Origin of the sequence: uncultured Enterovirga sp. (assembly GCF_964242715.1) — a bacterium.
GTDB lineage: Bacteria > Pseudomonadota > Alphaproteobacteria > Rhizobiales > Beijerinckiaceae > Enterovirga.
In genome coordinates, this window is sequence record NZ_CAXTAZ010000009.1 from 1 (window position 1) to 52,232 (window position 52,232).

General features: G+C 66.5%; 69 protein-coding genes (1 of these 69 running past the window's edge). 46 read left to right on the forward strand and 23 right to left on the reverse strand.

The window, feature by feature from the left end; all coding sequences use genetic code 11:
- The first annotated feature begins 690 nt into the window (after positions 1 to 690).
- The 5 genes from ACFE87_RS06580 to ACFE87_RS06600 all read left to right on the forward strand — a co-directional run bounded on the left by ACFE87_RS06580 (position 691) and on the right by ACFE87_RS06600 (position 5,412).
- Entirely contained in the window at positions 691 to 1,854 is a 1,164-nt protein-coding gene (locus tag ACFE87_RS06580) for a ceramide glucosyltransferase (protein WP_375458828.1), read from the forward strand.
- Between the two features lie 83 nt (positions 1,855 to 1,937).
- Positions 1,938 to 2,729, forward strand: coding sequence for a UDP-2,3-diacylglucosamine diphosphatase (locus tag ACFE87_RS06585; protein ID WP_375458829.1), 792 nt, complete (start codon positions 1,938 to 1,940; stop codon positions 2,727 to 2,729).
- A 207-nt stretch (positions 2,730 to 2,936) separates the two neighbouring features.
- Positions 2,937 to 3,980, forward strand: a complete 1,044-nt coding sequence (locus tag ACFE87_RS06590) for a glycosyltransferase family 4 protein (protein ID WP_375458830.1) — start codon at positions 2,937 to 2,939, stop codon at positions 3,978 to 3,980.
- A 25-nt stretch (positions 3,981 to 4,005) separates the two neighbouring features.
- Positions 4,006 to 4,728, forward strand: a complete 723-nt coding sequence (locus tag ACFE87_RS06595) for a class I SAM-dependent methyltransferase (RefSeq protein WP_375458831.1) — start codon at positions 4,006 to 4,008, stop codon at positions 4,726 to 4,728.
- Between the two features lie 51 nt (positions 4,729 to 4,779).
- The gene (locus ACFE87_RS06600) at positions 4,780 to 5,412 is read left to right on the forward strand and encodes a hypothetical protein (protein WP_375458832.1); all 633 of its coding nucleotides are present in this window, start codon (positions 4,780 to 4,782) and stop codon (positions 5,410 to 5,412) included.
- A 34-nt stretch (positions 5,413 to 5,446) separates the two neighbouring features.
- On the opposite strand, the gene ACFE87_RS06605 is transcribed toward ACFE87_RS06600, so the two are convergent.
- Positions 5,447 to 7,159: an aminotransferase class III-fold pyridoxal phosphate-dependent enzyme gene (locus tag ACFE87_RS06605; RefSeq protein ID WP_375458833.1), complete on the reverse strand. Its 1,713-nt coding sequence runs from the start codon at positions 7,157 to 7,159 to the stop codon at positions 5,447 to 5,449.
- 35 nt (positions 7,160 to 7,194) lie between these two features.
- On the opposite strand from ACFE87_RS06605, the gene asd reads away from it, so the two are divergent.
- The 3 genes from asd (at position 7,195) to tenA (ending at position 9,421) form a co-directional block, all read left to right on the forward strand.
- Complete coding sequence (asd, locus tag ACFE87_RS06610) at positions 7,195 to 8,178, forward strand: archaetidylserine decarboxylase (RefSeq protein WP_375458834.1); 984 nt, start codon at positions 7,195 to 7,197, stop codon at positions 8,176 to 8,178.
- Positions 8,145 to 8,576, forward strand: a complete 432-nt coding sequence (locus tag ACFE87_RS06615; RefSeq protein ID WP_375458835.1) for a hypothetical protein — start codon at positions 8,145 to 8,147, stop codon at positions 8,574 to 8,576. The genes asd and ACFE87_RS06615 overlap by 34 nt, the downstream gene beginning before the upstream one ends.
- Positions 8,577 to 8,758: 182 nt before the next feature.
- The gene (gene tenA, locus ACFE87_RS06620) at positions 8,759 to 9,421 is read left to right on the forward strand and encodes a thiaminase II (RefSeq protein WP_375458836.1); all 663 of its coding nucleotides are present in this window, start codon (positions 8,759 to 8,761) and stop codon (positions 9,419 to 9,421) included.
- Between the two features lie 114 nt (positions 9,422 to 9,535).
- Here tenA and ACFE87_RS06625 read toward each other — a convergent pair whose 3' ends face one another.
- Positions 9,536 to 9,919 (reverse strand): cupin domain-containing protein, encoded by a 384-nt coding sequence (locus ACFE87_RS06625; protein WP_375458837.1) that lies wholly within the window; start codon positions 9,917 to 9,919, stop codon positions 9,536 to 9,538.
- Positions 9,920 to 10,171: 252 nt separating this feature from the next.
- On the opposite strand from ACFE87_RS06625, the gene ACFE87_RS06630 reads away from it, so the two are divergent.
- The 3 genes from ACFE87_RS06630 to ACFE87_RS06640 all read left to right on the forward strand — a co-directional run bounded on the left by ACFE87_RS06630 (position 10,172) and on the right by ACFE87_RS06640 (position 13,631).
- Positions 10,172 to 10,435 (forward strand): hypothetical protein, encoded by a 264-nt coding sequence (locus ACFE87_RS06630; protein ID WP_375458838.1) that lies wholly within the window; start codon positions 10,172 to 10,174, stop codon positions 10,433 to 10,435.
- Positions 10,436 to 10,560: 125 nt separating this feature from the next.
- Positions 10,561 to 11,679, forward strand: a complete 1,119-nt coding sequence (locus ACFE87_RS06635; RefSeq protein ID WP_375458839.1) for a hypothetical protein — start codon at positions 10,561 to 10,563, stop codon at positions 11,677 to 11,679.
- A 641-nt stretch (positions 11,680 to 12,320) separates the two neighbouring features.
- The gene (locus ACFE87_RS06640; protein ID WP_375458840.1) at positions 12,321 to 13,631 is read left to right on the forward strand and encodes an integrase; all 1,311 of its coding nucleotides are present in this window, start codon (positions 12,321 to 12,323) and stop codon (positions 13,629 to 13,631) included.
- On the opposite strand, the gene ACFE87_RS06645 is transcribed toward ACFE87_RS06640, so the two are convergent.
- From ACFE87_RS06645 to ACFE87_RS06715, 15 genes are all read right to left on the reverse strand, one after another.
- The gene (locus ACFE87_RS06645; RefSeq protein ID WP_375458841.1) at positions 13,595 to 13,822 is read right to left on the reverse strand and encodes a hypothetical protein; all 228 of its coding nucleotides are present in this window, start codon (positions 13,820 to 13,822) and stop codon (positions 13,595 to 13,597) included. The two genes, ACFE87_RS06640 and ACFE87_RS06645, sit on opposite strands and share 37 nt — an antisense overlap.
- Positions 13,819 to 14,127: a hypothetical protein gene (locus tag ACFE87_RS06650; RefSeq protein WP_375458842.1), complete on the reverse strand. Its 309-nt coding sequence runs from the start codon at positions 14,125 to 14,127 to the stop codon at positions 13,819 to 13,821. Before ACFE87_RS06650 ends, ACFE87_RS06645 begins: the two co-directional genes overlap by 4 nt.
- The gene (locus tag ACFE87_RS06655) at positions 14,120 to 14,509 is read right to left on the reverse strand and encodes a hypothetical protein (RefSeq protein ID WP_375458843.1); all 390 of its coding nucleotides are present in this window, start codon (positions 14,507 to 14,509) and stop codon (positions 14,120 to 14,122) included. The genes ACFE87_RS06650 and ACFE87_RS06655 overlap by 8 nt, the downstream gene beginning before the upstream one ends.
- The gene (locus ACFE87_RS06660) at positions 14,499 to 14,717 is read right to left on the reverse strand and encodes a hypothetical protein (protein WP_375458844.1); all 219 of its coding nucleotides are present in this window, start codon (positions 14,715 to 14,717) and stop codon (positions 14,499 to 14,501) included. The genes ACFE87_RS06655 and ACFE87_RS06660 overlap by 11 nt, the downstream gene beginning before the upstream one ends.
- Before the next feature lie 86 nt (positions 14,718 to 14,803).
- On the reverse strand, positions 14,804 to 15,478 hold the full coding sequence (locus ACFE87_RS06665; protein ID WP_375458845.1) for a hypothetical protein: 675 nt from the start codon (positions 15,476 to 15,478) through the stop codon (positions 14,804 to 14,806).
- Positions 15,475 to 16,941: a hypothetical protein gene (locus ACFE87_RS06670; protein ID WP_375458846.1), complete on the reverse strand. Its 1,467-nt coding sequence runs from the start codon at positions 16,939 to 16,941 to the stop codon at positions 15,475 to 15,477. Before ACFE87_RS06670 ends, ACFE87_RS06665 begins: the two co-directional genes overlap by 4 nt.
- Entirely contained in the window at positions 16,938 to 17,420 is a 483-nt protein-coding gene (locus ACFE87_RS06675; protein ID WP_375458847.1) for a hypothetical protein, read from the reverse strand. The genes ACFE87_RS06670 and ACFE87_RS06675 overlap by 4 nt, the downstream gene beginning before the upstream one ends.
- Complete coding sequence (locus ACFE87_RS06680) at positions 17,417 to 17,932, reverse strand: hypothetical protein (protein ID WP_375458848.1); 516 nt, start codon at positions 17,930 to 17,932, stop codon at positions 17,417 to 17,419. The genes ACFE87_RS06675 and ACFE87_RS06680 overlap by 4 nt, the downstream gene beginning before the upstream one ends.
- Positions 17,929 to 18,942 carry a phage recombination protein Bet gene (gene bet, locus ACFE87_RS06685; RefSeq protein ID WP_375458849.1) on the reverse strand — a complete coding sequence of 338 codons (1,014 nt, stop codon included), beginning with the start codon at positions 18,940 to 18,942 and terminating at the stop codon, positions 17,929 to 17,931. The genes ACFE87_RS06680 and bet overlap by 4 nt, the downstream gene beginning before the upstream one ends.
- Positions 18,943 to 18,944: 2 nt before the next feature.
- Positions 18,945 to 19,532, reverse strand: coding sequence for a siphovirus Gp157 family protein (locus ACFE87_RS06690; RefSeq protein ID WP_375458850.1), 588 nt, complete (start codon positions 19,530 to 19,532; stop codon positions 18,945 to 18,947).
- Positions 19,529 to 19,834 (reverse strand): hypothetical protein, encoded by a 306-nt coding sequence (locus ACFE87_RS06695; RefSeq protein ID WP_375458851.1) that lies wholly within the window; start codon positions 19,832 to 19,834, stop codon positions 19,529 to 19,531. The genes ACFE87_RS06690 and ACFE87_RS06695 overlap by 4 nt, the downstream gene beginning before the upstream one ends.
- On the reverse strand, positions 19,831 to 20,079 hold the full coding sequence (locus ACFE87_RS06700; RefSeq protein WP_375458852.1) for a hypothetical protein: 249 nt from the start codon (positions 20,077 to 20,079) through the stop codon (positions 19,831 to 19,833). The genes ACFE87_RS06695 and ACFE87_RS06700 overlap by 4 nt, the downstream gene beginning before the upstream one ends.
- A complete protein-coding gene (locus ACFE87_RS06705; RefSeq protein WP_375458853.1) occupies positions 20,076 to 20,345 on the reverse strand; it encodes a hypothetical protein in 270 nt (89 codons plus the stop codon). The genes ACFE87_RS06700 and ACFE87_RS06705 overlap by 4 nt, the downstream gene beginning before the upstream one ends.
- Positions 20,345 to 20,713, reverse strand: a complete 369-nt coding sequence (locus ACFE87_RS06710) for a hypothetical protein (protein WP_375458854.1) — start codon at positions 20,711 to 20,713, stop codon at positions 20,345 to 20,347. Before ACFE87_RS06710 ends, ACFE87_RS06705 begins: the two co-directional genes overlap by 1 nt.
- 98 nt (positions 20,714 to 20,811) lie before the next feature.
- Positions 20,812 to 21,057, reverse strand: coding sequence for a hypothetical protein (locus ACFE87_RS06715; RefSeq protein ID WP_375458855.1), 246 nt, complete (start codon positions 21,055 to 21,057; stop codon positions 20,812 to 20,814).
- Between the two features lie 183 nt (positions 21,058 to 21,240).
- Between ACFE87_RS06715 and ACFE87_RS06720 the strand changes: the two genes are divergently transcribed.
- Genes ACFE87_RS06720 through ACFE87_RS06730 form a run of 3 tightly spaced genes read left to right on the forward strand, consistent with a single transcriptional unit; the run spans position 21,241 to position 22,285 of the window.
- Complete coding sequence (locus tag ACFE87_RS06720) at positions 21,241 to 21,516, forward strand: hypothetical protein (protein WP_375458856.1); 276 nt, start codon at positions 21,241 to 21,243, stop codon at positions 21,514 to 21,516.
- Positions 21,517 to 21,572: 56 nt separating this feature from the next.
- On the forward strand, positions 21,573 to 22,037 hold the full coding sequence (locus tag ACFE87_RS06725) for a DUF3572 domain-containing protein (protein WP_375458857.1): 465 nt from the start codon (positions 21,573 to 21,575) through the stop codon (positions 22,035 to 22,037).
- A complete protein-coding gene (locus ACFE87_RS06730) occupies positions 22,034 to 22,285 on the forward strand; it encodes a hypothetical protein (protein WP_375458858.1) in 252 nt (83 codons plus the stop codon). The genes ACFE87_RS06725 and ACFE87_RS06730 overlap by 4 nt, the downstream gene beginning before the upstream one ends.
- A gap of 589 nt (positions 22,286 to 22,874) precedes the next feature.
- Here the strand turns inward: ACFE87_RS06730 and ACFE87_RS06735 are convergent.
- From ACFE87_RS06735 to ACFE87_RS06745, 3 genes are all read right to left on the reverse strand, one after another.
- Positions 22,875 to 23,453, reverse strand: coding sequence for a hypothetical protein (locus ACFE87_RS06735; RefSeq protein WP_375458859.1), 579 nt, complete (start codon positions 23,451 to 23,453; stop codon positions 22,875 to 22,877).
- Between the two features lie 296 nt (positions 23,454 to 23,749).
- Entirely contained in the window at positions 23,750 to 23,905 is a 156-nt protein-coding gene (locus tag ACFE87_RS06740; RefSeq protein WP_375458860.1) for a hypothetical protein, read from the reverse strand.
- A complete protein-coding gene (locus ACFE87_RS06745) occupies positions 23,902 to 24,561 on the reverse strand; it encodes a LexA family protein (RefSeq protein WP_375458861.1) in 660 nt (219 codons plus the stop codon). The genes ACFE87_RS06740 and ACFE87_RS06745 overlap by 4 nt, the downstream gene beginning before the upstream one ends.
- Positions 24,562 to 24,736: 175 nt before the next feature.
- Between ACFE87_RS06745 and ACFE87_RS06750 the strand changes: the two genes are divergently transcribed.
- Positions 24,737 to 24,988, forward strand: coding sequence for a hypothetical protein (locus ACFE87_RS06750; protein WP_375458862.1), 252 nt, complete (start codon positions 24,737 to 24,739; stop codon positions 24,986 to 24,988).
- Positions 24,985 to 25,779, forward strand: a complete 795-nt coding sequence (locus ACFE87_RS06755) for a GapR family DNA-binding domain-containing protein (RefSeq protein ID WP_375458863.1) — start codon at positions 24,985 to 24,987, stop codon at positions 25,777 to 25,779. The genes ACFE87_RS06750 and ACFE87_RS06755 overlap by 4 nt, the downstream gene beginning before the upstream one ends.
- A 91-nt stretch (positions 25,780 to 25,870) precedes the next feature.
- Here ACFE87_RS06755 and ACFE87_RS06760 read toward each other — a convergent pair whose 3' ends face one another.
- Positions 25,871 to 26,215, reverse strand: a complete 345-nt coding sequence (locus ACFE87_RS06760) for a hypothetical protein (protein ID WP_375458864.1) — start codon at positions 26,213 to 26,215, stop codon at positions 25,871 to 25,873.
- Positions 26,216 to 26,295: 80 nt separating this feature from the next.
- Between ACFE87_RS06760 and ACFE87_RS06765 the strand changes: the two genes are divergently transcribed.
- The 12 genes from ACFE87_RS06765 to ACFE87_RS06820 all read left to right on the forward strand — a co-directional run bounded on the left by ACFE87_RS06765 (position 26,296) and on the right by ACFE87_RS06820 (position 34,757).
- Complete coding sequence (locus ACFE87_RS06765) at positions 26,296 to 26,643, forward strand: hypothetical protein (RefSeq protein ID WP_375458865.1); 348 nt, start codon at positions 26,296 to 26,298, stop codon at positions 26,641 to 26,643.
- 19 nt (positions 26,644 to 26,662) lie between these two features.
- On the forward strand, positions 26,663 to 27,817 hold the full coding sequence (gene dnaN / locus ACFE87_RS06770) for a DNA polymerase III subunit beta (RefSeq protein WP_375458866.1): 1,155 nt from the start codon (positions 26,663 to 26,665) through the stop codon (positions 27,815 to 27,817).
- Positions 27,818 to 27,827: 10 nt separating this feature from the next.
- On the forward strand, positions 27,828 to 28,403 hold the full coding sequence (locus ACFE87_RS06775; protein WP_375458867.1) for a GcrA family cell cycle regulator: 576 nt from the start codon (positions 27,828 to 27,830) through the stop codon (positions 28,401 to 28,403).
- The gene (locus tag ACFE87_RS06780; protein WP_375458868.1) at positions 28,351 to 28,791 is read left to right on the forward strand and encodes a RusA family crossover junction endodeoxyribonuclease; all 441 of its coding nucleotides are present in this window, start codon (positions 28,351 to 28,353) and stop codon (positions 28,789 to 28,791) included. Before ACFE87_RS06775 ends, ACFE87_RS06780 begins: the two co-directional genes overlap by 53 nt.
- Positions 28,788 to 29,045, forward strand: a complete 258-nt coding sequence (locus ACFE87_RS06785; RefSeq protein ID WP_375458869.1) for a hypothetical protein — start codon at positions 28,788 to 28,790, stop codon at positions 29,043 to 29,045. The genes ACFE87_RS06780 and ACFE87_RS06785 overlap by 4 nt, the downstream gene beginning before the upstream one ends.
- Positions 29,042 to 29,686 (forward strand): methyltransferase, encoded by a 645-nt coding sequence (locus tag ACFE87_RS06790; protein ID WP_375458870.1) that lies wholly within the window; start codon positions 29,042 to 29,044, stop codon positions 29,684 to 29,686. The genes ACFE87_RS06785 and ACFE87_RS06790 overlap by 4 nt, the downstream gene beginning before the upstream one ends.
- A complete protein-coding gene (locus ACFE87_RS06795) occupies positions 29,686 to 31,764 on the forward strand; it encodes a DNA cytosine methyltransferase (protein WP_375458959.1) in 2,079 nt (692 codons plus the stop codon). The genes ACFE87_RS06790 and ACFE87_RS06795 overlap by 1 nt, the downstream gene beginning before the upstream one ends.
- On the forward strand, positions 31,761 to 32,021 hold the full coding sequence (locus tag ACFE87_RS06800) for a hypothetical protein (protein WP_375458871.1): 261 nt from the start codon (positions 31,761 to 31,763) through the stop codon (positions 32,019 to 32,021). The genes ACFE87_RS06795 and ACFE87_RS06800 overlap by 4 nt, the downstream gene beginning before the upstream one ends.
- 205 nt (positions 32,022 to 32,226) lie before the next feature.
- Positions 32,227 to 32,568, forward strand: coding sequence for a GcrA family cell cycle regulator (locus ACFE87_RS06805; RefSeq protein ID WP_375458872.1), 342 nt, complete (start codon positions 32,227 to 32,229; stop codon positions 32,566 to 32,568).
- The gene (locus ACFE87_RS06810) at positions 32,565 to 33,491 is read left to right on the forward strand and encodes a DUF1376 domain-containing protein (RefSeq protein WP_375458873.1); all 927 of its coding nucleotides are present in this window, start codon (positions 32,565 to 32,567) and stop codon (positions 33,489 to 33,491) included. The genes ACFE87_RS06805 and ACFE87_RS06810 overlap by 4 nt, the downstream gene beginning before the upstream one ends.
- Entirely contained in the window at positions 33,457 to 33,942 is a 486-nt protein-coding gene (locus ACFE87_RS06815) for a hypothetical protein (RefSeq protein WP_375458874.1), read from the forward strand. The genes ACFE87_RS06810 and ACFE87_RS06815 overlap by 35 nt, the downstream gene beginning before the upstream one ends.
- Before the next feature lie 92 nt (positions 33,943 to 34,034).
- Positions 34,035 to 34,757: a transcription termination/antitermination protein NusG gene (locus ACFE87_RS06820; protein WP_375458875.1), complete on the forward strand. Its 723-nt coding sequence runs from the start codon at positions 34,035 to 34,037 to the stop codon at positions 34,755 to 34,757.
- 164 nt (positions 34,758 to 34,921) lie between these two features.
- Here ACFE87_RS06820 and ACFE87_RS06825 read toward each other — a convergent pair whose 3' ends face one another.
- On the reverse strand, positions 34,922 to 35,149 hold the full coding sequence (locus ACFE87_RS06825) for a hypothetical protein (RefSeq protein WP_375458876.1): 228 nt from the start codon (positions 35,147 to 35,149) through the stop codon (positions 34,922 to 34,924).
- A 745-nt stretch (positions 35,150 to 35,894) separates the two neighbouring features.
- Between ACFE87_RS06825 and ACFE87_RS06830 the strand changes: the two genes are divergently transcribed.
- The 16 genes from ACFE87_RS06830 (at position 35,895) to ACFE87_RS06905 (ending at position 48,471) form a co-directional block, all read left to right on the forward strand.
- Entirely contained in the window at positions 35,895 to 36,392 is a 498-nt protein-coding gene (locus ACFE87_RS06830) for a P27 family phage terminase small subunit (protein WP_375458877.1), read from the forward strand.
- A gap of 38 nt (positions 36,393 to 36,430) precedes the next feature.
- Positions 36,431 to 37,915: a terminase large subunit gene (locus tag ACFE87_RS06835; RefSeq protein WP_375458960.1), complete on the forward strand. Its 1,485-nt coding sequence runs from the start codon at positions 36,431 to 36,433 to the stop codon at positions 37,913 to 37,915.
- A 6-nt stretch (positions 37,916 to 37,921) separates the two neighbouring features.
- Complete coding sequence (locus ACFE87_RS06840; protein WP_375458878.1) at positions 37,922 to 39,175, forward strand: phage portal protein; 1,254 nt, start codon at positions 37,922 to 37,924, stop codon at positions 39,173 to 39,175.
- A 1-nt stretch (position 39,176) separates the two neighbouring features.
- Positions 39,177 to 40,184 carry a head maturation protease, ClpP-related gene (locus ACFE87_RS06845; RefSeq protein WP_375458879.1) on the forward strand — a complete coding sequence of 336 codons (1,008 nt, stop codon included), beginning with the start codon at positions 39,177 to 39,179 and terminating at the stop codon, positions 40,182 to 40,184.
- A gap of 12 nt (positions 40,185 to 40,196) precedes the next feature.
- On the forward strand, positions 40,197 to 41,579 hold the full coding sequence (locus ACFE87_RS06850) for a phage major capsid protein (protein WP_375458880.1): 1,383 nt from the start codon (positions 40,197 to 40,199) through the stop codon (positions 41,577 to 41,579).
- Positions 41,580 to 41,657: 78 nt separating this feature from the next.
- A complete protein-coding gene (locus ACFE87_RS06855) occupies positions 41,658 to 41,945 on the forward strand; it encodes a hypothetical protein (RefSeq protein ID WP_375458881.1) in 288 nt (95 codons plus the stop codon).
- Positions 41,946 to 41,951: 6 nt separating this feature from the next.
- On the forward strand, positions 41,952 to 42,533 hold the full coding sequence (locus tag ACFE87_RS06860; protein ID WP_375458882.1) for a head-tail connector protein: 582 nt from the start codon (positions 41,952 to 41,954) through the stop codon (positions 42,531 to 42,533).
- A gap of 10 nt (positions 42,534 to 42,543) precedes the next feature.
- Positions 42,544 to 42,744, forward strand: a complete 201-nt coding sequence (locus ACFE87_RS06865) for a hypothetical protein (protein ID WP_375458883.1) — start codon at positions 42,544 to 42,546, stop codon at positions 42,742 to 42,744.
- Positions 42,728 to 43,066: a head-tail adaptor protein gene (locus tag ACFE87_RS06870; RefSeq protein WP_375458884.1), complete on the forward strand. Its 339-nt coding sequence runs from the start codon at positions 42,728 to 42,730 to the stop codon at positions 43,064 to 43,066. Before ACFE87_RS06865 ends, ACFE87_RS06870 begins: the two co-directional genes overlap by 17 nt.
- The gene (locus ACFE87_RS06875; RefSeq protein ID WP_375458885.1) at positions 43,066 to 43,470 is read left to right on the forward strand and encodes an HK97 gp10 family phage protein; all 405 of its coding nucleotides are present in this window, start codon (positions 43,066 to 43,068) and stop codon (positions 43,468 to 43,470) included. Before ACFE87_RS06870 ends, ACFE87_RS06875 begins: the two co-directional genes overlap by 1 nt.
- A complete protein-coding gene (locus tag ACFE87_RS06880) occupies positions 43,467 to 43,874 on the forward strand; it encodes a DUF3168 domain-containing protein (RefSeq protein ID WP_375458886.1) in 408 nt (135 codons plus the stop codon). Before ACFE87_RS06875 ends, ACFE87_RS06880 begins: the two co-directional genes overlap by 4 nt.
- A gap of 23 nt (positions 43,875 to 43,897) precedes the next feature.
- Positions 43,898 to 44,353: a phage tail tube protein gene (locus ACFE87_RS06885; protein ID WP_375458887.1), complete on the forward strand. Its 456-nt coding sequence runs from the start codon at positions 43,898 to 43,900 to the stop codon at positions 44,351 to 44,353.
- Positions 44,350 to 44,775, forward strand: a complete 426-nt coding sequence (locus tag ACFE87_RS06890; protein ID WP_375458888.1) for a gene transfer agent family protein — start codon at positions 44,350 to 44,352, stop codon at positions 44,773 to 44,775. Before ACFE87_RS06885 ends, ACFE87_RS06890 begins: the two co-directional genes overlap by 4 nt.
- A 620-nt stretch (positions 44,776 to 45,395) precedes the next feature.
- Positions 45,396 to 47,165: a hypothetical protein gene (locus tag ACFE87_RS06895; protein ID WP_375458889.1), complete on the forward strand. Its 1,770-nt coding sequence runs from the start codon at positions 45,396 to 45,398 to the stop codon at positions 47,163 to 47,165.
- Positions 47,165 to 47,815, forward strand: coding sequence for a hypothetical protein (locus ACFE87_RS06900; protein WP_375458890.1), 651 nt, complete (start codon positions 47,165 to 47,167; stop codon positions 47,813 to 47,815). Before ACFE87_RS06895 ends, ACFE87_RS06900 begins: the two co-directional genes overlap by 1 nt.
- On the forward strand, positions 47,815 to 48,471 hold the full coding sequence (locus tag ACFE87_RS06905; RefSeq protein WP_375458891.1) for a DUF2163 domain-containing protein: 657 nt from the start codon (positions 47,815 to 47,817) through the stop codon (positions 48,469 to 48,471). Before ACFE87_RS06900 ends, ACFE87_RS06905 begins: the two co-directional genes overlap by 1 nt.
- Position 48,472: 1 nt before the next feature.
- Here ACFE87_RS06905 and ACFE87_RS06910 read toward each other — a convergent pair whose 3' ends face one another.
- Positions 48,473 to 48,619, reverse strand: coding sequence for a hypothetical protein (locus ACFE87_RS06910; protein WP_375458892.1), 147 nt, complete (start codon positions 48,617 to 48,619; stop codon positions 48,473 to 48,475).
- 234 nt (positions 48,620 to 48,853) lie between these two features.
- Here ACFE87_RS06910 and ACFE87_RS06915 point away from each other — a divergent pair, with 234 nt between their 5' ends.
- Positions 48,854 to 49,270 carry a DUF6950 family protein gene (locus ACFE87_RS06915; protein ID WP_375458893.1) on the forward strand — a complete coding sequence of 139 codons (417 nt, stop codon included), beginning with the start codon at positions 48,854 to 48,856 and terminating at the stop codon, positions 49,268 to 49,270.
- On the forward strand, positions 49,270 to 52,232 hold the 5' portion of the coding sequence (locus tag ACFE87_RS06920; protein ID WP_375458894.1) for a hypothetical protein. It continues 1,126 nt past the right edge of the window; 2,963 of the gene's 4,089 nt are visible here — the first part of the coding sequence; its start codon is at positions 49,270 to 49,272; its stop codon lies beyond the right edge, outside the window. The genes ACFE87_RS06915 and ACFE87_RS06920 overlap by 1 nt, the downstream gene beginning before the upstream one ends.

A 52,232-nucleotide genomic window follows, 5' to 3' on the forward strand; every position in this document is an offset into this window, starting at 1 on the left:
TCCGCAAGGACCCCGCCGTCCACGCTTCTCTTTCCATATTCACTTGTCAAAGAGCAAAAGTCGTTCCGAAGACGCAACGCCATCCCGGCAAGTGAGCCAGGCGACGATAAGCGCCGTTCGGAGGTCTGGCGCGCGAACCAAGGGCCGCAGCGCCACGAAGGGTATATAGCCGATACCCAGGTCGTTTCAAGTGGGCTCGAGCTGATGACCATTCGCATGGCCGGCCCTCTCCCCCGCCCCCATAATCGCACTGTCGCCCGCAGGCTCGAGACTGATGTTTAAGGTGACGTCTGCGCCCCGAAGGACACGAGCGCTGATATAAACGGATGCGGGCGGTGATCAACCCGATCGGCCGGATATTTGTGTCGCAGGTCGTCCCGACCGATCTCGTGACCACCTCGGGGCCGGGCTCGACCCGCACATCACGCCGGAGGCCGCCATCTCGACAAGATGGACCTCGGCGCGATCGTCCGGCGCCGGCCGGCGCTCGTCCTCGGGATCGCGGCGGACGAGATCGAGCGCATCTTCGACAAATCCCGGCCCGGCTCGAATACATTTGACGGAGACCGGCGTCGGCGACCGCTTGCGGGCCCCGGATTGATGACTGGTCGACGCCCTCCAATGTCGACTGTCATCCGGCTGACATCTCCGTTGCCGACGAGGAGAGCGGGCGGACCAGCCCCAAGGCGAATGAGCGCGATGCCAGATCTGACCCCGAATACCATCGTGGCCGCCCTCTCCGTGGCGGCGTTCGGGGCGACGATGCTGGCCATCCTGCTGGCCGCCCTTCGGCTGTGCCGGCGGCGCCCGGTCTTCATCACGGGCGAACACCCCGTCACGGTGGTCAGGCCGCTCTGTGGGCTCGAGCCGTTCAGCGAGATCACGCTCCGGTCCAGCTTTCAGGTACGGCACCCCGATTACGAGCTGATCTTCTGCGTCGCCTCGAGCTCGGACCCGGTGATCCCGGTCGTGTCGCGGCTGATGGAGGAGCATCCCGATAGCCGGGCACGCCTCCTCGTCGGCGACGACCGGGTGAGCGCCAATCCCAAGCTCAACAACTGCGTGAAGGGCTGGGAGGCTGCCCGGACCGATTGGGTGATCCTGGCCGATTCCAATGTTCTCATGCCGGCGGACTTCATCCACAGGATGTTGAGCGCCTGGCGGCCGGATACCGGCCTCGTCTGTTCGACCCCGATCGGAGCGCGGCCGGATAATTTCTGGGCCTTGGTGGAATGCGCATTCCTCAATACGCTTCAGGCGCGCTGGCAATATGCGGGCGAGGCGCTGGGTCTCGGCTTCGCCCAGGGCAAGAGCATGCTCTGGTACCGGCCCTTCCTCGACGAGCGGGGCGGCATCCGGGCGCTCGATGCCGAGATGGCCGAGGACGCAGCCGCGACGAAACTGGTTCGCCGTGCCGGCCTGAACGTCCATCTCGTCGACGCACCTTTCGAACAGCCGCTCGGCATTCGACGGCCGTCCGAGATCTGGGCGAGGCAGCTGCGCTGGGCGCGGCTGCGGCGCGTCACCTTTCCCCTGTTCTTCGCCCCCGAGATCCTGTCGAGCCCTCTCGTGCCCGCCATGGCCCTGGTCTGGGCCTTGGGCGCGTCTCCTGCCGTATGGCTCTCCGCGGCCGGCCTCTTGGCCCTGACCTATGCCGGCGAAGCGTGGCTCGCCTCGCGCGCAGGCTGGCATCTCCGTCTCGGCACTCTGCCGGCCCTCATCGTCCGCGATCTCCTCATCCCGCCCGTCTGGGCGGCCGCCTTCCTGACCCGCAACGTCGTCTGGCGGGGTAATCCGATGCACATCGCGTCGGGAGCGCCGAGGACCGTGACGGCCGAGGCAGCGGGGTCGTGACGCAGCTGGGCGACGGCGACCGTCACACGCACGCAACGCGTTCGCGCTCCAAGGGGAGCATCGAAGCGAATCGGAGGCGAGACGTGTCTCAAGATTGTCGCCGCTACCGGGCGATCTTCATCTCGGACGTCCATCTCGGAACCAAGGGTTGCCAGAGCGGCCTTCTGCTGGACTTCCTGCGCCGGAACGATGCCGACACCATCTATCTCGTCGGAGACATCGTCGACGCTTGGCGCCTGAAACAGGGCTGGTTCTGGCCGCAGGAGCATAACGACGTCGTCCAGAAACTTCTCCGCAAGGTGCGCAAGCATGTCCGCCTGATCTATGTGCCGGGCAACCACGACGAATTCCTGAAGGGCTATCTCGGGGTTCACTTCGGTGGCGTCGAGGTCGTCGAGAGCGCGATCCATGTCGGGGTCGATGGCCGGAAGTACCTCGTGGTGCACGGCGATGCGTTCGACATGGTGGTCCGCCACGCCAAATGGCTCGCGCTCTGCGGCGACTGGGCCTACGACGCCGCTCTCGCGATCAACACCTACGTCAACCTCGTTCGCCGCCATCTCGGCCTGACCTATTGGTCGCTGTCGCAATGGGCGAAGCTGAAGGTGAAGACGGCCGTGAACTTCATCGGGGATTACGAGAACGCGCTCGTGACCGAGGCCAAGCGGCACGGTGTCGACGGCATCATCTGCGGGCACATCCACCATGCCGCGCTGCACGACCGTTTCGGCACTCGCTACATGAATTGCGGAGACTGGGTCGAAAGCTGCACCGCGCTCGCCGAGACCTATGACGGCCAATTCGAGCTGATTCAATGGTCCACAGCCGGCGCGGTCCCGGTGCCGGCCTCGATCGAGTTGGCCGCGGCCGCGTGAGCGGGGCGTGGTTGGGTCGGCCACGCAACACCTGCCTGGGCTCCCGCAGCCACATGGCTGAAGGAGCATTGAACAGTCAGAAATCCGTCATCTATTTGTAAAAGTCGGCGCCTAGGGCTGGCATATTGTTTTGTAGACGTTGTGTCCCTGTCATCTCGCCTCGTCTCGCGATCAGGCTCTGCTGACCCCTCCCGCCGGAGAAGCCTGTTGACCCTTCGCGTGCTTGTCGCGACCGATGCTTGGCACCCGCAAGTCAATGGGGTGGTTCGGACACTGACATCGCTGGAGCGAAGCGCCCGGAAGATCGGCGCGGAGATCTCTTTCCTGTCGCCGGAAGGCTTTCCGAGCTTCCCGGTTCCCACCTATCCGGGCCTTCGCCTCGCGATCCCGAACGGGCGCGACATCGCCCGGCGTATCGAGGCGGCGAGACCGCACGCCATCCACATCGCGACCGAAGGCCCGATCGGGCATAGCGTGCGAGCGTATTGCCTGCGTCGGAACCTCCCGTTCACGACGAGCTACACGACGAAATTCCCGGAATACATCGCGGCCCGCTTCCTCCTTCCGGAGAGCTGGAGCTACCTCTTCCTCCGCCGTTTCCACGCCGCCGCCCGGGTCACGATGGCCTCGACGAGTTCGCTCGTCCAGGAGCTGCGCGGGAGAGGCTTCCGGCGGCTGAGCCTGTGGACGCGCGGCGTGGACACGGACCTGTTCGACCCTGACCTCGCCGCCGAACTCGATCTCCCGCGCCCCATCTTCATGAATGTGGGCCGGATCGCGGTCGAGAAGAACCTGGAAGCCTTCCTGGCCCTCGACCTGCCCGGCTCCAAGGTCGTGATCGGCGAGGGCCCGCAGGAGGCCGAACTCAGGCACCGCTTTCCCGGCGTGCATTTTCTCGGCGTCCGGCATGGCCGCGACCTTGCCGCGCATGTGGCGGCCGCGGACGTGTTCGTCTTCCCGAGCCTGACCGACACCTACGGCGTCGTTCAGCTCGAGGCGCTCTCCTGTGGCGTTCCGGTCGCGGCCTTTCCGGTCACGGGGCCGCGCGACGTCATCGGCGGCCACGATGTCGGCGTCCTGGACGAGGACCTTCGGACAGCCTGTCTCGGCGCGCTCAATGTCTCGCGGCAGGCCTGCCGCACCTTCGCGCTCGGACGGTCCTGGGACACGAGCGCCCGCCAGTTCGTCCGGAATGTCGGACACGCGCTCATCGGCGAGTCCGGCCGGGACCGCCTGTCGCTGGCGGCCTGAACACCAAGGCCGGAGAAACGCGCCCATGTCCATCAGCACCATCACGTCCGACGCGGCCGGCGCCGATCTCCGCACGGAGAAGGTAGCTCGTGCCTATGGCCGTTGGGCTCCGGTCTACGACCTCGTCTTCGGAAAGGTTTTCGCGCGGGGACGGTCGGCCGCCGTGGAGGCTGCCGAGCGGATCGGCGGTCGCGTGCTGGAGGTCGGGGTGGGAACGGGAATCTCCCTGCCGCAATATTCACGCGGTCTCAGCTTGTTCGGGATCGACATCTCGGAGCCCATGCTGGCGAAGGCTCGGCAGCGGGTCGACGAGCTTGCGCTTCGCAATGTCGAGGGGCTCGCCGTGATGGATGCCGAGAGCCTGAAATTCGCGGACGACGCCTTCGACGTCGTCGTGGCCCAATATGTCGTCACGGCCGTGCCGAATCCCGAAGCGGCGCTCGACGAGTTCCTGAGGGTCGTGCGACCGGGCGGCGAGATCATCCTGACAAGCCGGATCGGAGCCGAGGCGGGCTTCCGGGGATTCGTGGAGAAGCTTCTGTCGCCCGTCGCCAATCGGCTCGGCTGGCGGACCGAGTTCTCGTGGGATCGCTATCTGCGCTGGGCCGAGGGCGCCGGCAACGTTCAGGTCGTGGAGCGGCGCCCGCTGCCCCCGCTCGGGCATTTCTCGCTTATCAGGCTGACGAAATCCGTCGCCCCAGCCAACGCGGCCAGCCCCAAAGATGCCTCGTCACCCGCGATCGCATGACGGCCGCGCAGATCACCATCACCATCAACAATCGACCATGAGGAGAGACGGATGAGCGGCTTTCTCGAAGCATTGCGCGTTCAGCGGTGGGACGACCACCGCTACTACCACCACAGCCGGATCAACCAGGCCCTGCATCTCGTCAGCGCCCTCAGCTTCGTCGTGGCCTATGTAGTGGTCTTCAAGGATCCGGCGCTGGCCGCCCTGATCGCCTGGCTCGTTGCGATGACGAGCCGCCAGGCGGGCCACCTCTTCTTCGAACCGAAGGGCTACGACCACGTCAACCATGCGACCCACGAGCATAAGGAAGAGATCAAGGTCGGCTACAACCTGCAGCGCAAGATCGTGCTGCTGGCGATCTGGGCGCTGTCGCCGCTCGTCTTCATCGCCGATCCGACCCTGTTCGGGCTCATCACGCCCCATGCGACCACGGGCGAACTCGTCCGGCATGTCGGTTGGCTCTGGTTCGCGGTCGGCGTTGGCGGATTCCTGTTCCGGACGATCCAGCTCTTCTTCATCCGCGACGTGGAGACCGGGCTCGTCTGGGCCGCGAAGATCCTCACGGACCCGTTCCACGACATCAAGCTCTACCACAAGGCGCCGGCTCACCTGCTGCACGGAGAGCTGATCGACACCGACCTCGTCCACGAGGTCGAGGCGGAAGCTGCCCGCGGCGCCCGGTGACATCCGGCCCGGGCGCGAGACGCGCCCGGGCTTCTCACTCCGCCGGAGCCGGAACGGGCAGGGCCGAAGCGGGCCTGACCGTTCCGCGGCCGCGCCACCGGGCCGTGATCATCTCCCGCAGGATCTGCCGCCTGATCGCCTTGTTGGTCATGCCCTTATGAGCCCACCAGCCGCCCTCGTTCATCGCCCTCGCGGCGGCCACGAAGCGCTGCGCCACGGCCTCGAAATCGGCGTCGCCGTAATTGAGGCTGAAGATGAGCCTGCCGGTTCCGACCCAGGACAGGGCCAGGCCCTCGGCCCGCAGATAGTATTGCAGCATCCAGTTGTAGCGGCACGGCTGCGTGTAGGTGACCGTCCAGATGGACGAGAGATGGGCCACCCGCACCGGCAAAGCCTCCGCTTCGAGCCGCCGGTTCAGGTCTCGGGCGCGGCCGTCCCATCTCGCGTCGACGCCGTCATAGAGGGCCCGGATCTCGGGCGTATCGAGGCGCCGGAAGAAGGCCTGCATCGCGCCCATCACATAGGGATGGGCGTTGAAGGTGCCGCGCGCGAAGCAGATGTCAGCCGGCCGGTCCTCCCGGAAGCGCTTCATCAGCGCGGCGCGGCCGCACAACACGCCGACCGGCAGGCCGCCGCCGAGCGTCTTGCCGTAGGTGACCATGTCGGCCTGGATCCCGAAATATTCCTGGGCTCCTCCGGGAGCGAGCCGGAATCCCACGAAGACCTCGTCGAAGATCAGGACGATGCCGCGCTCGGTGCAGACCTCGCGAAGCCGCCGCAGCCATTCGCCATAGGCCTCGCGGTCGAAGCCGGCTTTGCGGCTCGCATCCACCAGGGAGGAATCCGATGGGGCCGAACCGTTCGGATGCAGTGCCTGCAGCGGGTTGACCAGGACGCAGGCGATGTCGCGCCGGCTTCCGAGGAGCTTCAGGGTCCGGTCCGAGAGGTCGGCGAGCGTGAAGGTGTCCCGGGCCGCGATCGGGTTGCCGATGCCGGGCTGCACGTCGCCCCACCAGCCGTGATAGGCGCCGCAAAACCGCACGAGCCGGTTGCGTCCGGTGTGGTAGCGCGCGAGCCGCACCGCTTGCATCACGGCTTCGGTGCCGGACATGTGGAAGGACACCTCCTCGAGGCCGGAGACCTCTCGCAGGCGGCGAACATTCTCCGCGACGACCGGATGATAGGCGCCGAGCACGGGGCCGAGATCTCGAACCTGCGCCTCGCCCTCCGCGATGCACTCCTTGTAGAAATCCGTGCCGAACAGGTTCACGCCGTAGGACCCGGTCAGGTCGTAGAGGCTGTTGCCGTCGAGATCGGTCACGGTCACGCCCTCGGAGGCCCGCAGGAACGATCCGGCCCCGAGGTGATCCCTCACCACGCGCCCATACGGGTAGGGCACCCGGTAGCGGCCGGTGAATTGCAGGTCGGAGACCGAGCCCCGCATCTCGTCCGTGAGCCGCCGCGTCTCGGCGAAACGCTCGCGATAGAGCCGACCCAGTTGGTCGAAGCTGGTGCGGCGGCGCTGGACTACGTCGTCCGGGGCTCCGTCCGAGCGAAAGAACTGCGTTTCGTCGAATTCGTAGAACGGGACCTGCGCAGCGACCCGGCGGGCCATGCGGGCGTGGCCGGCGAGCGAGCGGTGCTTCGCGCGCGAGAGGTCCAGCCGGGCCTTGATCCGCCAAGCCATGCCGGCGAGCGCGGTGGAGCCAAGGGCGGCGAGGGTCAGAGTCGAGAGATTCGGGTCCATGGACGACGGAATTACGTGCGGGATTTCACGGGTTGATGACGCTTCGCTCCACGCTCGCCCGAATTTCCCAGCAGGAGGACCTGAATTTCCTGCTGACAAACCGCATCCCGCGCCGCCTCGCGACGCGCTTCATGGGCTGGTTCAGCCGGATCGAGCAGCCGCTCGTCCGGGACCTCTCGATCTGGTGCTGGCGCTTGTTCTCGGATCTCGATCTCCGCGACGCGAAGGAGACCCGGTTCCCGAGCCTGCATGCCTGCTTCATCCGCGCGCTGCGGGACGGAGCGCGGCCGGTCGATCCCGATCCCGCGATCCTCGTTAGCCCCTGCGACGGGATCGTCGGCGCCTCGGGCAGGGTCGCCGGGACCGAGGTCTTCCAGGTGAAAGGATTTCCCTACCGTCTGGAGGACCTGCTCACCGACCCGGACGCGGCCGAACTCTACCGCGACGGCACCTTCGTCACGCTCCGTCTCACGGCCGGGATGTATCACCGTTTCCACGCCCCCCACGATGGGAGGGTGGAGGAGGTGACCTACATCTCGGGAGACACCTGGAACGTGAACCCGATCGCGCTGAAGCGGATCGAGGCTCTCTTCTGCAAGAACGAGCGGGCCGCGATCCGCATGCGCCTCGACGCCACCGGCGACGTCGTCACGCTCGTGCCCGTCGCGGCGATCCTGGTCGCCAGCATCCGGTTGCGCTTTCTCGACATCGACCTCGACCTGCGTCGGGGAGGCCCCCGCCGGATCCCGTGCCAGGCGGCTCTGCGCAAAGGGCAGGAGATGGGATGGTTCCAGCACGGCTCCACCATCATCGTGCTGGCCCCCGCCGGATACGGGCTGCGTCCCGACCTTCGGGAAGGCAGTCGAATCCGGGCGGGCGAGCCGCTGCTGGATCTCCCAGGCCCCGTGGTCAGCAGCATGCTGGCATTGTCCGGCTACCCGGAGGAGGCGGATAGCGGTATGGTGGCGCCACACCGGGTGCTCCCATGCGCAGTCTCGCCACCGTCCTCCTCATCCTGATCAGCAGCGGGCCTGCCTGGCCGCAGTCGCTCGACGGCTCGTTGAACGGGTCCATCAACACCGCGCTCTTCGGAAGCCTGGAGGGCGGCGTGGCGTCGGGCCTCTCGGCCACTGTCGGTCCCCGGCAGGGTCCGTTGATGCCGGGCCAAAGCTTCGACGACAACAATCGCGACTTCGTGGCCCGTCAGGAACTCGAGCGCGCCGGCTTCTCGCTGGATGCGTGCGCGCCCACGCAGCTCGACCTCAACCACTCGGGCTGCAGGCCGATCCGGGAACTTTCCGCGAGGGCCTTTTCGAATTACGATCTCTCGATGCAGGCCATGCGGCCTCTCGGAGGGCTGATCCTCGAAGGCCAGATGCTGGATGCCGAGGCCGGCCCGGCGGGTCCCCTCGACTGATCTCCTCCGCCATCCGAGCCCAGTGATCCCGGCCAGAACAGGCCCGAGCCGGCCGCCGCTCCACAGGCGCGAGGGTGAAGATCGGCCTGCCCGGAGGAGCATCGACGGACGGCTTCGACCATCTTTCGGACGAGCGATGGTCGGGATGCGGCGGGCGGACCATCGACCATCGGAGTACCCCATTGTTCTCGACCGACGCCTGGAACCGCAACGAGCCGATCTACGAGGCCGCCCGCACGCTGCCCTTCAACCGGGAGCTTGCGGACGGCACCCTGTCGATGCCGGCCTTCCGCCACTACATGATCCAGGATGCCCATTACCTCGTCGGCTTCGCCCAGGCGCTGGCGCTTGCGGCAGCAAAGTCGGATCGGCCCGGCCACGTGGTGCAATTCGCGTCGGCGGCCGCCACAGCGATCGAGGTGGAGCGGACGCTGCACACCGACTTCTTCCGCCGCTTCGGCGTCTCGGCCGCCGACGTGGCCGCGACTCCGCCGACGCCGGCCGCGCATCACTACATCTGCTTCCTGCTCGCGAGCGGATTTCGCGAGCCGCTCGCCGTGCACCTGGCCGCGATGCTGCCCTGCTTCTGGATCTACCGCGAGGTCGGACGCGACATCTACGGACGCGCCAGCGCCGGCAACCCGTACCAGGCCTGGATCGACACCTATTCCGGCGAGGAGTTTTCGCGTGCGGTGGACCTCATGATAGAGGTCACGGACGAGGTCGCGGCCGAAGCGGGCGCAAGCGAGCGGGCCGCGATGCATGCGAGCTTCACCCGCGCCGTCCAGCTCGAGTGGATGTTCTGGGATTCGGCCTATTGCGATGCGACCTGGCCCGTGGCCTAAGCGGGACGGGAGCCTACGTTGAGCCTGGCCGGGCGCAACAAGCGGCTAGGGCTGCCCAGCCTACAGCGTCGGGTTCAGTATCGTCGTCCGGGACGACAGCTCGTCATCGCAGCGTCACGGCGGGCTATACCGGCGAGACAGCTCTCGCCGGTCATCGTAGCTGGCCTCGAAGATCGCCGCCGCAAGGGTCGCCCTGACCTTCAGGATCCCGTCACCGACATTCGTGAAGCCGTGGCGCATCCCGGCGGGAATGACGACCGACTGATTGGCCGTGACAATACCGCTCTCGTCTCCGAGGACGAGCTCCGCCCGCCCTTCGATTACCTCGAGCACCTCTTCCACGGCGTGGATATGGATGGGAGCCCCGAGCCCGGGGTCGCAGAATTGTTCGAAGATGCAGAGCTGGTGCGTCTGAGTGAGAGCGGAGGTTCGCATGTGGGTGGCCACCCCCTCCCGCCAGACTTCCAGGCCCTGCGTGGCGTGATCGATCACATTCATCGTCGTGGTCCAGTCATCGGCATTCCGCCAGTCCGTCGTCGTTGTGGCAGAGGCGCGTGCGCCCCCGCCTGAGGTGCACAGCCTCGCTCGAGGCATCAACCGGACCGCTTCTCGAGGACGGCCTTTCGGAAACTCGTCATCCAGGCTGAAGGAACTCCTGACCGCGAGGCCCCCGGGAGCTCAACGCAACCCCTTTGACGGAGATGCATGTCTCCCCAAATGTGGGGCAGGCCCACCACAGGACAACATCCGATGCGCATTGCTCCTTTCACCGTCGCCGCTGCCGCCCTGATGTCGGCTGCTTTGACCTCGCCAGCCCTCGCCCGCGAAGGCGGAAGCGGGGGAGACCGCGAGCCCGCAGGTGGGGCCTTCATGAGCAGCTATCCGGAGCAGGGCTCGACCGGCATCCAGCAGGGCGGACCGCCCCGCTCCGCGGACATTCCTCGCTCCTATGAAGGGCAGGAGACGGCGGGATCGCCTCGGCGAGTCCCCGGGAGCCGCTACCCGGCCCGCTGACGCATCGACCAGCCTCGACGGTCGCGAACACGACATCGAAGGCAGCTGCGGGCTGCACGATGACCGCAGCCGTCCCGCGGCAGGCGGGCATCTCCAGCTCGCGGCACGAAGCGGCGAACGGATCCATGCGGCGCGCCATCGTTCACATCGGCCTGCCTCGGACAGGCTCGACTACGCTTCAGGAGCTTCTCGCCGACCTGCGGCCGAAGCTCGCCGAGTCCGGGGTCTGCTACCCGGTGATCGCTCCCGAGGGGTCCGAGTGGTCCCACGTCAATCATCAGCCCTTCGGTGAGACTCTCGACGGGCGGCGGCCGAGGCGGGAGCGGACGGAATGTCTCGACGTCCTGTCGCGCCGGCTCGCTGAAACCCGGGCCGACACCGTCCTCCTGTCATACGAGGATTTCTCGCTGCAGCAGCGCCGCTTCCGGGTTCCGGACCTGCTCCGGTCCGAGCTCGCCCGGCATGGCTTCCGCATGGAGGTGCTCGTCGTCGTCAAGCCGCAATCCGAACATCTCAATTCCTACTACACGCATCGCGCTCAGCTGATCCGGGAGAAGCGGCGCTTCGGCGAGTTCGCACGAGCCGTGTGGACCTCGCAGCGGTTCGATTACGATTACCTCATCGAACCATGGGTCGAAGCGAGCGGGGGGCGCGTCGTCGCGATACCTATGCGGGACAGGCGCTCAGATGCGCCTCTCCTCGACCGCATCTTCGACGGGATCGGCCTGGGAGACCAGATCGGGAACCTCATCGGCGCGAGCGAGCGTGCCACGGTCAAGAATCGAAGCTCCGGACCGCTTGCCGTGGAGGCGAGCCGACGCTTGCGTCGCATGCGCGTCCGGGAGCAGGCCCGCGTTCCTCCCCGCGAGATCGGCCGTTTCCTGGACCGCTTCGCGGAGGCGCGGGGCTGGGATCCGGAAACGTTTCGCGGGGACGATCCCGTGATGATGAGGCGGATCGACGAGCGACACGCCGAATCGAACGACCGCTTCGGCCAGACCGTGTGGGGTCGCCCCTGGCAGGATGTGGTGGCTTACGCCCCGCCAAGACCCCCGAACGAACTCTCAACGCGCGTGATCGACCCGGAAGCCGAATCCCGCGTGCAGACGCTCGTATCCGCGGCCATCGCGCATCACGGGTTCAAGGTTCGACCAGGATGGTGGTGCGCGGCCGTCGATCTCGTCGAAACCGGTGTCGGCCGGCTTCTTCCGGCCGTCGGTGTCCAGGGCTGGCGTGTGCCCTGATGCACAGATTGAGGAGCGCGTTTTCGAGCTGCGGCGGGTCGACCAGCGCGGGCCAAAGCCCCGACGCGCCAAGCACCGATGACGCGGTCGTCGCGACGAGGATCTCGAGACCCTCCCAGGCCAGGAACGCGGATGTAACCATCAGGCGAACCTCGCGGCCGTCCACGAGAAGCACGCGCAGGATCCCCGCGTCGGCGCCGACAAACGCCCTCTCGAATGCGCCGGTCGTCCCTGTCGCTTGGTCAGCCGTGGCCATGTCCATGCGTCCGATACCCCTAGCCTCGAGGCGCTCATCGGATCGACAGGTCACGGAGGCCATACGGTGTCGCCAACATAGCCCGATCAGGCTGGCTCGGTGCGCCGCCCACATGACGCACTCGTGACCCAACCCTGACGACGGGACAGCCGCGAGAGACGGGGATCCTGATCGACGTTCATGAGGACGCCCAAAGACAAGGCTCTATACGTCTTCCTCACCACGACGGGCGTGGCGAGAGGCGGAAGGTCGTGGCGGAGGGAGGGGGATTCGACGGTCATGCCGACACGCTTTGATATCTAAGGGAAAATCTATCAGGCCTTGACGCCGATGTCCACGATCGGGCAACAAAGCGGACATCAAATCGGGTATCACGGCGGCATGCGTGGCTGACTTCCTGACGAACCGTGGCGGCGTCTGGACGTACAATCGGCGCGTCCCGCTGGCCTTCGCCGAACTCGACAAGCGGGCCTTCGTTCGCCAGACCACGAAGCTCCGGGTCGCCGACGATCCGCGCGGGATCAAGGCCCGCCGCATCGCGGACCGGATCAACACCGAAACCGAGGCTTATTGGCGCGGCCTGGTAGAAGGGCAGGCGGCGGAGGCGAAACGGCGCTACGATGCGGCCCGGCGCCGGGCTCGCGCCTTCGGATTCGATTACGCGACCGCGGTCGAGCTGGCCGAGAGGCCGGTCGTCGAAATCCTCGACCGGATCGAGCGGTTGGTCCAGCGCCGGGCCGTGGACGACCATACCGCCGTCGCGGCCGTCCTGGGAGGCGAGAGCCCGCCCGAGATCATGTTGTCCGGCCTGTTCGACGAATATGAAGCGGCGAGCCGGGCCTCGATCGCCGACCTGTCCGAAGACCAGCGCCGAAAGTGGCGCAACCCGAAGAAGCGAGCGCTCGCCAATCTGATCACGGTCGTGTCCGACAAGCCCCTTCACAGGATCACCCGGGGCGACGCGCTCGATTTCCAGACGTGGTGGCAGGACCGCATTCTGTCGGATGGAGTTGAGATCGGGACGGCGAACAAGGACATCGGGCACATCAACCGCATGCTGCGGATCGTGGACAAGCGGCATAGGATCGGCCTCGCGCCGTTGTTCGGCGACCTCCGCATCGAGGGCGAGACGGAACGGTCCCGGCAGGCCTTCACCGCCGCATTCGTGCGGGACAGGATCCTTGCGGCAGGCGCGCTGGACGGGTTGAACGACGAAGCTCGAGACATCCTGCTCATCATCGCCGAGACCGGCCTGCGGCTCTCGGAAGCCGCCAATCTCGGCAGGGGAACGATCGTGCTCAATGCCGAGATACCGCATGCCCGCGTCATGCCGGACGGGCGCCGCATGAAGACGCCGCAATCCGAGCGCGACGTGCCGCTGGTGGGTGTTGCGCTCGCGGCCGCGGCTCGACATCCCGACGGCTTTCCGCGCTACCATGACAACGCGGCCACCCTGTCCGCGACCGTCAACAAGTACCTGACCGACCGCTCGCTCCGGCCGACCCGGGAGCACACCCTCTACTCCCTTCGGCACACCTTCGAAGACCGCCTCACCGCGGTCGAGGCGCCGGAAAAGCTTGTCGCCGCCTTGATGGGGCACAAGTTTCATCGCCCGAAATACGGCTCCGGGCCGTCCCTCAAACAGAAGGCGGAGTGGCTTCACCGGATCGCCTTCAAGCTCGACTCGACGGTGTAGGCGGCAAGGTGGCTGTTCACGCGCGAGATCGGGTCCGACTTGCGACGGAGCGCCTGCAACTCGGTTTCAAGCCTGTAGAACAACGGCATGTAGGCCGGGCCGTCCCGCACGACGACGTACGCCACGACGGTCATGGCGGCTTCGAGGCGGCGCTCCAGAGATCCGGCGACCAAGTCGACCCTCGCGCTCATCCCCTGGCCCCATCCCGGCTGTCGGGTCGGGCGGGAGGGGCGATCTTAGGCTCCGGACCAATCATCAGGACGATCTCGCCACGGCGCATCCCGACAATTCTTCCCGGCGGTATCGCCGTCGATAGCTGGACGGTCAGCGGCGGGTCCGCGAAAGTGGGGTAAAGATCGCGGGTGCGCTTCAAGTCGCTCGCCGCGACCAGCATGTCCTCTGCAGCAAACAGCACCGTGGCGCCGTTCAGCGGATCGAGAACAGGCTTCACCTCCGCCACAGATTTCAGAATGCGCTCGATCAGCTCCTCACCCATGATGTCCATCCTCCTGGCTGGGGCGGGCGGGTTCCGACGCGCGGGCGGCCATGCGTTCACACAGCACGAAACATAGCGCGAGAGGGAACGCTGCTGTGAAGGCAGCGCCCTTCGTGAGCCACCTCCAAATCACCTGAAGCGCATCGCCTACTACGCGGCGAATATCCGCCTCCGGCAGCGTGTCCGTTATGAGGGCCAGGATGGCGTCGCAGGAGGCGGTGTAGGGTGGCGGATCGATAACGAATGTGCCGTCCTTATTCCGCGCCTGGAATGCCCCTTTGATCTTTGGAATGACCGCCTCAATAATGGCGATGTCCAGGTCACAGCTCGGCCCTGTCGCCGCCTCGCATCTGACCGCGATCTCCGTCCAATCACCGGGCATCCGATTTCTCCTGTGTGGCGAGAGCCTGGCGGCCGGCGGGGGTGATGGCGTAAGTTGTCGAGCCGTATTTGCCGTCCTCGCGATCCACGAAGCCAAGATCCGACAGCCGCTTGATCGGCGGGTAATTCGCATCGTAATAGCTGCGGTAGTCCCGCTCGCTCATCTCGCAAAGCTCGCGCCTCTTCGCGTCCGTCAGCTTCACGCCCATCTCAGCCTCCCTGCTTGGCGAGGAAGGCGGCGCGAATGGCCAACTCGATCATTCGCGCCGTAGCGATTGCGATCAGGCCCTCTGGCTTACCGATCACGCCATCTTTGATGAATTTCCTGTCTAGGTCGCCTTGAGATCGGGCGATACCAGCGGCGACCTCCACCGCTTCCCGAACCGCCTCGGCTCGCGCGGCCCTCGGCTTTCTCGGCGCGATCAAATAGACGCTGGTTCTCTTGCGCGTAGCTGTCGCATACCGCGTCACTGGAACGGATCGTCTCCACTTCGCGGGCCTCGGATGCGGCGAGGGCGTCGGCGATGTCCCACTTGGCTCCGTACCAATCGATACGAGGGCAACCGCCGGTTTGTCCGGTGTGCTTTCGCAGAATGTCCTCAGCTGTCCGCTCGATCAGTTCCGCCGCCTCCCCCGGCGATGGGGGTGCTGTCGGGGCGCGGAAGGCTTCAACGATGAGCAGCGCTCCATACCGCGAGAAGCTAAGGGCTACGCATTCGTCATGCGGCTTTGCGGCCAGCCTTCGTTCGACATAATCGGCCAAGCGGTTTCTGTCCCTCTCGACCTCGTCCCTCGTCCCTGTGGGGGCGGGGCCGGGGGTCGAGCGGAGCGCGGCTGCGATATGCCGGCACTTCTCCGCGTTCGATACGTTCGACCAAAATGCTGCATCCTCGCCGCCTATAGGACGATGCTCAAAGTAGGTGGCCGTTTCTGCGGCGAATACCGCCAGACGCTCGTTCTCCGCGCTCATCGGGCCGGCTCTGCGGTTGGAGGGGCGTCCCATTGACGTCGGTTCCAATCGGAAAGCCGGGTGTCCATCTGCTCTTCTGTCTCAGGTGGATGGTGGCGATCCTCGCAGAAGCGGAGGTAGCATCGTAGCCAATGCCCCCTGACCAGGAGATCAGGGTGCTTATACCCAAGTATCTCTGCGCCGTGAGATAGGTGGGCAACATAATGGTGAGGCAGGCAATCAATTACATCGAAGAATGGATTGAGGACCTGTTCGTCCCAGGCCGCCTCACTAGACATAGATGCCATCGACATGAAGCTGTCGGCCGCTTCACCGACCTGAAGCCACCTCCCATATTTTGCAGCGCAGAGCACGGTAGCCCGATAGTGGCGAACAAGATGCTTGCACTCGTGGTGCTTCTCAACACCATCGGGTCCGCGTAGGGCTAGAATAAGGACCGACTGCTGTTGAAGCGGCAACTCCTGGAACCAGTCGGGAACAACACTTGTCCGGGGCCTCCACCCGCTCTCCTGCGCGGCCAGGGTACCGAGGGCGGCGGCAGCCGTTTGGCATATCTCTCTTGCTTGATCCGATGACACGATGCCTTCCGGCTGCATCGTCCAATCGGGGCCTTCAACGCGCCACCGCCTGCCATTCGGGTCGCAAACAGCCTGGACATCGCTCGGCTCCGTCACCGCTACGGCCGTAGAAGGTACGAGAGCGGCTAGAAGAGACTTGCATTCAGGCGCGTCGAACCGAGCGACAGCGTTCCCGCTACCTGCAACGTGCCTTAGGACATCCAGAATATCGTCTTTCACCGCCACGGCCGGCCCGGAGAGGCGAGCTTCGTTGATGTGGTCGACTATCGCCTTCCCGCGCAGCGCTGCATCCCGCTCCCCCCTCAACTGCTCGACGGTGGCTAGGGCCTCCTCCGCGCGGGCCTTCTCGGCGGCGAGTTGGGCGTCGCGCTCGGCGAGGGTGGTGCGGAGAGTGTCTATGTCATTAAGCAAAGGTTGAAAGACGAGGCTCATGCCGTTAGGCGCAGAGCGCAATGCGTTCCGCTGGTCGTTCGACATTTCCAGCTTCGGCTCCCCGGCCACCTCCCCGCCTGCACCTTCGACAGGAAGGGCACAGCTCCGTCCGTCCGACAGTTCAAGCGCAACGCCGCGCTGGCCGTGTTCCCAGGAGATGAGGTGGGCGGAGAGGATGGTGACGGGCTCACGGTCACCGTAGAGGGCCATCACAGCGCGGGCGTGCGACCGGATTTGCCGCGTTTGCTCTGCGGCCTTACCGTCGGGGAAATCTCTCGCGACCCTCAGGGCGCGCTCCCACTCCGCGTCGGCCAGGCCTGAAAAGCGATCGTTCCAGATCGCGCGAGCAACCTCGTTCTCGCTCGGCGCCACCCCCTTCTGCCCCGCATGGGCGCCCTCGGCTCGAGGCGAGTCCATCGGGACAAGCTCTCCGTTCGGCATCATGAGGTTCATGGCTGTTCTCCGGAAAGGGCTGCGAAGCGGAGCGGCCGAAATCCCGAGGCCCGGTTCTGCGGCTTGGCCGGCTGTTTCGGGCGAGACGGAATGGAGCCCTTCCGAGCGACGGGTTTGCCCTCGGCTCTGGCGAGCAGCTGCCGGCGGAACTCGGCCTCGCGTTCCTGGACCCGCTCTGTCTTCGCAATTCGGCTCTGGTCGCCGTTGAAGGTCAGGCTGAGATCACTCTCGCCGCGGCGGCCGGTGGTCTTGACCTTATGCTCGGCGTCCGGTCGCCACACGAGGCACGAGGCGTCATGCTGGTGCGGGACATGCTCGCCCGTCTCAGGATCGATCGGGCGCAAGCCGAGCGCGGGATCGTGATCGAGTTCGAGCCGTTCGACCTCAAAGCCCTTCTCGCGCATCAGCGCGGCAAGCTGGCGCTTCGCGACCTCCAGCTGGACCTTGATCGGGACAACGCGGCGGGGTTCGGGCTTCATGCTGCCCTCCGCCCCTCGTCGGCGAGCACGGCAGGCGCGACATCGATCATGCCGGCGATGATTTCGAGGACCGCATCTTTGCTGCGCTGAAAGTCGGCCTTGGCCATCGCCCGCTGCGACTGGCTCTTGGCCGTCCAGCGCGTGACGGCGGCGCCGTCGACGGTCACAACAGAGAATTCGTCGACCGGCTTCAGGAACTGAGCCAGCCGGAGAGCCTCAGCCCGGGAGCCGGCGACGAAGGTCTGGCTGTCAGCGAAGCCGGCCTTAATCAGCGCGTATTTTCGGAGCCGCTCCGGAGTCGGAAAGCGCTCAGACAGGTGCTCCGGCAGGCTCTGCCAGCCCTGCTTCACCGCGGCGAAGTAATGCCGGTGCGATGCGCTGGACCGGTCCTCGTGCTCGACGAGGTTGTAGGTCAGGCCGACGACGAGAGCCTTGTCGGCGCGGCGGGCCCAGTGACCATTCGCCGGCACAAAGGCCTCGCCGTCCCAGTTGAAGGCAAGCGGCTCGATCATGCGGCACCAGCCGTCGCGCGGGCCGCGATCCTGGCCTGGGCCGCATCGAGCTCGTTCCGGATCTGAAGCGCCTCGCCCTTCAGGTTTGCCCAGAACTCCTTCAGCGGCGCGCGGTTCTGATTGCGCCAGTCGGCGATGACCTCGGCGTCCGCATCGGGCCTCTTCTCGATCGCCGCGACGAAGGCCATGATCCGGTCGCTGATCTGGCCGAGGGGCACCTTCTCGACCGGGCTGCCGTCGAGCCAGTCGATGAAGATGCCGGGGCCGCCGATCTGAGCCGTACGCTCGGCCACGGCTGCCTGCTCGGCGATGTCCATCGCGCTCGCGCGGTCCATCTCCTCCGCGACGTAGACCCCGGCCATTTCCTCGGGCCAGCCCATGCGGAGGGCCTTCGCCTCGGCCACCTTGGCGAGCTGCCCGCGGGGCATCTTCGCCCACATGCTCTTCGGATCGAGCACGGCTCCGGCATCGCGGCCATCGATCTTGACCTTGCGCTTCTTCGGCCTGCCCGTGTCGGGCCACGTCTCGCCGGTTTCCTCCCAGCGAAACGCGTCCGGGTTCTCTTCCGTGACGGGGGCGTATTCCTTCCAGTAGGCCTCGGCCTCGAAGTCGAGCACCTGGCCGTGGAAGAACTTCCGGACGGTGACGGTCGCCTTGACCAGCCCCTCCGGATTCGTCGGTGCGACGAGCGTCTCGTCGACCTCGAACACGGCCGGTTTCGCACCGGGCAGGTAATCGCCGGTCCGGAACGCGATCGAGCGATAGCCGTCGATCGCGACCACGATGACGACCTTGCGCTTCTGCTCGTCGTTTGGGCTGTAGACCATGTGGTAGATCTGCCGCTTCCTCGGATCGAGGTTCAGCGACCGGCACAACCCGATAAAGACCTCGAACTCGTCGTTCGTGGCGGCCGGGGCGTACATGCGCTTGATCAGGCCGAGGATGCGGCCATCGTCGAGCGGGTGTGACGCCGCGACGGAGCGGGTCGGCAGAATGGCGAGAGCACCCATGGTCACTTCCTCCTGATCGTGAGGGAGGCGCCGCCGTTCGAAAGGCTGGCGCCGGGAACTTCGGGGTGAGCGGCGTCGGCAGCCTCCAGCGCGGCGCGGCGCTCGTCTTCGTCCGTGATGGCCGCGGCGGCGGCGCGCGCGGCCGCACGGGCCCGCAGTGCTTCCGTCAGTGCCTTGCGGTCGAGGATGGGATCGGCCGGCCTCCAGAACCGTGACGGCAATTCGGCTTCGTCGGTCACGATGACCTTCGGTGCCACGCGCGAGATCGAAACCGTTCCGAGAGCGGTCTCCTGCTTAGGCAGGCCGGCGCCTTCCAGGGCCGAGGCCATCAGGAGCCGCAGCGTCTCCTTGCGCTTGGCGTACCGCTCCTGACGGGCGGAGAGGTCGTCCTTCCTCGCCTTGATGGCTGCGATGAAGCTGTCGGCCTCGGCCTCCTGCTCAAGGAGTTCCTCGAACAGCTCCTTGAAGCCCGTCTCGCTCTCGATCGAGATCTTGAGATATTCGGGCTCGGTCTGTCCGAGGGCGGCGAGCTGATCGCGAACGAGATTGACCGCCGCCGCTTCGGCCTGGACGCGTTGGGCCGCATTCATCGGCCGTCCCCGCGGCCGACGTCGGGGACATCGCCATACGGCTCATCGTGCGGGCATGGCCGGTACTGGCCGAAGGGCCAGCGGGCCACGATGATGGTGCCGACAAGCAGGATGGTGAGCAGCGCAAGGCCGCCCTCGGGAGAGAGCGGCGGTGCCTCGAACTCGATGGCGCGGGACGCGGCGGAGACGGGGAGCGCGCCGGCTACGGTCGCGAAGACCGCGCCGTAGGCGACGATGAAGGCGAGCATGTCGCGGCTGGCGCGGCGGGCCATGCGGCGCTGGATGAGGCGGGCCGGGGTCATGCCGCCCTCCTGAATTCGCGATCCTGCCGTCGGCGCGCCCAGAACCGGCGCACCTCGTCTTGCGCGAGGCGGTCAAGCGCCTCCGTGGTCAGGTCGGCCAGATCGAGAGCGTGGCCGAGAGCCCGGCCCTGCCGGTCTGCGATCTGGGCGCGGACGCCCCAGCCTTTCAGAAAGGCGACGAGGCGGCTGCGGAGAACGGGCTCGACATCCTCGCGGATGTGGACGGTGTGGCGGCGACGCGTCATGACCGGCCCTCCGTCTTGGCGATAGCGGCACGCGCATGATCCCAAGCTGTCGCAGTATGGAAGTGAGCCCCACGCTGTTCGACGAGGGTTAGGAGTGCGTCCAGTAATTCGGGCGCGGCGGCGATCAGGCGGGCGTTGGCTTCCGTCACCGTGGAGCGCGCGCCCCAGGCGATACCGGCATCCCATACGACGACGTAGTTGCCGTCGGATCCGCGAAGCTGGCCACGGCGGTCGCGCTCCCAAGGTCCAGGCGTATGCGCGGCCATCAAGCTGCCTCCCTCTGGAATTCGGCCGGAAGAGCCGCGGCGATCGCAGCGCCCAACTCGGCTGCGATGCGGGCCCGCTCGGCATGCAGCGCGGCGCGCTCGCGACGAACCATGTCGGCCGGAAGGTGGCGAGCGTAGTCGAGAGCCGTCAGCTTCGACCCGAGGTCGAGATATGCGACCTCACGAGGCGACTTGCCGAAGCGAGCAGCTTCCTCGCGCGCCATCTGGCGAACGATCTCGGTTTCCATCTCGCGGCGGCGGGCGAGGTAATCGGCCGGGAGATGGGCGTCGCGGGCAAGGCCGCGTTCGACCTCGCGGGAGATGGCCGCTTCGTCGGGCTGGCCGGCTGAGGTGAGGAGGCTGGTCATGACCGCACCTCCCGAACGAGGCGGGCGATCTCAACCGGGATGAAGATCGCGGCGAGGAGAAGGGCGGATGAAGCGCCAAGGAAGGAGGCGAGCATGGCTCAGGCCTCCGAAAGCATGCTGGCCAGAGAGGCGTCGAACCGCCTCTCGTAATCGGCGGCTATCCGCCGAGCCTCTTCGCCGGTGGCGCGCTCGTAGTCGGCCTTGATCTCGGCGAGCCGCTTTGTCGAGATAGCGACTTCGTAGCCCTTGGCCCGAAGCCGCGGCGTGAGGCTGGGCGCAACAACCCAATTACGGGTGCCGAGCGCTTCGGCAATCCATTCGCTATGAGGTGAGGTGGTCGGCATGTGCGGCGTCGTCCGGTTGGAACGACGTCACTATGACGCGGTCAATGTCCCGCGTCAATCATAAACGGGACATGTCCCGCACATTTCTTTCGGACCGTGCGGCGACTCAGCCGCACCTGCGACCAATTGACTCCAATAGCTCAAGGAGAACAAAATAGGAACATCGAGCCAGGGAGAACGCCCGTGACGTTGATGTTTCCGCCTTCATCGCACCGTGCCACGGCGCTCGCGCCGGTCACGGTGGCCAGGCGCTTTCGCCTGCATCTACGCTGTACCGAGTGCGCGAAGGAGACCTATCCGGAGATCGAGCTGCTCGATGAGCCTCATGATCCCGCAACGGAAGACGACTTCTACGCGAGCGGCGCGGTCAACAAGCTCGAGCCGTGCTGCGAACGGTGCGGAGGTGGCGGCGTAACCATTCTGCGCATCACCTATATCCGTAAGCCAATCGACGCGTGAGGGGGCGGGCTATGTCTGCAGCTCTTGCCCCCGTTTGCCGTATTCCTCCGGCCCGCATGTCAGCCGACGAGGCGGAGACACTGGCTGCGCGGGCGCTTGGGGCAATCGCCTCAGATGAAGCCCGCCTGCACCGCTTCCTGAGGATCTCAGGGCTGGAAGCCAGTACGATCCGGGCCGCGGCCCAGTCCAGCGCCTTCCTCCTCGGGGTGCTGGACTACGCCGCTGGAAACGAAGGCGTCCTCTGCATCGTCGCTGCCGAGCTTGGCGAGCATCCCAGTGTCATCATGGCGGCGCGGACCGCCTTGGCCCCGAAGATTGAGCAACCGCCTCAGCCGGCTCCGAGCGGTTCCATCCTGATCCTCTGCGAGGCATGCGACCGTGTCGAGATGCGGCGCCGCCGAGACGTGATGTACGCACCGCCATCAGCCGTGCGCCTGCGGCTGCCCCGCTGCGGGCCATGCGGCGGCGGGTTCGATCAGCCGGAGACGTGGCTCGACGCTCAGGGTCGCGAGGTCGGATGATCCTTGAGCGCGTCTCCTGCGGCCGCACGGGCGACGAGCCCCGCTGCATCTCCTGCCAGCACTGGGACGAACAGGATCCGGGCCCGAACCGGCTGTCCCGCGAGCGCGCGATCACGCTTGAGCACGGCGATTACGCTGGTCTCGGCGGCCGGTGCCAGCTCCGGGACCACGGCGCGATGAGCAAGGGGTGGTGCAGGGAGTGGGATGGCGCAGAAGTCAGCACAGCCAAAGTGAGCTTCATGCCATAATCGTACTAGGCGTTCAGCTTAGTTTCTTCATTAGAAGTGCCGGCACAAACGAAAAGGCCCCGCTTTGGCGGGGCCTTAGCGTTAATCAGGAGCAGCGTTAGCCAGTTTCCTGCGGCGGAGTTGATTGCCCGTCTCCACGCGTGGCTGGGGGCCTCGGATGAACGCTCGATCGACGGACTCCCTCAGGAGTTCTTGGTACTCGCGCGAGTGATCGAACCGAGGCAGCTGGTTGCCCGCTACCCTCGCCACTGTCGGGCGTCGGTGAGTCGCCGGGACCTGAGTCTTTGACTTTTTCAGCTTCATCGTTTCCATCGTCATTGAGATACTCCAGAAGATCGGCCTCTCCCTCGTCGAGTGGGGTCAGCGCTTCTTTGCCAAGAGCCGTGATTAGTTCGGCCATGTCGCCGTCCGCAGAACTAACATTACGGAACAACATAACGGCCTCAATAAGGTCAATCACGAACTCGTGGGACGGATAGCCCCTTAATAGTACATTGATAGGATCAACACCGATGTCGGCGCGCAGGTTCCTGCCGTACAAATCAAGTCGACTGGCATAATCTTCTGCGATCCTTACAGACCGATGAATTTAACCCACCTTAATTGGATCAAGTTGTGCCAAAATCGGCTGAACAAGACCGATTGTGATTTGCGCTGCAATGTCGGCAGCGGTCTTAAACGTAACAGCCCCATAAGACTTCTTCTTTAGACCGAGCATATAGCCTTCGAACATCTTGAACGACGCTCTGTATAGCGCGTCGAACGCGGAATCTACGGCCAGGCCGGAATCCCGCTCCCCAATCTCATCGGGCCGTCTCAGCTGGACGTCGATTGGACCAAGCTCTCCCTGCTCTCCGAAAATCAGCCTATTAGCACCTACGCAGAAGAGCGTGCCGGCGCTTTTGCACCAGCCCGGAATAACTACCACTACCTCGTCGTACTTCATTTGGATCGAGCGGCAGGTCCGGTAAGCGACGTCAGCCAAGCCACCCTCGGTAATTAGGATGACGTATACTTTCGGCTTAATTTGCTTTCGGCCACGAATTAGTTCTGGCAGGTCAGCTCCAATGGCAGAAAAGAACGGAGCGTTGATCAGGATAACGTCAGCGTCATCGTCAGCTGAAATCCTGTTCGCCATGTCCTTGACACGATCCGCGTCGCCGCTCATTCGGCACTCCTCTTCCATCGAGAGGTAGCCGCAATTCGGGCGATCTCGGTCCGGCGTTCAGGGCTAAGGTTTGCAGCTCGCGCCTTTCCACCTTTTAAGCCGCCACGCCGGCCGAGCAGCACAGCTGCCGCGTTCTTGCCGTCACCCAACTGATCGTTGCTCACAGGCTTGCCGTACAGCTCGCTAGCAGCGACATCTGGCGAACGGGGATTCCTTGTTGCTCTGCTCATGACGACTGAAGCTCTCTCACATCCTGCTAATGCGCTCAAGCATAAATCGGTGCGGAAAAGTTAGTTTCAAGCCGGCCTGTGGGGAATTCGCCGCACCTCAATCACCTCTCCCTCGTCCTCATCGAACGAGACGGACAGGAGGTCGTAGGTGGACTCGTCGGCCGCCATCGCATCGTCCAGGGCCGCGAGGAAGGCGGCGTTTGGAGCCGGGAGGGACATCACGATGCCCCGCTCGGGATCGGTACGGGCATGTTGTCGAAGACGAACCGCACGAGGCTCAGGATCTCGACAACTGTCGTGTCACTCGGGTCACGATCACCCGGCACTACGATCGGCTTATGAGCGGGATTGTCAGACCGCGGCACGAACTCGGTCCGATCCTCTAAGAGGCGGATCTCTTTGACCGAGCGCTCTCGCATCTGTCCGTCGTCGCGCGTTCTTTGCACGACGACGTTCATCCCGTTGACGGGCCGCAGGCCGGTGTCCTCGAATGCGACGCAGATCACGTAGTCACCGTCGCGAATGGGTCGCGGCTCAGCCCTGTTCATCGAGTCGCCGCCGACCCGGTAGGCAATCTGACGAGCGAACGGGAAGTCGGGATCCCGGGGTGCCGAGATGACCTCGCCCTGGTCGCCGTCATAGACGTCAACCTCGACCCAGTTGCCAGCCTGCACACGGCCGTCGACACGAGCGAGGGAGAAGCTGCGGTTGGCCGGGGCTAGGTCGGGACGCTTTGGCGGCTCGTCGTCGTTCGCGCCGGAACCGTAAGCGAGCCACTCCGGCGTGGTCTGCAGTCCCACCGCAAGCTTCTCAATTGTCTCCAGCGTGATCGAGTTCTCAGGTCGGCGGAATATGTCCCGAATGGCGTCGGCACTCATGCCGGAAGCCAGTGAGATCGCGCGGGGAGACTTCCCGAGCGTGTGAACGCGCTCTTGGATTCGGGCTCTAACCTGGTCAGCCATGGGCGGGATAATACCCGCGCATCATTTTCGCTGAGAGCGGGATGTTTCCCGTTGACACCTGCGGTCAATGTCCCGCATACCATGCGCCGACATGGCCAGCATCACCCATCTCCTTCGCCTCGTCGAGGCATTTTCTGCAGCACGCGGCGTCTCAGAGGCCCGCACCTCGACCCTCGTGTTCAACGACGGCGGCAGGATCCTCGATCTCCGCTCGGGTCGTGACATCGGAACCCGGCGGCTTGATCGCGCGATCGTCTGGTTCTCCGACCACTGGCCGACCAACGCGGCGTGGCCCCCCGACGTACCCCGCCCCGCTCCCGCTCCCCAAGAGGTCGCGGCATGAGCGCCGACATCGCTGACACCGGCGTGGCTGACGGCGATCTGCGGCAGTTCGTGGATCGCCTGCTCCGCCTTCACGAGGAGAAGGACGGCATCGGCGAGGACATCAAGGATGTCTACGCCAAGCTGAAGGGCCGCGGCTTCGACAAGACCGCGATGGGAGCGCTCATCAGCCATATCCGCCGCGTCGCGAAGAACCCTGAGGCCGAGCAGGAGAAGTCCGCGCTCTTCGACCTCTACTTCGAGGCTTGGCAGCGGTCGTCGCACACGCATGCGCCTGCCGGCACGCGAGCAACGAGCGTGCCAGCCGCTCGCGCCACTGAAACGGCTCGCATCGAACCCGCCCCGGTAAGCCCCGGCCCGGCAGAGACCAGCGTGTCGCAGGAGCGCGGGACGCGCGCTCCAGGGGAGGTGCATGGCCGAGAATGCGCGCCCACCTCCCCAACCCATTCGCCCGACGCGGCGTCCGAACTCCCAGGGCCCGGCGTGGCCCCAACTGCTGCATCTGTGGAGCAGCCGTCCGACGCCGGCACCCCAACGGAGGAGGCCAGCCATGAAGTAGCGACCCCGGCACACGGAGCGGGCGAGGGACAGCATGCCCCCGAGGACCCCGCTCCGGTGCAGCCGAGGCGCTCTCCGGCCGACCGGCCGCTCGCCCCGCTTCGTGAAGGCGGCATCACGTTCCGCAATTTCATTGAGGCTTACGGCTGGCCCCCTGAGGAGGTGCAGGCCCGCTACCAGGGCTTTGCTGGCGAGCCGTCGCCTATCTCGGCCGCCGTTCTCCGGGCCGCCTGACATGCTTCCCGTCCGCCAAGGCACGCGCGTCGTGCTCACCGCCAACCGCTTGGTCACGGTCGCCCCGGGCCGCTGCCGGCCGCTGCCGTTGTCATGGCAGGAGGCAGACGGCTCGCACTGGCGTCTGACGCACGACGGCCCGATCCGCATTTCGGGACCAGCGAAGCCCGGCGAGCGTCGCCAGCTCGTCGCGATCCCAGCCGAGGAGGCCTGAGTGGGCGCGCCCGGCAAATTCCACCTCATCGAACCCCGGCTCACGTTCCTCCCGAGCCGGCAACCTCGGGCTGTCCGCCTTCGTGGCCAGACGCCCGTCTTCTCTTCGCGCGGTCCGGGTGCCAGCCCTCGCCGCGAAGTGTCTGCTGCTGTCCATCAAATCCAGAACGTAGCGGTTCCAGCCGCCGCGCTCGCCCGCTTCGCTTCTGTCCTCGGCCTCCATTCCGATCCGCTCCTTCCGATGTCCTCAAGACATCACGAAGGGCTGACCGGATGCGGACAAATCCTGACCGGAAACGGACAATGTTGACGGCGACCGACGGAATAGAGCGGGCGAGGCCATTCGCTGCGGCTCTGGTTGATCGTGAAGAGCGACGGACCGGCAAGCGCATGAGCGCCTATTCCGTCGTCGCAAATTCGCTCGGCGTCTCAGAATCCTGGTTGCGTAAGCTGATCGGCCGACAGCCCGTTGTGGTGGCCGCTCACGAGTACCTGAACCTAGCCGCTCTTTACGTTCGCTTGTGCGAGCGGATCGAGGCGGAAGCAGAACACGAGCGGCGGCGCGCGGCGGCGCTGCGGGAGGCAGCCCATGCGGCTCTTGAGAGCCATCGCGGCGTGGTGGCGAGCACGCCGCGACCGGATCGAAGCTGAGCGAGCGAGGAGACCGTAGATGGCCAAAGCCAAGGAAAAACCCGCCGAACTGCCGACGCTCGACGTCAAGCTGAAAACGGCCGACCTGCTCAAGGCCGTCAACACGATCATGCTCGCGGTCGAACGCCGGACCACCATCCCTATCCTCAACTACGTGGCGATAGAGCCGGCCGCGGACGGCATTCAGCTTCGGTCGAACGATCTCGACATGGAGGTGGTGACCAGGGTCCACGGTGAGGTCGACGGCATCGGAGCGCTTGCTCTGCCCGCGCGCCGCCTCCGCGACATCCTCCGCGTCGTGTCGCACATTCCAGACCTCACAATCCGCATGGACGATAGCGGCCGCGCCCACCTCACGGCAGGCAACATCACCGCCGTCCTTTTCTCGCTGCCGGCCGACGAGCTGCCTCGCTCGAACACGACGGCGGCTCCCGCCTTCACGGCCCTGATCGGGGAGGGAGCGCTCGACTGGCTGATTTCTGGTGTGTGGCACGCCGTCTCCAACGAGGAAACGCGGTACTATCTGAACGGCGTCGCGATCGAGGTCGACGAGGACAAGGTTCTCGCCATCGCCACCGACGGGCACCGGCTCGCGACGCGGTCCATCAGCCTCTCAGCGCCAGTCGGGAAGCACGCCGTCTTCATTGTCCCGCGTGCGGCGGTCGCTGCCGTTCGCACTCTGGCGAAGGGGCGGCAGGTCGAGATGTCGCTTCTCGGCCGTGGCCATGCGCGCTTCGCCTTCGGCGAGACGGTGTTCTCGACGAAGCTGATCGACGGGACCTATCCCGATTGGCGCCGCGTCGTTCCGAAGCTGGCCGCCAACACGGTCGACATCGAGATCGCCGACATTCGACGTGCGGAAGCCCTCATGCGCGTCCGCGGCGACGTTGCGCGTCCTTGCCGAGTCGCGCCGGACGGCGACGGCGTGACTTTGTCAGCCAATGACCCGGGAGAAGGCGAAGTCTCGCTCGTTCTGCCCACGACGATAGCTGGGACGGTTCCATCGTTCGGGGTCAATCCGAAGTACCTCGCCGACAGCGCCAACGCGCTCGCCGGGACCGGAGCGACGAGCATTCGGCTGCACGTCGAGAATGCGGGCGACCCGATCATCGCCATGCCCGTCGGCCGAGACGTCGCCGGCGAGATGCACCTCCTCATGCCGATGCGGGTTTGAGGGCAGCGTCATGAGCTTCGACTGGACCAAGGCTCGCGTCGAGCTGCTCCGCCGCATGTGGTGCGACGAAGGCTGCAGCGCGCGGCAAGTTGCCGAGGCGCTCGGCCCGGACGTGACCAGGAACGCGGTTCTCGGCCAAGTCCATCGCCGAGGGTTCCGGGCTGCCGGTGTGACCGCGCGGGCTCCGCGGCGAGAGCCGTCGACCGCTACCGCCATGCGCTCTGCCGCCATTGCGAAGCCAGGCGGCGAGCCGCCGCCGGCCGTGGTCGCTCTGCCTCCGCCGCCGCTCCCTCCGCCGCCCGTCCTCGTTCCGCGCGGCCCGAGGCCGACCATCTTCGATCTCGACAGACCCGAGATACAGACGATGTGCCGCTTCATCGCCGACGAGGTGAAGGGCCCGGCGGAGACGCGATACTGCGGCCAGCGGACGACCGCGCCCGGCAACCCCTACTGCCAAATGCATCAGGACAGGTGCTGGACCTCGAGCCACCCGAAGGCGCGCCGCGCGCCGCTTCTTTCCCAGCCGGGGCCGCATGAGCGCAGCTCTCGCCGACATCTTCGATCCGAGCCGCCGCGTGGTCACTGACCTCGTCGTGCTCGAATTGCCCGAGCCTCCGAGCGTGAACGCGCTGTTCGCCAACGTGTCGGTCGCGCGGCGCGAGCGTGCGCGCCGGTACGGTCGCAGCCTGCCGGGCCGTATGAAGTCCCAGGCCTACCTCACATGGATCAACGCCGCCGGCTGGCTGATCCAGGCCCAACGGCCAGGGCGCATCTCCGGCCGATACGAGATCACGATCTCGGCCGGCCCGACCCGGAAGGATCTCGCGAACCTGGAGAAGGCCCTCGGCGACCTCATGCAGACGCACGGGATCATCGAGAACGACAGGCTGGCCGATCGCGTCACCATCGAGCGCGATCCTGACCTGAAGCCTCGCACAGTCCGCGTCTTGATCCGGCCTGCGGAGCCGGCATGAGGTGCGCGGATCCGCATATCGTCGTCCAGGAATGGGCGGCCGGCCAGGACAGTGCCGCCATCGCGGAAGCTCACCGCTACCGTGAGGCAGACGTCGCCAACCTGATCGCGCGTCACGTCGACCGGAAGCACCTCGTCCGGGCCCAGCACGAGCGCCGGGTCGCCGCCCGGGCCGGCGAGCGCGCCCGCCTGGGTATCGAGGTCGACCATCGCTCAGGCGTGTCTTTGGCCCGCATTTCCGGAGGCGGGGCATGAGCCAGAACACCTCCTCGGCCGTCATGCAGCAGCGTCACGAGGCGCACGACTCGCTCGACTTCTTCCCGACGCCCCCATGGGCGACCCGGGCCCTGTGCGCCTGCCTCGCCGAAGCCGACCCGGCGCTGAAAGGAAAGCGGGCATGGGATCCGGCATGCGGGACCGGGGACATGGTACGGCCCCTCTCCGAGTTCTTCGAGCTCGCCTACGGCTCCGACGTGCATCCGTATGGTGCCGGTGCCGTCCGCGACTTCCTCCTTCACGGCGACGAGCCGGTCTTCGACTGGATCATCACGAATCCGCCCTTCCGGCTCGCGGAGGAATTTGCCGAGAAGATGATCGGCCTCGCGCGGTGCGGCGCGGCGATCCTGGTCCGCACGGCGTTCCTCGAAGGTGTTGGGCGGCACTCGAAGCTGTTCTCGCGCCGGCCACCCCAGACGATCCTGCAATTCGTCGAGCGCGTGCCCATGCACCGCGGCCGCCTCGTCGAGAACGGTTCGACGGCCACGGCCTATTGCTGGATTGTCTGGCTCTGCAGGCCGCACAAGCCCGTTCCGGCCGACCGGACGGCCTTTGCCTGGATCCCGCCCTGCCGCCGGATCCTGGAGCGGCCGGGCGACTACGCTCTGGTGGCGGCATGATGCGCGAGCTCGTCATCGACAGCTTCGCCGGCGGCGGCGGCGCCTCGACCGGGATCGGGCAGGCGCTCGGCCGCTCGCCGGACATCGCGATCAACCACGACCCGATCGCGCTGGCGATGCACCGGATGAACCATCCGGACACGCGCCACGCCGAAGAGGACGTCGTCTCGGTCGATTCGGTCGGGCTCTGCGCCGGGCGGCCAGTCGGGCTGTTCTGGCTCTCGCCCGATTGCAAGCACCATTCGAAGGCCAAGGGCGGGAAGCCGCGGGACCGGAACATCCGCGGGCTCGCCTGGACCGGCTTCTCCTTCGTGAAATCCCTGCCGGCGTGGCAGCGGCCGCGCGTGGTCATCCTGGAGAATGTCGAGGAATTCGCGCAATGGGGCCCGCTGCTCGCATGCGGCCGGCCCTGCCCGGACCGGCGCGGAGAGATCTTCCGCCAGTTCGGCGCGGCCTGGGAGGCGCTCGGCTACGTGGCCGAGCACCGCGAGCTGCGCGCCTGCGACTACGGTGCCCCCACTATCCGGAAGCGCCTGTTCTGGATCGCGCGGCGCGACGGCCACCCGATCATCTGGCCGACCCCGACCCACGGCAATCCGAAGGACCCGATCGGCGCGGCCGCGATTGCGGCGGGCAGACTGAAGCCTTGGCGGACCGCTGCCGAGATCATTGACTGGTCGCTGCCCTGCCCGTCGATCTTCGAGACCTCGGCCGAGATCAAGGCCCGCTTCGGAATTCGGGCCAACCGCCCGCTCGCCGACGCGACCATGGCCCGGATAGCCAAGGGCACGATGCGCTACGTCGTGACGGCGGCGAAGCCGTTCATCGTCCAGGTGAACCACGGCGGCGGCGACGCGGGCCGGATCCACGACCCGGACGAGCCGGCGCCGACGATGACCGCCGGCCGCGGCGAGGCGCTCGTCACGCCGTTCGCCAGCTATGCGCAGCAGGGCGGCCTGAATCGCGACATCACGGAGCCGCTGCACACGCTCACGGCCAGCCGGAAGGACCAGAACGCGGTCGTCACGCCCTTCGTCACGAAATTCAACTCGGGCTCGACCGGGCACTCCATGGACGAGCCGCTCGCGACCGTGACGGCGCATGCCTCCGAGACGCATTGCGGCGGCGCGGCTCCGCTCGGGATCGTGGCGCCGCACCTGATGACGATGCGGAATGCCGGCAAGCCGTTCAACGGGGCCGACGAGCCGACGCACACGATCACGGCGGGAGGCGCGAACCTGCACCTCGTCACACCCTTCCTTGTCCCGCGCTACGGCGAGCGCCCCGGCCAGGATCCCCGCACCCGCCCGGTCGACGAGCCGGCGCCCGTCATCGTGCCGACCGGGAACGAGGGCCACCTCGCGGCCGTCCACCTCTCGCGGCAGTTCGGAGCGTCGGTCGGGTCGGGGGCTGACGAGCCGGTAGGGACCATCACGGCTGGCGGCGCAGGCAAGGCCGCGGTCGTGACCGCCTTCCTGGCCCAGCATAACGAGGGGCCGCGTCCCGGCGCTCCTGGCCGCATGCCCGACGAGCCAGTTTCGACCGTTACCGCGACCGGGGGGCAGCAGAGCATCGTCGCGGCCCACATGCTCAACCTGCGCGGTTCCGATCGCCGAGGCGGCCCGGCCGACGCGCCGGCCCCGACCGCCTCGGCCCAGGGCAACCACGCCGCCACGGTCTACGCCTTCCTGGCCAAGTATTACGGCGAGGGCCTGCCGTCGCAGCCCGTCACCGAGCCGCTGCACACGATCACCGCGAAGCCGCGGCACGGGCTCGTCACGGTGACGATCGCGGGCGAGCCCTTCGTCATCGTCGACATCGGCATGCGGATGCTGACGCCCCGCGAGCGCTTCAACGCCCAGGGCTTCTGCCCCGACTACATCATTGACCGCGGGCTGTTGGCGGACGGCAGCACCGTCCCGCTCACCCTCGAGCAGCAGGGCCGCATGTGCGGGAACTCGGTCTCGCCCGTGATGTCGCAGGCCCTCGTCGCCGCGAACTACGTGCCGGACCAGAACCGCCGCGACCCGCGGCGCCGGCCCGAAGCGATGCCCTTCTTCCTGGAGGCCGCAGAATGACCGCAGACCTGTCCGCAACACTCGAACAGCGCCGCTCCGTCCACGGCGACTTCACGGACCACGCTGCCGTCACGCAAGCGCTGAAGGACATCGCTCGCGCCGCGCCGTCCTGGGCCCGCATGTCACCGGTCGCGCGCGAAGCCATCGACATGATCTTGCATAAGGTCGGGCGGGCCTGCGCGGGTAACCCAGACCACGCGGATCACTGGCACGACATCGGCGGTTACGCCCGTCTCGTCGAGGAACGGCTGCCGTGACCTCCTCCGCGCGTCGCATTGACTGGGACATGTGCAAGCCGGCCCCGGAGGCCGCGCCCAAGCACGTCCACGACGCCAGACGCTGCGAGGCGCCCGGCTGCTCGGACTGGAGCACATTCATCTTCACGACGCCGGGCTGGGCTGGTCTCCGCGAGCGCGGGCGGGCTTTCTGCGGCGAGCACCGGCACCTCGGCGAGGTGCGCCCATGAGCATCCAGCCTTCTCCTCAGGCGTTCGCGCGGGTTTGGTGCTCCAGCATTCCGATCGCCGCCCTTGCCGAGCGCTACGGCGTCTCCGTGCCGGCTGTATCGCAGCGGGCCAAGCGGCAAGGCCTCTCGTCTCGCCAGACGCGGCCACGCTGGTCTCGCGAGCGGGACGAAGCGCTCGCCCGACTTCGCGAGGCCGGCCTCACCGCCAGCGAGATCGCGCCCCGCCTCGGCCCGGACGTGACCCGTGGCGCCGTGCTCGGCCGCGCCTGGCGTTTGGGGCTGGCAACCCGGGTGGATGAGGCGAGTCGACAGCTGTCACTCCAGAGAGTCGCGGCATGAGCGATGTGCGCCGCCTTCCCTACATGCCGCTCCAGATTGAACGCCTCCGCAAGTCGAAGGCATGGCTGCGCTGCAAGCGCGAGCCGCACCTCGCCTTCTACCTCATGAACCTTTGGATGCGGGCTTGGCACGAGCTGCCGGCCGGCTCGATCGAGTCCGACGAGGACGTGCTGGCGGACGCAGCGATGTGCGACCCTGACGGCTGGGCGGCCGTTCGCGACGACGTCATGCGAGGATGGGACCTGCGGGACGGGCGCTATTATCACAGCACGGTCACCGAGCTTGCCGCTGAGGCTGCCACGAAGCTTCGCGGCAACAGCAACAGAACTGTGGCGGCCCGTGAAGCCCTCGAAGCGAAGCGGTCACAGTCCAGCGAGGCGACTGTCACAGTGTCTGTAACAGAGACTGTGACAGGGGACGAAGGGAAGGAAAGGGAAGGGAAGAGTTCCGAACCTGGCGGTTCGGGCGGCGAGCCGCCGCCGGCCCACGATGCGGAGCACGATTCCTGGCCCTCCGACCCGGTCGAGCGCCTCTGGACCGAAGGCGTCCACCTGATGCGCTGCATGGGCGTCGCAGATCGGGAGGCCAGATCGAACATCGGCCGGTGGACGAGCGATACGGGTGGCAGCAGGCCGGACGACATCCTGGCAGCGATCCGCCGGGCCCGGGATGCGGGCACTCGCGACCCAATCCCGCTCGTCGGCCGCACGCTCAACCCTCTCAACGGACATCGCCATGGGAACCGAGATCGCCAACCTTCGCGAGCCGACCTCCGCACTGCCGCCCTGGCTGATGCGTTCGGTGTCGGCGATGACGAAGGATTACCCACCGAAGATCCCGTCGACCGCCGCTCTCACCATGGCGCAGCGAACGGAGGTCTCGTCCACCTTGGCCGGCCTCTCCGACTTGCTGGCTCCGGGTAGCCGGCGCGACATCGGCGCGGCCATCGCGACGTTGCTCGCGAACTACCCGGCCGACAACGCAAGCCCGGCTGTCGAGAGGGCTCGGGCCCAGTCATGGGCCGAGGCACTCGAAGGCCTGCCGGCTTGGGCCGTCGACAAAGCACGCCGGAAATGGATGCGGGGCGAGGTGGCGGGCGTGAATCCGGACTTCGCGCCGAAGCCGCCCCGCTTCCGGCAGATCGTGGTTGACGTCCTCTCCCCCGTCTACGAGCGCCGCAACCGGCTCGCGATGCTCCTCAAGGCCGAGGTCGAGCGCGAGATCCCCGAGGACGAACGGGAGCGCGTGTCAGAGCGCCTCGCCGCGTTCAGGGTGGAGCTGTCGAAGACGGCGGCGGTCGCGAGCCTTGGACCGGCGCCGGCCGACCGACCCGTCCACCCCCATCACGACCACCACGACACCAAGGCGGCATGACCATGCGGACGTCAAAGGCAGGTCGAGGCGAGACCGGCGGCTTCGTCGAGCGCGTCGAGAAAGCGACCCAGCAGCGGTTCGCAGACCGGCCCGTGTTCAACATCGGGGACCACGTGCCAGTCGAGATGGTCGAGAGCCTGCCCTTCGTCGAAGGGATCTGGCGCATCGGCGACAGCACGATTGTCGAGACCGTCGGAAAGACGTCCGAGCCTGAGATGAAGCTGATCGACGACGCCTATGAGATCAGCGCTCCCGGCAAGCACTGGTGCATCATCGTCGCGGCGCCAGTGACGGCAAGTGCTGACCGTGTCAGGCGCTACTTCGGCCTGCGGGGCGTGCAGACCTATTGGCCGCGCTCGGTGAAGCTCACCTATCGGGGCCGTGGGCAGAAGCGGAAGCGGGTCGCCTTCGTCCGGCCTCTCATGTTCCGGTATGTCTTCGCCCACCTGCCGGCTGGCCTGGATCCCCGGCACATCGTGCAAGACCTCGAGGCCAAGGCCCACGACATTTCAGGCTGCGTCGAGGTTGCCGGCAGCGCGGTAGCGGTGCCCGACGTCCTGATCGAGCGGATCGTTGCCCGAGAAAGGGCAGGAGAGTTCAACGCCACGTTTAAGCGAGGCGAGAGGACTTTCGCGAAGATGCCCGATTGGGCCGTGGATGGGGGCCTGGCGCGCATCAAGTCTGGGTCACTGGCCGGTCATCTTGCGGAGATCGAGGGCGTCGACGACGAGAAGGGAACTCTCACGGTCGTTGTGGAAATGTTTGGGCGTGCGACGCGGACAGAGCTTGCGGTAGACGAACTCTGTGCTTTATAACCGCGAGGTGATTTGCCGGTGTGCGGTGGGGCGCTACGGCTTCTGGACCCGAGCGCGGTAGGCGCCATCAGGGTCTCGCCCCAGGCGAGCTACGCTCTAAGTCCAGTCTTCCTACCGTCCCGATCGGAATTTTGACACTATCAGTGAGTGTCGAGCGAGCGGCGTCAGGACTTACCTATGAGCCCAGTGACCCAGCTCCACATTTCGTGCGTCTGATAGCCGGCCGCGAAGAGAATGCAGAGAACCAGCGCCACTCCGTAGCCGATCGTCTTCAGTGCGAACTGAATTGGCTGCGCGTTGATATCGTAGTCGTCGTACTCGCCGGTCATCACGCCGGTCTTGAGGCCTTTAATCAATAGCCCAGCACAGATGACGCCGACGGCAGCCATCATCAACCGCTCTCCTGGCGACATGATCGCACCTCGTGCTCAGGTCACGCCTGCCCTATGCGATTGTGATCTTCGCACGCATGCATGAACCGACCGTTGCGATGAAGAGCTAGGTTCCCGCCCCAGATCATCGGAGCGGGGCGTTGTCGTATCGGATAGAACGAAAGAACCCGGCACTCCGGTTTGTGAGGACGGGTGGGAGCGCCGGGTCTTCAACGGTGTGGTCTTCCGTCAGAACCGAGATTGAGCGGAGCGGGTTAAGCGCCCGTTACGGGACGTCGATGATTGACCTGCACATTGCGCGCCATGGTAGGGAGCCGGTCCACTGGAAGCTACCGAGCGCGGCAGTTCGTGAAGGTACACTCCGAGCACGACAAGCGCCGGACCGAAACTCAGCCTTGGCGACGCTGGTACTGGACAGCGCGATGGCGCCGTCGGTCTGCGCTGCAGTTGAACGCACAACCACTCTGCGAACGCTGTCTCGCGGGCGGTCTCGCAATACGCTCACCATCGAGTGCCACACCGCGGCGACGAGGGTCTGTTCTGGCAAGGCGATCTCGAGAGCTTGTGCAAGCCGTGCCACGACGGCGGGGCCCAGCGTGAGGAGCATGGACGCGGACCTCAGGCGCTGCACGATGACGGATGGCCGACCGCTCTCGGATAAGGGGGGGTCAAAAGTTTAGGACCCGCAGTCTCTGCACCGGTCCCATCCCTCAACGCGCGTCGCCGCAAGTTTTGAGAAACTGTCATGGGCGCACGAGGACCACGAAAGAAGCTGCCCGAGCTTAATCGGCTCGACGGCTCTCCCGGCAAGCGCGGCGGCTCAGACCTCCCTGATTTCGGCATTGAGGCGGTTGGGGACGTGTTCATCCCGGATCATCTGCACGAAGACGCTCAGGGGTGCATCGAGGTCATCCGCGGATCAATGCCGCCGAAGCTGTACGCCAAGGTCGACAGCTTCATCCTGTCCGCGTTTGCCACTGCCTGGGCAGTCCACAAGCAGGCGACGCATGAAATCTCCGCGCCTGGTTTCGATTGGATCGTGACAAGCGAACGCGGGAACCAGCAGCCGAACCCATGGCTTCGCATTCTCGACAAGCAGGCGACGTTGCTGGCCTCCCTCGGAGACCGGCTCGGGCTCAATCCGAGGGCGCGCGCAGATCTGAAGCTTCCGGCCGAAAAGCCGGCCAGCAAATTCGACGGCCTGATCGGGCTGCCCGGGTCGTCAGGTTTATCGAAGCACTGACCGTCCCTTCAGGGGAGGGGCAAGGCGGCCCGTTCCTGCTGCGGCCCTTTCAGAAGCGCTTCATCCGGGACATCTACGAACCGCATAGCCGGATCACAGGCCGTCGCTTGGTACGGCGGGCCATCCTCTCGATCGCACGCAAGAACGGCAAGACGGCCCTGATCGCAGCTTTGGTGCTCGCGCACCTGATCGGGCCAGAGGCTGTCCAGAACGGCGAGATCTACAGCGCTGCGAACGACCGGGAGCAAGCCGCTCAGGTGTTCAAGGTGGCGGCGCAGATCTGCCGGGCGGACCCGGTCGATCTGATGCCGCTCGTGAAGATCACGGATTCGACGAAGACGATCGCCTGCTACAGCAACGGGAGCTTCTACCGGGCGATCTCGGCAGAGGCCGGCACGAAGCACGGCCTCAACCCGACCTTCGTCATATTCGACGAGCTCGCCCAGGCGAAAAGTCGGGAGCTGTACGACGTCCTGGACACCTCGATGGGCGCCCGGTCGGAGCCGCTGTTCGCGACCATCTCGACACAATCGAATGATCCGGAGCACATCCTCTCGCGCCTCATCGACGATGGGCTGAACGCGAACGACCCTACGATCGTCTGCCACCTCTATGCGGCCGACGAGGATTGCGAACTCGGCGACGAGGTGCAGTGGCGGAAAGCCAACCCAGCGCTCGGAGATTTCAGGTCTCTCGATGATCTCAGAGCCTTGGTCGGCAAGGCCATTCGCATGCCGGCCGAAGAGCCGGTCGTTCGCAACCTCTACCTGAATCAGCGCGTCGCCCCGACGGCTTCTCTGATCAGCCGGGCCGAATGGACCGCCTGCCGCGGCCAGGCTGAATTCGTGGAGGGCGAGGAAGTCTATCTCGGTCTCGATTTGTCGAAGGTGGTCGACCTGACCGCCCTCGTCATGGTGAGCGCGGCAGACCCGTCGCGGGTCCGCGCTTTCGCGTGGAAGCCGGAGCATTATCTCGTCGAGCACTCGAACAGGGACTTCGGATCCGGCAACCATCGCTATGTCGAGTGGGAGACGGCCGGCTACCTGACGAAGTCACCGGGCCGGACTGTCGACAAGGAGCTTGTTGCGCGTCGGATCGCCGAGTTGCACGGCAGCTACACCGTTCTCGGGCTCGCCTACGACCGGTGGAAGATCGACGAACTGCTGAAGGACTTCGATCGGATCGGCTTCGCCTCGCACAAGGATGGCGAGAAGGGCGACGGCCTGAGACTGGTCCCTTGGGGGCAGGGGTTCCGAGACATGAGCCCGGCTATCGATGCGTTCGAGCAGGCGGTCATCGACCGCAAGCTGGTCCATCCTGGCAACCCGCTCCTGACCTGGAACATCGCGAACGCGGTGGCGACGTCGGATCCGGCAGGCAACCGCAAGATCGACAAGGACAAGGCCCGGTTTCGGATCGATCTCGCCGTCACGCTGACGATGGCGATTGGCCTGAAGGCGCGGGATCGGAAGACCGACGAGGGACCGTCCGTTTATCAGGAGCGCGGCCTTCTTTTCATGTGAGGGCGGATGGGCATCCTCGATCTCCTATTCCGCCGATCGCCCGAGGCCTCTTCCTCGTCGAGGATCCACGCTAACGCGGGAGCCTTTCTGTCGTTCGATGATCCGAGGCTCGTCGAGTACCTCCGGTCGGGCACGGCGACCACGTCGGGCGTTTCGGTCTCGGTCGAGAGCGCGATGCGCAACCCGGCAGTGTTCCGCTCGCTGAGCTTGATCTCTCAAACAATCGGCATGCTGCCGCTACACCTCCTTGAGAAGAACACGAAGGAGAAGGCGCGAGATCACCCTCTCTTTCGCGTGCTGCACCGCAAGCCGAACGACTATCAGAGCGCATACGACTTTCGCGTTCTGATGCAGCTCCGCGCGCTCGTGAAGGGGAACGCGTACGCCTTGATCGTTCGTGGGGCGCGGAGGGAGGTGCTGAGCCTAGTTCCGCTTAACCCGGACAGGGTGACGCCAATCCAAGGATCGGACTGGCGCGTGTCCTACCGCTATGAGCCGGGCGGCGGCGGTCACCAGACTTTTGCCCCCGAGGAGATCCTTCACATCCGCAACATGCCCGACATGGGCTCGAACGGGGTACTTGGGGTTTCGCTTGTGCGGCAGGCCGCCGACGCAATAGGATTGGCGCTCGCCCAGGATCTCGCCGTCTCTCGGTTGTTCAAGAACGGGAGCTTTGTACCGCTTGCGCTCAGCACGAAGGACAAGCTGTCCGACATAGCCATTAAGCGGCTGAAGGACAGCTGGGCCAGCGGCTACGCCGGGGCAGATAACGCCGGCAAGATGCCCATTCTCGAAGAGGGGCTGTCGCCCGTCGCGATCGCCTCGACTGCGAAGGATGCCCAGACGATCGAGCTACGGAAGCATCAGATCGAGGAGATCGCCCGGGTTCTGGGGGTTCCTCGCCCGCTGCTCATGATGGACGATACGAGCTGGGGCTCCGGCATTGGTGTCTTGGGCCAGTTCTTCGTCCGTTACGGCCTCAATCCGTGGTTCGACGCGTGGCAGCAGGCGATCGAGCGGTCGCTGCTCACCGATGCGGAGGCGGATCGGTTCGAGGTGAAGTTCAACGCCGGGGTCCTTCTTCGTGGCTCGATGGCTGAGCAAGGCGACTTCCTTGCAAAAGCTCTGGGCGCTGGGGGGCATCAGCCCTGGATGCACGCCGACGAGGCTCGCGACTTCATGGACCTCCCCGTTCGGGACATCCCGCCGAATACGATGCTCGGCCACAACGGCGGTCCGCCGCTGAAAGACGGAGCCTGACATGGCTGACGAGAAGACGAGGTCCGAACGCTCCACCGGCGACGCGAAGCCCGACCGGGGCCAACTCGCGGGCCGGGCCAAGCTCCTGCCTGGATCGGCGGAGTTCCCCCGGCCCGAGCTGCTGAAGCGTCCTCGTGGCGTCCTCAGCCGCATCAAGGCCCGCGACGAGCGCCCGGCCGCGCTGCCGATGCCGTCGAAGCGCAACATCACGGCGTTCACGCCGGCCGAGGTCTTCGAGAAGTGGTCGGCGGAGGCCGCCGGCGTCCGTTCGGTGGCCCGCGACGACAACGTGATCACGATGTTCGCGCCAATCGGCGAAGACTTCTGGTCCGGCGAGGGCGTCACCGCCAAGCGGGTCACCGCCCAGCTCCGCGCCATCGGCGATCGCCCGGTCGAGGTCCACATCAACAGCCCCGGTGGGGACATGTTCGAGGGCATCGCGATCTACAACGTGCTCCGCGAGCACCCGAGCCCGGTGACGATCAAGGTCATGGGCATCGCGGCGTCCGCCGCCTCCGTGATCGCCATGGCCGGGAACACGGTCGAGGTCGGTGCCGCCTCGTTCCTGATGATCCACAACTGCTCGGTCCTCGCGGCCGGCAACCGGCACGACTTCCTGGAGGTCGCGTCCTTCTTGGAGCCCTTCGACCAGGCTATGGCCGAGGTCTATGCCGCGCGCTCCGGCCAGGACGTGAAGGCCTGCACGAAGTGGATGGACGACGAGACCTACATGTCGGGCTCGCTCGCGGTGCAACGCGGGTTCGCGGACGCGCTCCTGCCGGCTGACCAGGTCATCACCGATCCGGGTGCGAAAGCCTCGGATCAGGCCACGAACAAGCTGCGCGCGATGGAGCTGATCCTCGTGTCGCACGGCAAGACGCGGACGGAAGCCCGCGCTGCCATCTCCGAGATCAAGGGCACGCCAGGCGCTGTCCCTGAAGCCACGCCGGGCGCTGGCGCCGAAGACTGGTCCGGGCTCACCCGGGCTCTCGCCACCCTCAGAACCTAAGGGGTTCATTCCATGACTCGTTTTCTCATGGTCGCCGCGCTCGTCGCGGTGGCTTTTCTCAGCGTGTCCGATGCCTACGCTTCGGCCGCGCTCATCACCGGCGCTGCGGCGCTGCCCTCGATCGTGCCGTTCGCGACGATCGGTGCCGCCATGGCGTCCCGCTCGTTCCCGCGGGCCATCGTGAGCGCAATCAAGGCCGACGTCTCCGATCCCAAGGTCATGCTCGGCGAACTCGTCAAGGCGTTCGAGGAGTTCAAGACCGCCAACGACGACAAGCTGAAGGCCAAGGCCGACGTGGTCGTCGCCGAGAAGGTCGACCGCATCAACACCGCGGTCGGCGACCTGCAGGCCACGATCAACGAGCTCGCGCTCAAGGTTGCCGCCGCGCGCGTCCAGCCGGGTGCCGAACTCGGTGATCTCCCGCCGACCAGCCCCGAGTACGTGGCCGCGTTCAAGGCCCATATGCGGAAGGGCACGGACATCGACGCCTCGCTCGTCCAGGCAGCGATGACCAAGGGTTCCGACGCGGACGGCGGCTACTTCACCCCGATCGAGTGGGACCGCACGATCACGAACAAGCTCAAGCGGATCTCCCAGATCCGTGCGAACTCGCGCGTGATCGCGATCACCGTGAACGGCTTCAAGAAGCTGTTCTCGGATCGGGCGGTCGGTTCCGGTTGGGTCGGTGAGACCGCGTCGCGGCCCGCCACCACGACGCCCCAGATCGGGACGCTGGATTTCACCCCGGGAGAACTCTACGCGAACCCGGCGATCTCGCAGCAGCTCCTCGACGATGCGGCCATCAACCTCGAGACTTGGCTAGCCGACGAGGTCCAGACCGAGTTCGCTCGGCAGGAGGGCATCGCCTTCCTCTCCGGTGACGGCACCAACAAGCCGTATGGCATCCTGACCTATGTCACGGGCGCCGCGAACGCTGCGCGGCATCCGTGGGGGGCGATCGCGGCCGGGGTGTCCGGCCATGCCACCCTGCTCACGTCGGATGGGATCCTCGACCTCATGTACAGCCTCCCGTCCGAGTTCGCCGGGGCAGCCAAGCTGTACATGAACCGGCTGACGACCGGCGCTGCCCGGAAGCTCAAGGACGGCCAGGGCAACTACCTCTGGCAGCCCTCGTACATCCTGGGCGAGCCTCAGACGATAGCTGGCGCGCCGATCGTCGAGGTGCCGGACATGCCGACCGTGGCCGCCAATGCCATCGTCGCCCTCTACGGCGACATGGAAGCGACCTACCTCGTCATCGACCGGATCGGGATCAGCGTCCTGCGCGACCCCTTCACCAACAAGCCGTACATCCACTTCTACACGGTGAAGCGGGTCGGCGGCGGGGTGTTCAACCCCGAGCCCATGCGGGCCCTGAAGGTCGCGGCGGCCTAAGCGACGCGCGCTCAGCGGCGGGCCGATCGAGCCCGCCGCACCACCCTTTCCCGCAACGACCCTGACCAGGAGGCCACCATGGCCGCGAAGAAGACCAAGGCGGACGATCGTACTGCCGCCCAGAAGAGCATGGACCAGCACCGCGAGGAGATGGCGAAGCCCGCGGAGGTCCCGGCCGCGACCGAGTTCTCCACCTCCGGCGCTCCCGTGCAGATCGTGTCGGACGTCGATCCGGAGCACCCGGCCGTCGACAACGACCCGCGCGCGAACACGACGGTTGCGCAGAACCGGATCGACTTCAACGACCCAGGCCTCGAGCCGGCGAAGGCCGTCGAGGAGAACCTGCGTAAGCAGGCTGCCGAGTAAGCCGCCTTGTCCGTCGTCGTCATCGAGCCTCCGGAGCCGATCGTCTCGCTTACCCAGGCGAAACGACAGCTTCGGGTCGAGCTGGAGGACTCGACTGACGACGAGATGATCGAGGGCCTCATAGCCGCTGCGACCGCAACGATCGACGGGCCGAGCGGCTGGCTTGGGCGCGCTCTTGGGCGACAGACCTTGGAGCTGCGCGGCCCGTGCTTCTTGCCCGGCGTCGAGTTGCCGTACCAGCCTGTGATCTCGGTCGAGTCCGTGATCCATGTCGACGCGGCCGGGACCGAGCAGACGATCGCGCCAGAGGGCTACTTCCTCGAGGCGGGACGGTTCGTGCGCCCGGTCTCCGGCTGGATCGGCTCCTTGGCTTGGCGTTCCGATGAGGTGCGGATCCGCTACGTCGCGGGCTGGCCGATGTCGGACGGCAACAGTCCGGTTTGGACCGGCCCGGCGCCCATCCGGCAGGCCGTCCTGATGATGGTGACCCGGCTATACGCGAACCGGGGCGAGGACCGGCCCACGAACGCAGTCGAAGATCCCGCCATCAACGCGCTCCTCTCGCCGTGGCGGGTGTGGAGCCTCTGAGGAGACGCTCATGGCTGTTCGATACCGCTTTACCCGGGACTACGACCATCCCGCCAATTCCTTCACCGACAAGGCGTACAAGGCCGGCACCGAGGACCTGATCCCGGAAGCGCATGCCGCGGGCGCGGACGCGGTCGGGGCCGGCACCAGGCTGCCCGACGACAAGTCGGACGAGCTCAAGGGCAAGCGGACCAGTGCCGAGCGCGGGTGACCTGCGCGAGCGGGTTCGGTTCGAGGAGCCGGCCGCGAGCGACGACGGGATGGGGAACAGCGTCCAGGGCTGGACGCTGCGCTTCACCCGCTCGGCCCTGTACCTCATGCAGGCCGGCTCCGAGGCCATGACGGCCGAGCGCCTGGCGGGCCGCCAGCCCGTGACGATCATCGTGCGCTTCGACCCATCGACCTCGGCCGTGACGCCAGCCTGGCGCCTCGTCGATCTGCGGGCCGGCACCGTCTTCGCCATCCGGGCTGCGGCCGACATGGACCGACGGCGCGCCTGGTGGACCATGGTCTGCGAAGCCGAGGTGACCTGATGGCGGCGGACGGCACCCGGCGCTTCCGGGCCCTGATGGCAGCGATCCCGGCCGCGGTGAAAAAGGGAATCGACGCTACGCTCGTGCAACAGGCGGGCGAGCTCGTCGACCTCGCCCGCCGCGCCGTGCCGGTCCGCAAGGGCGCGCTGCGGGCCTCGATCCGCGCGGAACGCACGCCCGGGCGCGAGCTGTCGATCTCGGTCAAGGCCGGCGGGGCCCAGACCACGAAGCCGGTCCGGGAGGGGCAGGCCGCGACATACGATTACGCGCTGGGCCAGGAATTCGGGAACGAGCGCGCGCCGGCGCAGCCCTTCTTCTTCCCGAGCTACCGGCTCCGGAAGCCGGCCATCCGGCGGGCGACGACCAAGGCCGTGAAGAAGGCCGTCACGGAATCCGCAAAATGAGCGACCCGGCCCTGCCGCTCCAGAAGGCGCTCGTCGCGGCGCTGAAGGGCGATGCGGACATCACGGCCGTCGTCGGCGACCGGATCTACGACACCCCGCCGATGGCGGCCGCCTATCCCTACGTGACGCTCGGCGAGGACCAGATCCTGCCCGACCGCGGCGACGGCGGCTACGAGGGGTCTGACGTTACCCTGACCCTGCATGTCTGGTCCCGCGCCACCGGCTTTCCGGAGGCCAAGCGGGTCGCGGCCGCCACCCGGGCCGCCCTCGCCGGCGGGCTCACCCTCGAGGCGGGCACGCGCCTCGTCGATCTGACCTTCGAGGAGGCGCGCTTCCTCCGCGAGCCGGACGGGGTGACCTCGCACGGCGTCCTGACCTTTACCGCCCTCACAGAACCGGCCTGACCCGGCCACCAGGAGACGACAACATGGCCCAGCCGAAGACGGCCGCCTGGTCGAAGCTGCTCGTGCAGCTCGGCGACGGCACGACCCCGACCGAGGTCTTCTCGCAGCCCTGCGCGCTCGTCGCACGGGGCCTCGGGCTCTCGGCCGAGACGGCGGATTCGACCGTCCCGGATTGCGACGATCCCAACCTGCCCTCCTGGGTCGAGCGCACCATCCGGTCCTTCTCGGGCGAGATTACCGGGTCGGGACGGCTCGCGCTCGCGGCGCATTCCATGTGGCGCACCTGGTTCCTGTCGGGCGCCTCGAAGAACGTCCGCATCAAGTTCGACGTGCCGCTCGCCGATGGGGGCGGGCATTACGTGGGCAAGTTCGTCCTCACGCGCTTCAACCTCGCCGGCAACGAATCTGACGGGAAGATCGGCGTCGAGGTCACGATGGTGACCGACGGCGCGCTCGCCTGGGTTCCGGCCTCGGCATGAGCTCGGACGGATCGATCACGCTCCTCTGGGGAGACGGCGAGCACCGGTTCCGGCTTGCCATCGGGCAGCTCCGCGAGCTGCAGACGAAGTGCAATGCCGGCCCGCTCGAGATCCTGGACCGGCTCGCGAACCGGACCTGGCGCATCGACGACGCGCGCGAGACCATCCGGCTCGGCCTCATCGGCGGCGGCATGGAGCCGATCGCGGCGCTCGAGCGGGTGCTGAACTACGTGGACGCGCGGCCTCCGATGGAGAGCCTGCAGACCGCCCAAGCCGTCCTGATCGCCGCCATCATCGGCGTGCCCGACGACCCGGTTGGCCAGGGAAAAGCCGAGGGGGAGGCGACGGCCGGCTCGTCCTCTCAGCCCTTTACGGCAGTGGCGCAGCCCTCGGCTGGACCGCCCGACAGGTCGATGAACTAAGCCTTTGGGAGATGGCGGCCGCAATCGACGGCTGGAACCGGGCGCAGGGCGGGGAGGAGCCGGCGCCGGAGATCAGCGATGCCGAGTTCGATGCGATGGTTGAGCGGCATGCCGGGTGGCTGGCGAGCTAAAGTCCGCACGCTGCTATGAACGGCGTCGTGGCCTCTTTGAAGCCATCAAGGTCAAAGGTGAGTTCCACCTCAGGGTCTTCAATTCTGACGACAAATCGCTTTGCATAGAAAAGGCTACGTATCAAGGCGGTTGACCCTTGTTCTGGTTTGAGTACAGCGGCGTTGTTTTCGCCACTGGTCGACCACCGCTGCTTGGACACCGGCGGCAGATCGTCAATCTATATGACACGGTCGATTGTCGCGGGAAGTAACCTCGCGTGAAGCCGACGTAAAGATACGGCTTCTTGTACTCGCAAACCAAACCTAGTTCCCCGCGTCCTCTGGTCTGGCTGGTCACGGGCGATCGGTCCACCTCATGAGCATCGCGCCCGATCCTAATGAATCTCGCGCCGTCGAGCTGGCTTGTTTTGTCAGAGACGACCCATTCAGCCGCGATCGTTGTTGAGGCAGCGAGAAGACATACGACGACAAGCGGGAAGGTGGATCTAAATGGCATCTGACGCAGCGGCCCTTGTTGTTCGCCTTGAGGCGAAGCTGGACCAGTTCGAGCGCCAGCTCAAGCAGGCTGGCGTCATCGCGGATGACAGCGTCTCGAAGATCGAGTCCAGCTTTGCAAGGGCCAACCCGGCAGCCAGCGGTATCGGCGTGGCGCTGGGAGCAGGGCTGGCCCTTGGAGCCGCGGCGGGCATCAAGCTCGTCGAAGGGCTGTTCGACAGGTTCAAGCGGCTTCAGGAGACGGCGGAGCTGACCGGCACGTCGCTGAGCAACGCTTTCGCGGTCGAGAAGCTGCTCGGTGAGGGCGCGCTGAAAGGTTTCGATAAGATCGGGACGCTGCTCGACCGAATGGGTCGGGGTGAGGAGAACGCCCTCAGCAAGCTCTTCGACGCGAACGGCGTTAAGAACGTGAAGGATGTGGGGGAGGCCTTCGACAAGGTCGTCGACCTCATCCAGAGAGCGCCGAATAGGTTTCAGGCGAACGAGATGGGTGCCGGCCTCGGGATCGATTCCGAGACAGTCGGCAGGATTCGTGAGGCAAGCGGCGAGTTTAGTAGGTTGCGAGCAGAAGCGGCAGCAGCCGCGCCGGATCTTCAGCGACTCGCGGACTTGTCCAAGGAATTTGACGACCTCTGGAAGCGGGCGCTCACGGCTGTCAAAGCCTACGTGGCCGAGACTGCACACGAGATGGCAGTCCCGATCGCCCAGTTTGTCGAAACGACGATGCGGGAGTTGCAGGCGTTATTGGGCTCGCTTCGCAGTGTCGGAGGGGTTGTCGACTCCCTGGCTGGCGAGAGTTCGATCACGAACTCACTCGATGGGCAGATTTCAGCGCTGGAACGTGGTCGAGCGGCACTCCGCGATTTCATCGACAAGCGAGCGCCTCTCGCCATTACGGTCAACAAGGGCCCCCCGTCCCGTCCTGCTCCCATTGGGAGGACAGGCGGCGGCGGTGGCGGAGAGAAGGACACCCTCGACGCCTTCGAACGCGAGGAGCGGCGCGCCACGGAGACGGCCGAGCGCCTGGCCGTCGAAACCCGTGCGCTGGGGCTGAACGACGAGCAGCGGACGAAGGCCATCGAGACCCTGCGCCTCGAGCAGATGCTCAAGCGCGAGGGCATCGAGATCGACGCCGCCTATGCGGCTCGGATCGACGAGACGTCGACGAAGTTGGCGAAGGCCACGGCGGCCTACGCCGAGGCCCAGCGCGGGGGGCAGCAGAACTTCGCCCTCCAGACCTTCGCCGGTCAGGAGCTGATCGACGCGCTCGACGGCGCCATCATGCGCGGGGAGAAGCTGTCCGAGGTCTTCGCCAACGTCGTCCAGTCGATCGCCCGAGCCGCCCTTCAGGCTGCCATCCTCGGGCAAGGGCCGCTGGCCGGGCTGTTCGGCACCGCCTCGAGCACCTCCGGCCAGGCTGGCGGGTTGATCGGCTCGATCGCGAGCCTGTTCGGCGGCGGCGGGTCGTCCATTCCGGCGCGTGCAGCGGGCGGGCCTGTCTCCGCCGGGCAGCCCTATCTGGTCGGGGAGCGTGGTCCCGAGCTTCTGGTGCCGCGGAACGCCGGCATGATCGTTCCGAACAACGTCCTGGCCCGGGGCGGCGGGGGCGGTGTCTCCCTCAGCCTCGGCGACACGCACATCGACGCCCGAGGCTCCACCATGGGCCAGGGCGAGTTCAACGCGATCCTGGACCAACGCGACCGTCGGCTGGCCGGCCAGCTTTCGTCGCAGATCCGTGACCTGCGCGGCCGAGGGCGCATCTGATGGCGCTGGCCTTTCCGCGCGCGATGCTCTGCGGCGTCCTCAGCAGCCAGTTCGAGATCCGCCGGTTCATGTCGACGAACCAGCTCGCCGGCGGGACGACACAGGTGCGCGAGGCGGCCGAGCCGCGCTGGATGGCCGAGTTCACCTATGCGCCGATGGGACGGGCGGCGTTTCAGCAGCTCCAGGCCTGGCTCGACACGCTCCGGGGCGGGCTCCGGTTCTTCCTCGCCCACGATGCGCTGAAGCCGTATCCGGTCGGCTACGGCAAGGCCGCGCTCCTCGCGCTGACCCGAGCGGGTGGCGGGGCCTTCGACGGCACCGCGACCCTCTCGTCCATCTCCGCCACGGGGTTCACGCTCACATCGCTGCCGGGCGGCTTCGCCCTGAAGGCGGGTGACCATATTGGGCTGGTCCAGAGCGGCCGCTTCGGGCTGTTCCGGATCGTCGAGGACGCCACGGCTTCGGGCGGCGGTGCGGTGACCCTGACGGTCGAGCCGCGCGTGCCGACGAACCTCTTCACCACCGGCGCCCTGGCGCACCTGGTCCGGCCGAGCTGCACCATGATCCTCGACCCGGCCTCGATCTCCGCCTCGCGCAGCGCCGGCTCGCGGGCGCCGATCACCTTCTCCGGCATCCAGGCGCTTGGCTGATGGCGCTCGCACTCGCCGGCCCGACCCAGACCGCTCTGGACGCCGGCCGCATCGTCGACCGGGCCATGATCCTGTTCGACCTCGGCTCCGGCCAATACGGCTTCTGGTCGGGGCTCGGACCCTTCACCTTCGAAGAGATCACCTATGTCGGCGCGGGCTCGCTCATCGCGCTCGACGGGGTTCGGCAGACGTCGGACCTCTCCGCCGTCCAGGTCAAGGCGACGCTGACCTCGATCCCGGACACGGCGCTGACGCCGGACATCCTCGCCACGATCGAGGCGGAGCAGTACCACCAGCGCCCCTGCACGATCATGACGGCCTATTTCGACCCGGACACGGCGGCGCTCCTGTCGGTCGAGGTCGAGTTCCGCGGGATGATTGATCGCATCGTCCATACGGAGGCGGTGGACCGCGCGGCCGTGCTGGAATGCCATCTCGAGAGCAGGTTTCGGGACCACACGAAGACGGGCTACCGCATGCGGTCGGACGGGGACCAGCGCCGCATCAACCCGCTGGACGACGGCCTCGCCCATGTCGCGACCGTCCATTCGGAGCAGATCCTGTTCGGCCGGGTGTCGGACGAGGCGCGGGCGCAGCAGCGAGCGGCGGACGCGCGGCGGGCCAATCGCGGGTTCTTCGCGAGGCTGTTCGGATGAATCAGCGGTCTGCCGGCCCGCGCGGGTCGTCCGGGAACGGGATCTCGCAATCGAGCTGGATGCCTTTCACGATCGACAACAGGAACATGGAATCGTCGAATGAGATGTGCAGCTCGTGACGAGGGACCTCGTCGCCATGTTGGATCACGACGGTCTTCGGGCGGCCTCGAACGTCCGACAGAAGAAAGCCGCCATGTATATGACCCACGACCTGCGTTGGCCCGGGGTGATCTGAGGCCGAAGCCACAACGCGCCCGTAGGGTTTCCTACTCGGCATCTTCTTCATCCCCATTCTCCATCGGCTGTGTCGCAACTCCCGATGGTGAAGAGGCCGGGGTCGTGCCGCAAGGCTGCCCGGCCTCGCCTGTTTCGGTCGCGTGACTTGACCCGTCGCGAGGACTGGCCCGAGCGGCTTCTCGATATCGTGGCCCGACATGATGCGCTGGCCTTCGGCTGGGGCGTCTCGGATTGCTACCTCCTGCCGATGGACGCGGTCCTCGCGATGACGGGCGCCGAGCCCTGGCCGGGCGTCCGGGGCGGCTACACGAGCGAGATCGGGGCCGGGAAGCTGCTCCGGCAGCGCGGCTTCGCCAACGTGGCGGACGCCTTCGCCAGCGCCTTCCCGGAGGTGCCGCCGGCACTCGCGGGCCGCGGTGACCTCGGAGTCGTCAAGGTGCCCGAGGGCTCCGGCTTCGCTGGCGTCGTCTGCATCGGCACGGGCTTCGTCGGCAAGCATGCCGACCGGCCCGGCAACATCCGCATCCCGCGCGCCTTTGTCCTCCGAGCCTTCAGGGTGTGATGCGCCTCCGCTTCTTGCTCCTCGCCGCGACGGCATGGGTCGCGGTGCCCGAACCCGTGCGCGCCGAGCCGATCTCGACGGCAATCGGGCTGACGGCTGCGATCAGCTCGCTCGGCGCGAGCGCGGCGCTGGCCGGCTCGATCGGCGGCACGCTCGTCGGCATCGCCGTCAGCCTCGGCCTTTCGACCTTGGCCCAGGCGCTCGCGCCGAAACCTAAGGCAGGCGAGTCGCTGACCGGGGTCGAGACCTCGATCCAGATCGGCGGCGACGTCGCCCGGCAGATCCCGGTCGGTCGGGTCCTCGCGAAGGGTCACCTCGTCCACGTCAACACCTGGGGCTATTCGAACACCTTCCTGGACCAGATCTTCGTCCTCTCCGATTGGCGGTCGAAGGAACTCGTCTCCGTCACGATCAACGGCGTCAAGGAAACGCCGATCCTGGACACCGACGGCAGCGCGCTCGGCTTCCGCTACTACCGGTTCGAGAAATATCCGAACCAGATCTTCGTCACCTTCTGGGACGGCAGCCAGACGATTGCCGATCCGGCCTATGTCCAATCCTCGAACCCGCCCGGGCGCTGGACCGAGAATTCGATCCTGAGCGGCATGACCTATGCCGCGGTGCGCTATCACTACGTCGCGGAGGCCCCTCTCTACGAGAGCGGGATACCGGACCTCTCCTTCGAGTTCGACGGCGCCGTTCTCTACGATCGCCGGCAGGATTCGACGGCCGGCGGTTCCGGATCGCAGCGATGGGACGACGTCGCGACCTGGGCCTTCAACGACAACCCGGTCGTCGCGACGGAGAACTATCTCCGCGGCTTCTACCGGGGCGGCGAGCGCATCCTCGGCATGGGCGTGCCGGCTTATGACCTGATCGGCGAGACCTTCGTCGCGGCCGCCAACATCGCCGACGAGGCGGTCACGCTGGACGCGGGCGGGACCGAGAAGCGCTACCGCTGCGCCTCGATCCTCACCGCCGACGACGGCGTGCAGCATCGGCAGGTGCTCGACACGCTGCTCTCGACCTTCGCCGGCTACCTCTACGACTACCAGGGCAGCTACTTCTGCCAGGCGGGCGCCGCGCAATCGCCCGTCCGCACCATCACCGATGCCGACCTCGTCATCGGGCAGCCTGTCTCCTTCGCGGCAAAGCGCAGCCGGGCCGAGCTCGTCAACGGCATCCACGGCCAGTTCCTCGACCCGGCCTCCGGCTACCAGCCCCAGAGCTATGGCGCCCAGATATCGGCGGCCGACGAGGAGACCGACGGCGAAGAGCTGCGGAAGACGCTCGACCTCCTCGCCGTGCCGTCGCAATTCCAGGCCGAGCGCATCGCCAAGATCCGGCGCCTGGAGGCGAGGGCGCAAGCCTCAGGGCAAATCCCGCTTGGGTTCAATCACGTCGACCTGCAGGTCGGCGACTGGATCACCTGGGCCTCGGAGCGCTACGGCACGCGCACTTGGCGCATCTCGGACCGTGACCCCGACCCCGCCACGAAGGCCGTCAGCCTCATGCTGGCAGAGACGAATGCGGCGGTCTTCTCCTGGACGGCCGTCGACCAGGCCGCGCCGCCCGTCATCCGGGCCCGCACTCAGCCGGGCAATCGTATCTCGACGGTTGCCAGCTTCGACGTCGAGCCGATCGCGATCGCGAGCGATGACGGCACGACGCAATCGCCCGGCCTCCTCTGCACCTGGACGCCCGTGGAGGATCCGGCGGTCGACACCGTCGAGGTGCAGTACCGGATTATAGGCACCACCACGACGCTGAAAGCGACCGACGCGTCGCCCGGGGACGGCCAGATCCTGATCTCCGAAGGCGTCGTCGGCGAGACGCCCTACGAGGCGCGCGCGACGATCCGGACAACCCCGCTCCGGACGACCACCTGGACGCCATGGGTTCAGGTCACGAGCAGCGAGCAATTCGTCCAGGCTCAGATCGGGCATCTCGACGAGGTGCTCGAAGGCATCCTGACCGGCAGCGGCCCGGGATCGATCGGAGAGGCGAAACAGGCGGCGGTTGACGCGTTCGATGCGGCGGCCGACGCCTTCGCCCGGGCCGACGCGCTGTTCAGCGATGTCGAACGCGCCCTGTCGTCGGATCCCGATACGCGTGGCACGGCCCAGAGCTCCGCCAAGCAGGTTCAGGCGAATGTCGACCTCATCAACGAGGCGGTCGCCTTCGTGGTCTCCGGCCTCTCGGAACTGAAAGGCCAGATCTACTCGGCCGGGCTCACGAAGAGCGGCGGCGGCTACCTGATCCGGGGCGTCGAGGAGGTCCGGACCGAGACGACGAGCCGCGTCAATTCGGTGTCAGTCGGGCTCGATGCCCTGAAGGGCACGGTCGACCTCATCGCGTCGTCGATCGTGTCCGGAACCGTGAACGGCGCGCTGCTCCTTCAGCAGGTCACGACGGTCCAGCAGAGCCTCGACGCGCTTCAGGGCTCGATCTCGTCCAAGGCGGCCCAGGCGACGGTTGACGATCTTGGGGTGCTCGTCACGGCGGCTCAGCAGGCGATCACGGCCTTCGGCTCGATCGTGCAGTCGACCTCGGCCGGCCGGCTCGCGTCCGACCTCGAGCTGACCAACACTGCCGTCGCCGACCTGACCGGGCTCGTCAGCGCCTTCACGGGCCGGGTTGGCCAGATCGTTGCCACCACACAGCAGGTTACGACGTCCAGGCTCGAGGAGAACCGGCAGGCGATCTCGGAGGCGTCCAAGACGCTTTTCGCGGTGAGAGACCAGAGCGCGGCTCAATATACGGAGCTGCAGCAAGCGATCGCGAGCGGTGACACGGCCGAGGTCACGGCCAGAACGGCGCTCGCAGCCCAGGTCGGGACTAACCTCGCCCGCCTCGTCACCGAGGAAACGACGCGGGCCAATGCAGACTCTGCGCAATCGACGTCGGTGTCTGGCCTGACGGCAACTGTCGGCGCCAACCTTGCCCGGCTGGTGACGGAGGA

Bases quoted from the DNA above. Each gene is read 5' to 3' on its own strand.
- ACFE87_RS06865 (WP_375458883.1), top strand. From the start codon at position 42,544: ATGGCTGTTCGATACCGCTTTACCCGGGACTACGACCATCCCGCCAAT.
- asd (WP_375458834.1), top strand. From the start codon at position 7,195: ATGACGCTTCGCTCCACGCTCGCCCGAATTTCCCAGCAGGAGGACCTG.
- ACFE87_RS06660 (WP_375458844.1), bottom strand. From the start codon at position 14,717: ATGGGCGTGAAGCTGACGGACGCGAAGAGGCGCGAGCTTTGCGAGATG.
- ACFE87_RS06725 (WP_375458857.1), top strand. From the start codon at position 21,573: ATGTCAGCCGACGAGGCGGAGACACTGGCTGCGCGGGCGCTTGGGGCA.
- ACFE87_RS06775 (WP_375458867.1), top strand. From the start codon at position 27,828: ATGAGCTTCGACTGGACCAAGGCTCGCGTCGAGCTGCTCCGCCGCATG.
- ACFE87_RS06780 (WP_375458868.1), top strand. From the start codon at position 28,351: ATGAGCGCAGCTCTCGCCGACATCTTCGATCCGAGCCGCCGCGTGGTC.
- ACFE87_RS06750 (WP_375458862.1), top strand. From the start codon at position 24,737: ATGGCCAGCATCACCCATCTCCTTCGCCTCGTCGAGGCATTTTCTGCA.
- ACFE87_RS06765 (WP_375458865.1), top strand. From the start codon at position 26,296: ATGTTGACGGCGACCGACGGAATAGAGCGGGCGAGGCCATTCGCTGCG.
- ACFE87_RS06595 (WP_375458831.1), top strand. From the start codon at position 4,006: ATGTCCATCAGCACCATCACGTCCGACGCGGCCGGCGCCGATCTCCGC.
- ACFE87_RS06700 (WP_375458852.1), bottom strand. From the start codon at position 20,079: ATGACGCGTCGCCGCCACACCGTCCACATCCGCGAGGATGTCGAGCCC.
- ACFE87_RS06805 (WP_375458872.1), top strand. From the start codon at position 32,227: ATGAGCATCCAGCCTTCTCCTCAGGCGTTCGCGCGGGTTTGGTGCTCC.
- ACFE87_RS06680 (WP_375458848.1), bottom strand. From the start codon at position 17,932: ATGATCGAGCCGCTTGCCTTCAACTGGGACGGCGAGGCCTTTGTGCCG.
- ACFE87_RS06650 (WP_375458842.1), bottom strand. From the start codon at position 14,127: ATGGGTGAGGAGCTGATCGAGCGCATTCTGAAATCTGTGGCGGAGGTG.
- ACFE87_RS06855 (WP_375458881.1), top strand. From the start codon at position 41,658: ATGGCCGCGAAGAAGACCAAGGCGGACGATCGTACTGCCGCCCAGAAG.
- ACFE87_RS06845 (WP_375458879.1), top strand. From the start codon at position 39,177: ATGGCTGACGAGAAGACGAGGTCCGAACGCTCCACCGGCGACGCGAAG.
- ACFE87_RS06710 (WP_375458854.1), bottom strand. From the start codon at position 20,713: ATGACCAGCCTCCTCACCTCAGCCGGCCAGCCCGACGAAGCGGCCATC.
- ACFE87_RS06825 (WP_375458876.1), bottom strand. From the start codon at position 35,149: ATGATGGCTGCCGTCGGCGTCATCTGTGCTGGGCTATTGATTAAAGGC.
- ACFE87_RS06655 (WP_375458843.1), bottom strand. From the start codon at position 14,509: ATGCCCGGTGATTGGACGGAGATCGCGGTCAGATGCGAGGCGGCGACA.
- ACFE87_RS06645 (WP_375458841.1), bottom strand. From the start codon at position 13,822: ATGAGCGCGAGGGTCGACTTGGTCGCCGGATCTCTGGAGCGCCGCCTC.
- ACFE87_RS06735 (WP_375458859.1), bottom strand. From the start codon at position 23,453: ATGAGCGGCGACGCGGATCGTGTCAAGGACATGGCGAACAGGATTTCA.
- ACFE87_RS06745 (WP_375458861.1), bottom strand. From the start codon at position 24,561: ATGAGTGCCGACGCCATTCGGGACATATTCCGCCGACCTGAGAACTCG.
- ACFE87_RS06885 (WP_375458887.1), top strand. From the start codon at position 43,898: ATGGCCCAGCCGAAGACGGCCGCCTGGTCGAAGCTGCTCGTGCAGCTC.
- ACFE87_RS06840 (WP_375458878.1), top strand. From the start codon at position 37,922: ATGGGCATCCTCGATCTCCTATTCCGCCGATCGCCCGAGGCCTCTTCC.
- ACFE87_RS06615 (WP_375458835.1), top strand. From the start codon at position 8,145: ATGCGCAGTCTCGCCACCGTCCTCCTCATCCTGATCAGCAGCGGGCCT.
- ACFE87_RS06670 (WP_375458846.1), bottom strand. From the start codon at position 16,941: ATGAACCTCATGATGCCGAACGGAGAGCTTGTCCCGATGGACTCGCCT.
- ACFE87_RS06755 (WP_375458863.1), top strand. From the start codon at position 24,985: ATGAGCGCCGACATCGCTGACACCGGCGTGGCTGACGGCGATCTGCGG.
- ACFE87_RS06605 (WP_375458833.1), bottom strand. From the start codon at position 7,159: ATGGACCCGAATCTCTCGACTCTGACCCTCGCCGCCCTTGGCTCCACC.
- ACFE87_RS06905 (WP_375458891.1), top strand. From the start codon at position 47,815: ATGGCGCTCGCACTCGCCGGCCCGACCCAGACCGCTCTGGACGCCGGC.
- ACFE87_RS06850 (WP_375458880.1), top strand. From the start codon at position 40,197: ATGACTCGTTTTCTCATGGTCGCCGCGCTCGTCGCGGTGGCTTTTCTC.
- ACFE87_RS06880 (WP_375458886.1), top strand. From the start codon at position 43,467: ATGAGCGACCCGGCCCTGCCGCTCCAGAAGGCGCTCGTCGCGGCGCTG.
- ACFE87_RS06635 (WP_375458839.1), top strand. From the start codon at position 10,561: ATGCGGCGCGCCATCGTTCACATCGGCCTGCCTCGGACAGGCTCGACT.
- ACFE87_RS06875 (WP_375458885.1), top strand. From the start codon at position 43,066: ATGGCGGCGGACGGCACCCGGCGCTTCCGGGCCCTGATGGCAGCGATC.
- ACFE87_RS06810 (WP_375458873.1), top strand. From the start codon at position 32,565: ATGAGCGATGTGCGCCGCCTTCCCTACATGCCGCTCCAGATTGAACGC.
- ACFE87_RS06695 (WP_375458851.1), bottom strand. From the start codon at position 19,834: ATGACCCCGGCCCGCCTCATCCAGCGCCGCATGGCCCGCCGCGCCAGC.
- ACFE87_RS06625 (WP_375458837.1), bottom strand. From the start codon at position 9,919: ATGAATGTGATCGATCACGCCACGCAGGGCCTGGAAGTCTGGCGGGAG.
- ACFE87_RS06690 (WP_375458850.1), bottom strand. From the start codon at position 19,532: ATGAATGCGGCCCAACGCGTCCAGGCCGAAGCGGCGGCGGTCAATCTC.
- ACFE87_RS06600 (WP_375458832.1), top strand. From the start codon at position 4,780: ATGAGCGGCTTTCTCGAAGCATTGCGCGTTCAGCGGTGGGACGACCAC.
- ACFE87_RS06665 (WP_375458845.1), bottom strand. From the start codon at position 15,478: ATGAGCGCGGAGAACGAGCGTCTGGCGGTATTCGCCGCAGAAACGGCC.
- ACFE87_RS06790 (WP_375458870.1), top strand. From the start codon at position 29,042: ATGAGCCAGAACACCTCCTCGGCCGTCATGCAGCAGCGTCACGAGGCG.
- ACFE87_RS06715 (WP_375458855.1), bottom strand. From the start codon at position 21,057: ATGCCGACCACCTCACCTCATAGCGAATGGATTGCCGAAGCGCTCGGC.
- ACFE87_RS06630 (WP_375458838.1), top strand. From the start codon at position 10,172: ATGCGCATTGCTCCTTTCACCGTCGCCGCTGCCGCCCTGATGTCGGCT.
- ACFE87_RS06785 (WP_375458869.1), top strand. From the start codon at position 28,788: ATGAGGTGCGCGGATCCGCATATCGTCGTCCAGGAATGGGCGGCCGGC.
- ACFE87_RS06705 (WP_375458853.1), bottom strand. From the start codon at position 20,345: ATGGCCGCGCATACGCCTGGACCTTGGGAGCGCGACCGCCGTGGCCAG.
- ACFE87_RS06730 (WP_375458858.1), top strand. From the start codon at position 22,034: ATGATCCTTGAGCGCGTCTCCTGCGGCCGCACGGGCGACGAGCCCCGC.
- ACFE87_RS06830 (WP_375458877.1), top strand. From the start codon at position 35,895: ATGGGCGCACGAGGACCACGAAAGAAGCTGCCCGAGCTTAATCGGCTC.
- ACFE87_RS06895 (WP_375458889.1), top strand. From the start codon at position 45,396: ATGGCATCTGACGCAGCGGCCCTTGTTGTTCGCCTTGAGGCGAAGCTG.
- bet (WP_375458849.1), bottom strand. From the start codon at position 18,942: ATGGGTGCTCTCGCCATTCTGCCGACCCGCTCCGTCGCGGCGTCACAC.
- ACFE87_RS06890 (WP_375458888.1), top strand. From the start codon at position 44,350: ATGAGCTCGGACGGATCGATCACGCTCCTCTGGGGAGACGGCGAGCAC.
- ACFE87_RS06800 (WP_375458871.1), top strand. From the start codon at position 31,761: ATGACCGCAGACCTGTCCGCAACACTCGAACAGCGCCGCTCCGTCCAC.
- ACFE87_RS06675 (WP_375458847.1), bottom strand. From the start codon at position 17,420: ATGAAGCCCGAACCCCGCCGCGTTGTCCCGATCAAGGTCCAGCTGGAG.
- ACFE87_RS06760 (WP_375458864.1), bottom strand. From the start codon at position 26,215: ATGGAGGCCGAGGACAGAAGCGAAGCGGGCGAGCGCGGCGGCTGGAAC.
- ACFE87_RS06580 (WP_375458828.1), top strand. From the start codon at position 691: ATGAGCGCGATGCCAGATCTGACCCCGAATACCATCGTGGCCGCCCTC.
- ACFE87_RS06900 (WP_375458890.1), top strand. From the start codon at position 47,165: ATGGCGCTGGCCTTTCCGCGCGCGATGCTCTGCGGCGTCCTCAGCAGC.
- ACFE87_RS06795 (WP_375458959.1), top strand. From the start codon at position 29,686: ATGCGCGAGCTCGTCATCGACAGCTTCGCCGGCGGCGGCGGCGCCTCG.
- dnaN (WP_375458866.1), top strand. From the start codon at position 26,663: ATGGCCAAAGCCAAGGAAAAACCCGCCGAACTGCCGACGCTCGACGTC.